Origin of the sequence: Pseudomonas fluorescens, from assembly GCF_001307155.1 — a bacterium.
Taxonomy (GTDB): Bacteria; Pseudomonadota; Gammaproteobacteria; order Pseudomonadales; family Pseudomonadaceae; genus Aquipseudomonas; species Aquipseudomonas helvetica.
Genome location: NZ_CP012830.1, coordinates 3176860 through 3217500, shown reverse-complemented (window position 1 = coordinate 3217500; position 40641 = coordinate 3176860). Strand labels below are relative to the sequence as shown.

Genomic DNA, 40641 nt, shown 5'->3' with positions numbered 1-40641 from the left:
CACGGCTCGGTTTTCAGCGCGCCAGCGTTTTGCGCAGGATCGCCCTTGTCAGTACCGAACTCATAGAAGTTGTTGTAGTGAGTCGCGTCCTTGAACGGCGTGATCGCCTCATCCTTGACGGTAACCGCCTCCCATTTGGTGGCAGGGAGTTTTTCGGAAAACCAGGAAGGCGCCTTGCCCGACTCGACATCCGCGTACCGAGCCGCGTTGTCAGCGCTGGCCCATCGTGGCAGGCCGCTGACCGCCATACCGGCGATCGCCCCACCAAGCACACTGCGACGAGAGAGATAGAGAGACTCAGGCGTGACGTCCGACTCATGAGAGTCGGACGACTTGGGAAACTTGAACAACATGGCAACTCCGCAGAATTGGAGGACAGATGCACCAATAGACTGCGGAGTATGGGGGAAATTACATCACTCGGCGTTTTTGTGCCGACGAAGATGCAACAGGTACTGCACCGGGCCAGAAGCTGCATAGGCGAGAAAAACCAGCAGCAGAATGCGTGGCGGATCGCTGAAGACCACTGCAAACACCAGCACCACCGCCAGGATCGCCACGAAAGGTACGCGACCTTTCAGGTCCAGTTCCTTGAAGCTGTTGTACTTGATGTTGCTCACCATCAACATCCCGGCGGCTGCAACCATCAGCGCAACCAGGAAGGACATCTTGGAGCCCTGAATCCCATAATCGCTGAATGCCCAGACAATACCTGCAACCACACCTGCCGCAGCCGGACTGGCCAGACCGATGAAGTAGCGCTTGTCTGCGGTGCCGACCTGAGTATTGAAACGCGCCAGACGCAATGCCGCGCCCGCAACATAGATGAAGGCAACCATCCAGCCAACCTTGCCCATATCCCCCAACGCCCAACCAAATGCCAGCAATGCCGGCGCAACACCAAAGGCAACCATGTCCGACAGCGAGTCGTACTCGGCACCGAAGGCGCTTTGGGTATTGGTCATGCGCGCTACCCGGCCATCAAGGCCGTCGAGGACCATGGCGACGAAAATCGCAATCGCCGCGAAAGCAAAATACTTGCTCGCGCTTGCAGCATCACCGGCACTCAAGGCGCTCTGGGCACTCATCGAGTTGATGATGGAATAGAACCCTGCGAACAGGTTCGCAGTGGTGAACAGATTCGGCAGAAGATAGATACCACGATGCCGGACTTTACGGCCTTCAGCGTCATGCCCTTCTTCGACATGCTCATCGATGGGTAGCAGGCTTTCGGCGTCAGAGGCCTGGTTTGGCTCTTCGGGACGTTCGCTCATGGACATTACCTTGCAACGGTGTGGAAAGTTTCGACAGGTGTCTGCGACAACGGTTCGGCCGCAAACGATGCAGCTTTATACCAGAACCGACCACTCAAACGAAAAAACGCGGCCTAAGCCGCGTTTTCTGTACAAACTCGTGACTTAGTTTTTGGCTTTGTCGACGATTTTGTTGGCGCCGATCCACGGCATCATCGAGCGCAGTTGCTCGCCGATGATCTCGATGCCGTGTGCAGCGTTGTTACGACGCTTGGCGGTCATCGAAGGATAGCCGGTAGCACCTTCGCTGATGAACATCTTGGCGTATTCGCCGTCCTGAATACGTTTCAGGGCATTACGCATAGCCTGACGGGATTCAGCGTTGATGACTTCAGGGCCGGTAACGTACTCGCCGTACTCGGCGTTGTTGGAGATCGAGTAGTTCATGTTGGCGATACCGCCTTCGTACATGAGGTCAACGATCAGCTTCAGTTCGTGCAGGCATTCGAAGTAGGCCATTTCTGGCGCGTAGCCAGCTTCAACCAGGGTTTCGAAACCGGCTTTGACCAGTTCAACGGTACCGCCGCACAGAACGGCTTGTTCGCCGAACAGGTCGGTTTCGGTCTCGTCCTTGAAGGTAGTTTCGATGATGCCGGTACGACCACCACCAACGCCGGCAGCGTAGGACAGTGCTACGTTTTTGGCGTTGCCGGAAGCGTCCTGATAGATAGCGATCAGGTCAGGGATACCGCCGCCTTTTACGAACTCGGAACGCACGGTGTGGCCCGGAGCCTTCGGCGCGATCATGATCACGTCGAGGTCAGCGCGCGGCACAACCTGGTTGTAGTGGATCGCGAAGCCGTGGGAGAAGGCCAGGGTGGCGCCTTTCTTGATGTTCGGCTCGATTTCGTTTTTGTACAGGGCAGACTGGAACTCGTCCGGGGTCAGGATCATGACCAGGTCGGCAGCGGCAACCGCAGAAGCAACGTCAGTCACTTTCAGGCCGTGGGCTTCGGCTTTGGCAACAGTGGCCGAACCTTTACGCAGACCGACAGTAACGTCAACGCCGGAGTCTTTCAGGTTGCACGCTTGAGCGTGGCCCTGGGAACCGTAACCGATGATGGCAACTTTCTTGCCCTGGATGATCGACAGGTCACAGTCTTTATCGTAGAAAACTTTCATGAATTTCCCCTATATATCCAGGCCGTTCAGGCCATTCGCTAATTTGGTTTAGATGCTGAGTACTTTGTCGCCACGGGCAATCCCGGTGACGCCACTGCGTACGGTTTCCAGAATCGAGGCAGTGCCGATCGACTGAATGAAACTGTCGAGCTTATCGCTGGTACCGGTCAATTGAACGGTATACACGCTGGCACTGACATCGACGATCTGTCCACGATAAATATCGGTAGTGCGTTTGATCTCGGCGCGCTGGGCGCCGGTGGCCTTGACCTTGACCAGCATCAGTTCGCGCTCGATGTGAGCGCTTTCCGACAGGTCGACCAGCTTGACCACTTCGATCAGCTTGTTCAGGTTCTTGGTGATCTGCTCGATGATTTCATCGTGGCCAACAGTGGTCAGCGTCAGACGCGACAGGGTCGGGTCTTCGGTAGGTGCCACGGTCAGGCTCTCGATGTTGTAGTTGCGCTGCGAGAACAGGCCGACTACACGAGACAGAGCGCCCGGTTCGTTTTCCAGAAGCAAGGAAATAATATGCCGCATGATTACGTACGCTCCGTCTTGCTCAGCCACATATCGCGCATGGAGCCGTCTTTGATCTGCATCGGATAGACGTGCTCGCTGGTATCGACCGAAATATCGAGCACCACCAAGCGATCTTTCATGGCGAACGCTTCCTCCATCTTCGACTTCAAATCCTTCGAGTCGGTGATGCGCACGCCGACGTGACCATAGGCCTCTGCCAGCTTGACGAAGTCAGGCAGCGATTCCATGTAGGAGTGCGAGTGACGGCTGCCGTAACTCATGTCCTGCCACTGGCGAACCATACCCAGAACACCGTTGTTCAGGATGACGATTTTTACCGGCAAACCGTATTGCAGGCAGGTGGACAGCTCCTGAATGTTCATCTGGATACTACCCTCGCCCGTCACGCAGGCGACGTCGGCATCCGGGAAGCTCAACTTGATGCCCATCGCCGCCGGGAAACCGAAGCCCATGGTGCCCAGGCCACCGGAGTTGATCCAGCGGTTCGGCTTATTGAACGTGTAGTACTGCGCCGCGAACATTTGGTGCTGGCCCACGTCGGAGGTCACAAAGGCATCGCCCTTGGTCACTTCGCAGAGGGTTTCGATCACGGTTTGCGGCTTGATAACGCTACCGTCGCCCTTTTCATACGGGAACAGGCCACGATCACCACGCCACTCGTCAACTTGCTTCCACCAGCTGGCAACAGACTCCTTGTTCGGGGTCTCGCCGATTTCCTTGAGGATCGCGACCATTTCGGTCAGGACGCTCTCAACCGGGCCAACGATAGGCACGTCTGCCTTGATGGTCTTGGAAATCGAAGCCGGATCGATGTCGATGTGAATGATCTTGGCGTTCGGACAGAACTTGGCCGGGCCGTTGATCACGCGGTCATCGAAACGCGCGCCGACAGCGAGAATCACGTCAGCATGGTGCATGGCCAGGTTGGCGGTGTAGCTACCGTGCATGCCGAGCATGCCGATGAACTGACGGTCGGTGCCAGGGTAGCCACCCAGGCCCATCAGGGTGTTGGTCACTGGCAAGTTGAGCATTTGCGCCAGTTCGGTCAGCGGCGCGGAGCCACCGCCAAGGATCACGCCGCCGCCCGAGTACAGCACGGGACGCTTGGCCGCCAGAAGCATTTCTGCTGCCTTGCGGATTTGCCCGGAGTGACCACGAACCGCCGGGCTGTAGGAACGCAGCTTGGCTTTTTTCGGGAAGACGTATTCGAATTTTTCGGCCGGGTTGGTCATGTCTTTCGGGATATCGACAACGACAGGACCGGGACGACCGGATTGCGCCAGGTAGAACGCTTTCTTCATGACTTCCGGGATTTCCGACGCGTGCTTGATCATGAAGCTATGTTTCACGATCGGCCGGGAGATACCGATCATGTCGGTTTCCTGGAACGCATCGGTGCCTACCATGGTGCTAGGCACCTGGCCGGAAATGATCACCATCGGGATGGAGTCCATGTAGGCCGTGGCAATACCGGTGATGGCGTTGGTTGCGCCCGGCCCGGAGGTCACCAGTACTACGCCGGCTTTACCGGTAGCACGGGCATAGCCGTCAGCCATATGGGTCGCAGCCTGTTCGTGACGAACCAGGATGTGGGTCACTTCCGGTTCTTTGAACAGGGCATCGTATACATGAAGGAGAGCACCACCCGGGTACCCGTAGATATATTTGACGCCTTCGTCGCGCAAAAAGCGGACGAGCATCTCACCGCCAGATAAAAGCTCCACGTTGTTCACCTCTAAAACGCCAGAATACCGCCCACATCAAGGGGACGGGTCTTAATAGGTTTACTTCTCGGCAGAGCATGAGCGACGGTGGTCGCCGACTACGTCAGCACTGACTGAGCAAGTATTGGGATCGTCCCAAGTGTTGCGGGGCTTTCCCACCCAGCGCGAGGTAACGCGTTGCGGGTGTAACAGGTCGGCGCGGATGTGCGCCTCATGATCTGCCGAGCGGGCCTGCTTCTGGCAGTCCCTCTACAGCGGACTTTGGATTCTTCTGTTTCGCCCTCTGCAAGTCAAGCCGTCAATGTGCTTTATTCGAACTAAGCGCATGAGAACGCAAGAAAAAACCTATAAACCGCAGGTGTGTTAGCTTCAATTGCGCAACCCACGACAAGGAAACGGCATGCGAACGTTGATCTTCACGGCCAGTCTGCTGATTGGCCTGAGCCCTTTGTGCATGGCCAGTTCGATCTACACATGGATTGATGGCCAGGGCGTTACCCATTTCGATGCACAGCCGCCTCAAGGGCAGGAAGCCACCACCGTAGTGAAACCCGCCCTGCCCGCTGGCAAACCGACCACCCCACCGCGCAACAGCGCGACAGGCGATCAACAGGCCATCGATAGCACAGTGAAAAAACAAGTCGCAGAGCAGCAAGCCCAGCTCAAGACGTTCTGCGAACAGGCACGAACGAACCTGGCTCAACTGCAGAACAATCCGAGGTTACGTGAGGAAGTCGACGGTGAGATGCGTCGCCTGACAGATCAACAGCGTCAGGAACGCATCACCGAAACACAAAAACAGATCAAGGATAACTGCCAGTAGTTAGGCACTGGCAGTTTCCGGCTTAGCGGGAGGCCGTGATGAGCTGATCGAACTCTTTGAGCAAGGCTTGCAACCGCTGATCCTTGCCCTGGACATTACGCGAAGCAAAGACCATCTCGGCCATTTCCTGAATGCCCGAGGCGTTCGGCAGCGGCAGGTTGTTCTCAAGGATGATCTTCATGCGCGGCAGGAAGATCCATTGCAGCCACTGCTCGAAATCCAGCGTATCGACGGAAAATGGCTCGACGCTGGCCAGCGCTTCAGCGCTTGGCGGAACCTCGTCCCACCAGCCCTGAAGACGCAACTCACGCTCGATCAGCAGCAGCTGTTCGGCGATCTTCGGAAAACGGACATCCATCAGAGCGAAACCTTGGCCTTTTGACGAGCCTGCGCCGCACCTGCGGAGTCGCCCTGTTTCTCACGCGCCTGGGCGATCAGTTCCCACAGGCTTGCCTGCAGATCCGGACGCCCATTGGCAAACGTCAAACCGCGGCGAGCGAACTGCTCGGCTTGCGCTGCATCACCTTGGGCCAAGCGCACCTGCGCCAGACGATAAAGCACTTGCGGCTCACGCGGAGCAACCCGCTGGGCACGCTCGAGGCTGGAAGACGCACCATTGAGATCGCCGCTCGCCTGTTGCTGCTGCGCGGTGGTCAGCAAGGCCAGTACCGGACCGTCAAGCTGCTCGTCGGCAGACAAACCGCCGCCGCTGCTCGCAGGAGGAATCCCGCTCGGCGTCGATGGCATGCTGTAGTTACCCTGATTGATTGGTGCCGACTGCATCGGTCCGCTGTCATACGTCCCCGGAGTAATCGGACCGGAACTGGTCGGGCCAGGACTGATCGGCTGCGTGCTGATTGGCGTCGACGTCGTCGCGCCACCGCCCGGGATCATTACCACCACGCCAGTGTCACCCTGCGGGATCGCCTGAGTCTGGGCTTGTGCCGGCCGTTTCACGGTGCTTTTACGGAAACCGCCATTGGCAGAAATCCGCTCACTGTTGGACACGGCCGTACCGGAGTCGACCACTGGAATCGAGCCGTGCTGCACATTGGAGCAACCGCTGAGCAAAGCCAGGGCTGTCACCGTAACCGCTGGAATAAACCACTTGTTCACTTGAATCCCTCTTTGCTTAATTCATCCAGCCCTTGACCCAATCCATCACCGATTCGCCTGACGCGGGGCCTGAACCACCGCACGCAGCGCCAGGAGGCGGTTCGCTGCCGCGAATATACGGCATCTGCACTGCGCCTGGGCAGCTGGCTTCAGAACCCTGCCCGGTGCGCGAATCGACCCAGGCTTGAACGATATTATCCGGCTGCGGCATATCCAGCGGCAACGGGTCGGCCTTGCGCATGAAACTGGTCCAGACTTGCAGCGCGCCCGTGGCACCGGTGAACGGCGTCTTGCCGTTGTCATCGCGCCCCAGCCAGACCACTGCCAGCAGATCCTGGCTGAAACCGGCGAACCAGCTGTCTCGCGAGTCGTTACTGGTACCGGTTTTACCCGCCAGCGTCAGCGTCTTGGGCAGCACGTTGTAAACCGAGCTACCGGTACCTTCACGCATCACGCGCTGCATGGCGCTTTGGATCAGGTAGATGGACGCCGGATCGAAACGCTGCTGAATCTGGAACGGATAACGCTTGAGCGGCTGACCTTCGGCGGTCAGTACGCTGCGAATCCCGCGCATCGGCGTGTTGAAACCACCGTTGGCCAGCGTCTGGTACATGGTTGCCACTTCAATCGGCGTCATGCCACCCGCTCCCAGCAACATCGACGGGAAGGCCGGAAACTCGCGAGTGATGCCCAGACGCCCAAGGGTTTTCAGGACGTTCGGCACACCGACTTCCAAGCCCAGACGCGCAGTCGACAGGTTGTAGGAGTGTGCCAGCCCCTGGTACAGGAAAACCGTACCGTGGGAGCGACGATCATAGTTCTGCGGTTTCCAGACCTGACCATCTGCGCCTTTGACCGAGAAGGACTCATCGGACAGCCAACTGGTCAAGGTGTACTGGCTCGGCTTTTCAAGCGCGGTCAGGTATACCGCCGGCTTGATCAGGGAACCGATTGGCCGCACGGCATCCAGCGCCCGGTTGAAGCCGGCGAAGCTGGCCTGGCGACTACCGATCATCGCCTGGACTTCACCGGTTTCAGGATTGGTCACGACCATCGCCGCTTCAACGTCATCCGAACCTTTGCGGCCGGCAAGGCGCTTGAAGGTATCGTTGACCGAGGCTTCGGCCTTCATCTGCAGGATCGGGTCGAAACTGGTGAAGATCCGCAGACCTTCTTCGGTCAAGTCTTCGTCGCGGTAGTCTTCGCGCAGCTGACGCTTGACCAGATCGAGGAAGCCCGGGAACGAACTGTCGGCCAGACTGCCGCGCTTGGTCACACCCAGCGGCATTTTCTTCGCCGCAGCGACTTGCTCGGCAGTAGCGACACCTTGCTGTTCCAGCAGATCGAGTACCAGATTGCGTCGCTCAAGTGCGCGCTCCGGGTAGCGACGCGGGTTGTAATAGGACGGCCCTTTGACCATACCTACCAGCAACGCGACTTGATGCAACTTGAGTTCGGACAGCGGCTGGCTGAAGAAGAACTGACTGGCCAGACCAAAACCGTGCACGGCGCGCTGACCGTCCTGACCGATGAACACTTCATTGAGGTAAGCCTCAAGAATGTCCGGCTTTTTGTAGTGCAACTCAAGCAGCATCGCCATCATCGCTTCGGTCAGCTTACGGCTCAGGCTGCGCTCGTTGGTCAGGTAGAAGTTCTTGACCAGTTGCTGCGTCAACGTACTACCGCCCTGACGCATTTGCCCGGCCGATGTGTTGACCCAAACGGCCCGCATGATCGATTTTGGCGACACACCGAAGTGGTGATAGAAGTCGCGGTCTTCCACCGCCACCAGCGTATCGAGCAAATACGGTGGCACTTGATCGATCTTGATCAGGATGCGGTCTTCGAGGTTTTTCGGGTAAAGGCCACCGATCAACAGCGGCTCGAGGCGCACCACCGACAGTTTTGAACCGTTGGTCGACGACAGCTCGGCGACGTAATCGCCCGAGAAGCGCACACGTACCGGTTGAGCCTGCTCCAGGCCCTCATAGAACTGGAACCCACGGGTGTTCAAATCGACGGTATTGCCGTTGACCGATGCCGCGCCAGGTCCATTGGCCACACTTTCGCGGCGATAACCCAAGGCATCGAGCTCGGTGAGAAAGTCATCCTTGCTCAGTTTCTGTCCGACGAACAGTTCGAGCGGGCGCGCATAAACCTTGGCCGGAATGGTCCAGCGCTTGCCGGAGAACTTCTCCTGGACCACGGCATCAAGGTAAACCGCGAAGCCTGCCAGCACTACGAGGCCGACCAGACTGAGCTTGAGCGCCCAGCCTAACCAGGGGCGCAGGCCTCTAGAAGGAGGTTTTTTAGGGGTACGAGGGGATCGGGTACGAGTCATGGCGGCGGATTATACGCACTTTATTCCCGATCAACATGAGCCCAGCGAGGTTTGCGTTAACCCGGCTAGCCGCCATAATGTTGCCCTTGAATTTTTCCAGACTCTGAAGGATCACCTGTGAGCCAGTCCTTGATCGCTGCCCTGCAAAACCCGGCCCTCTACCCGCATCCTGTAGAGGGATTCCAGGTCATCGAGACGCACATCTCATGGGTGCTGCTCACTGGCCCCTATGCTTATAAAGTGAAGAAGCCGGTCAATTTCGGCTTCCTCGATTTCACCAGTCTCGAGTCACGCGAACATTTCTGCAGCGAAGAACTGCGCCTTAACCAGCGTCTGACCAACGATTTGTACCTTGAAGTGCTGCCGATCACCGGCAGCATTGAAGCGCCGCAATTGGGCGGCACCGGTCCAGTGCTCGATTACGCGCTGAAAATGCGCCAGTTCCCGCAAAGCCAGTTGCTCAGTAACCTGCAGGCCAATGGCGAACTGACGACTGCGCACATCGACGAGATGGCCACGCAGATCGCCCGGTTCCACCTGAGCACCCCGAAGGTTCCGGCAGCTCATGAAGCCGGTACGCCTGAGAGTGTCATGGCACCGGTGCGGCAGAACTTCGAACAAATCCGCCCGTTCCTCAGCGAAAAAGCCGACCTGCTGCAACTCGACGCCCTGCAAGCCTGGGCCGAAAGCAGTTTCGAACGCCTGAAACCACTGCTGGTACAACGTAAGGCCGAAGGTTTCATCCGCGAATGCCACGGTGATATCCATTTGGGCAACGTCACCGTGATCGACGGCAACGTGGTAATTTTCGACTGCATCGAATTCAACGAGCCGTTCCGCTTCACCGACGTCTATGCCGACACTGGCTTCCTGGCGATGGACCTTGAAGACCGTGGCCTGAAAAGCCTGGCTCGGCGCTTCATGAGCCAATACCTGGAGCTGACCGGCGACTATCAGGGCCTTGAACTGCTGAACTTCTATAAAGCCTACCGCGCACTGGTTCGCGCCAAGGTCGCCCTGTTCAGCATGCCCGCCGAGGCCGATCCGGTGCAGCGCGCCACCACCCTGCGCCAGTACCGCAACTACGCCAACCTGGCGGAAAGTTACAGCACCATTCCATCGCGCTTCATGGCGATCACCCACGGTGTTTCTGCCGTAGGTAAAAGCCACGTAGCCATGCGCCTGGTAGAAGCACTGGGCGCGATTCGCCTGCGCTCCGACGTCGAGCGCAAGCGCCTGTTCGGCGAACAGCACGTACCGAACGACCTGCAAGCCGGTATCTACAGCGCCGACGCCAGTGCCAGCACCTATTCCCGCCTGCATGAAATCGCTGGCGTGATTCTGCGCGCCGGTTTCCCGGTAGTCATTGACGCGACTTACCTCAAGCGTGAACAACGCGATAACGCGGCAAAAATCGCCGAAGCGACCGGCGCGCCATTCCTGATCCTCGATTGCAACGCACCACAAGCCGTGATCGAGAGCTGGCTCGCACAGCGTCAAGCAGACAAAAACGATCCATCTGACGCCAATCTGGCTGTTATCGCAGCTCAACAAGCCAGCCGCGAGCAGCTGACTCCGGCAGAGATTCTCTGCAGCAAACGCGTTCAGACCAATGAAAGCGGGACCCTCGACACCGTGGTCGCGCAAATTCGTCAGCGTCTGCCGGGGCTGTAAGAAACTAAATTCAGGCGCGAAGCCCTAACCGGCTTCACGCCTGCAAAATAGTGGCACTATACTGGCGTCATAAAACCAACAGGTGACACCATGAGCCAGCCGAAACTTCTCGACACCCCGCTATATGCCCTGCTGCACAAAGACGACATCGAAGGCTTCAATCGCGAAAGGCCCAAGTCCGGGCCTATCGATATGGTGGGCGGCGACTTTCGTGGCCTCGACCTGCGCGAGCTGAACGCCGAAGGTATTGATTTCAGCGATGCCTATTTCCGCTCTGCCGACCTGCGCGGCATTGATTTTCGTGATGCCTCCCTCGAAGGCGCGAGCCTGGCCCACGCACAAATCTCCGGCGCTTACTTTCCCTCCGAGCTGAGCGCTGACGAAATTCTCATGTCGATGAATTTCGGCACTCGCCTGCGCTACCGCACCCGCTAACACCTGCCGTCACCTGAAGTCCGGTGCCCCTGCTGCGCGCCGGACTGCATGCCTGATCTCCCAAGTCCTTTCCTGCCGCCGCTACCGCCCTTTCCAGAACTATCTGGTAGAACGCCTTAGAAGCTTTTGCGTTCAAACTGACCAAACAACCACGCTTTTCCTACTGACCGCTACACTCCTGTGAGGCTTGCCCACGCACTCTTCGGCTGTCGCAAGGAGGCTTGATGAATGATGAACTGCAACACCTGAAAAACCTTGGCAAGACATCGGCGCAATGGCTGCATGCCGTGGGCATCCACAGCGCCTCGGACTTGCGCCGCCTGGGCGCGGTAGATGCTTATCGTGCGGTACGCACTCGCGGGTTTCGCGCCTCGAAGGTGTTGTTGTATGCGATTGAGGGGGCGCTGATGGATGTGCACTGGAACGATATCCCCGCTGATCGCAAGGAAGCACTCAATAAACAGCTTGAAGCCATTTCGTCACGTCACAAGGTCTAAAGCCCAGCATTTACAGGCGATCCAAACAAGTGTTTAGCAAAAGAGCATAGAACTCGGAAAACAGCGATTGACTTAGAAATGAGAATCGTTATGATTATCACAACTGATCGCGAGATCAGCTGATCTTCTGAAAGACCATTGGTTCGGACTCTCAGATTATCTCCTCATCAGGCTAATCACGGTTATTTGACCCGGCTCTTGCCGGGTCTTTTTTTGCCTGTCGAAAAGTGCTTCGCGAGATATGCCGACTGCTTGTTACTGACGCATTTGCGCGCAATAGTCCTGCACGGGGCGGGCGGCCGTGTACCAGACGTAATCCGCCGATGCCGACGAGACCACAGCTCCCTTCTCCGCCAGCATCACCACCACGGGCGCCGAATGCTCACCAAGATCCTGCACATGCAGCGGTACGCCAATGTCCAGCCGTGCGTGATAAGCGCCGGCAAACAACAATGCCGGCGCGGGCGCTGCCAGCAGTTGTTCGGCCATTTGCCGATCACGTTGTTGCTGAACCGCCAGCATGGCCGGCATCCGGCTTTCGGGTAACAACCCGCAATGAGACTCACGGATTTGCGCCAGCAGCTCATTCCTGACCGCTGGTGCATTCGACCGGGTTCCGCTTACGGCCGGCGCTTGCTTGTACATACGCCGAACGTCAGTCGAGTCCAGATTCGCCGCCAATAACGGATAGGGCTGAGCCAGGGCAAAGCGCACAATCGGCCCATACAGATTCCAGTCCCAACCCGATTGCCAGGCCAACGCCGCCGGCAAATCGGCGGGCCAGCGAGCGGTGTCCAACGCATGGATTTCATCGACACGTGCCTGCTGGTCCGGCGTCAGCATTTCCAGCAGCACGCTGCCCTGAGTCCGGCGCTGGGACAGTGCCTGCAATAACCACAGCTGTGCGTGATGATGATCAGGATTGTCATGCAGCTCGCCAACGATCAGCCGTGGCGCCCCGGCCAACCGCTCGACCAGCGCTTGCGCGCTCAGACGCTGACCGCTATGCAGATCGCGAATCACCCCAGCCGGTTGATCCACGGCACTGGGTGCCATGTTTTGGCATGACACCAGTAACAACAGCGCCAGAATCAATATCCCACGCATGAGCTCACCTCAACGGGCGATGATCAGTGGATGCCCGCGCTCCGGGTGCGGCTGCACCAACACATCCAGCCCGAACACGGCTTTGAGCGGCTCCGGCCGCAGCACCTGCTGCGGTGTGTCCAATGCATGCGGACGGCCACTTTCGAGCAACAGAATGCGATCACAGTAACGCGCCGCCAGATTCAGGTCATGCAGAATCACCAGCACCGCCGCTCCGCGATCAGCAAATTCACGAATCGCCTGCAAGGTGGTGTGCTGATGCAGCGGATCGAGCATCGACGTCGGCTCGTCGAGCAGCAAGGTTTGCCCGGCCTCCCCCGGCCAAAGCTGCGCCAGCACCCGCGCCAGATGCACACGCTGGCGTTCGCCGCCGGACAGGGCGAGGTAGCTGCGGCCACTCAAATGCCCGACATCGGCGGCCTGCAAGGCAGCGGCGACAATCTCGTCATCGCGCACCCGGCCTGTTTGATGCGGCAAACGGCCCATGCCGACCACTTCCTCGACCCGGAACGCAAAATCCAGGGTCGAGGTCTGAGGCAATACCGCCAGGCGTTGCGCCCGTTGTGCACCATCCCATTGGCTTAGCTCGCGCTGATCGAGCCAGACACGACCATGATCAGGACGTAACTCGCCGCATAACGCGCCGAGCAAGGTACTTTTGCCCGCGCCGTTGGGGCCCAGCACTCCGAGAACTTCGCCCGGCTTGAGCTCAAGATCGATATCGGCCAGGACGATTTTCTTGCCGCGGCAGATCTGCAGGTTTTCCACTCGCAGCATCAGGCGCGACCTCGTAGCAGCAAATATAGAAAGAACGGTGCGCCGATAAACGCCGTAACGATGCCAATCGGCAATTCAGCCGGGGCCAGCGCCAAGCGCGCCACCAGATCGGCAAACAGCAACAGGCTGGCGCCCGCCAGGACTGAAGCCGGTAACAGCACGCGATGATCGGGTCCCGCCAACAGTCGCACCAGATGCGGCACCACCAGCCCGACAAAACCGATCATCCCTGCCGCCGCAACAGCGGCACCGACGCCCAGCGCGGTGCAGAACACCAGCTCGCGCTTGAGCCCTTCGACGTTGATCCCCAAATGACTGGCCTCGGACTCACCGAGCAACAACGCATTCAACGCCTTGGCCCGGCGCGGCAACCACAGCGCTACCGCGGCGCTCACCAACAACAATGGCCAGAGTCGCGCATAGCTGGCGCCATTCAGGCTGCCCAGGTTCCAGAAGGTCAGCGTACGCAAGGTCGCGTCGTCCGCCAGATAGGTGAACAAACCCACCGCCGAACTGGCCAGCGCCGTCAGAGCGATGCCTGCCAGCAACATGGTTGCCACGTTGGTCTGGCCGTTACGCCGACCAAGACGGTAAACCAGCGCCGTCACCCCGAGCCCACCCAGAAACGCACACAGCGATAACAGGTAAGGACCGATCGCCTCAGGCAAGCCGCCAAACAGCGAGCCGCCAACAATCGCAATCGCCGCGCCCAAGGCTGCACCACTGGAAACGCCGACCAACCCCGGATCGGCCAGCGGATTGCGGAACAACCCCTGCATCGCCACGCCAGACAACGCCAGCACCCCGCCCACCGCCAGACCGAGCAAAGTACGCGGCAAGCGAATCTGCCCGAGGATCAGTTCAGCCTGCTCCAATCCCTCGGCAGGAACCGGCAGACCGATCATCCGCATTGCGGCGCGCAACGTATCGAGCAGCGGCAAGCTGACCGGGCCCAGGGCCAATGACAACCAGATCGCCAACAAACACAGCAAGCTCAGCCCGATGAACAACGAACGAGGTTTGACCAGAGTACTCATGGGGCGATGGTTGCCTTGGCCGATTCAGCGGGATAGAACCCGGCGGACAGCTTTACCAGGCTTTCCGGCAAGCGCGGCCCCAAGCCGCCAACCAACAGCGTAGGGTCCAGCTCGAACACCCGTCCGGCCTTGGCCGCCGGCGTCGACGCAAGAATCGGGTTTTCCTTGAACAACGCGGCACGCGCGGCGTTACCGGTCAGCGCCCGGTCGGCAAACACCAGCACGTCTGGCGTCAGGCCTGCGAGGGACTCAACGGAAAAAGGCTTGTAACCGGTATGGGTCGCCAGGTTATGCCCACCCGCCTGCTGCAACAGCCAATCGGCTGCGGTGTCTTTGCCGGCGATCAGCGGCTTGCCGCCAGCATGCCCCAGCAACAACAACACGCCCGGCGCCTTTTGTTTGGCCTGAACCTGGCTGACCCAGGCTTTCTGCTGTTCAAGTTGCTGTTGATAACTGTCGAACAGGGCGGTGGCCTGCGACTCGCTACCGAGCAATTTACCCAGGTGCTGCAAGTTGCCTTGCAGAGTTGGCAAGTCAGGTTGTGCAGAGAACAACTCAACCTGCACCCCGGCACCGCGAATCTGCGACAACACTGGCGGCGGGCCCATTTCTTCGGTGCCAATGAGAAGTTGCGGCCGCAAACTCAGAATGCCCTCTGCCGACAATTGCCGCTGATAACCGATACTCGGCAAGGCCTTGAGCGATTCAGGATGTTGGCTGGTGCTGTCGACGCCGACCAGTTTCGACTCGCCGCCCAACGCACTCACCCACTCGGACAAAGCCCCGCCGGCACTGACCCAGCGTTGCGGCAATTCGGTCGCTTGAGCCCCATGGCTGAGCAAAAGTCCGACACAGAGCGCAATAGCGCTGGTACTCAGGCGCATAACAGGGTTTCCTTTGTGGAGTTTTCCCGCAGGATCAAGGCGTCGTCAGCTACGCAGCCGCCACGGGCGAAACACCCATTTGATAATTGTTTGCATTTGCACGTCAAGCGCAGACACATTTGCTAACCAGTGAGCGCGCACGCATCACCGCCAGAGGCCAGAGCCTTTGGCACTTGAGGATAGTCATGAAGTTTCTTTGCTCCAGCGCCGAGCTGGTCGATGCCAGCAGCCGTGGTTTCGAGATCGATGGCCAGAAGTTGTTTGCCGTACGCCGTGAAGGCCGGGTCTACGTGTACGAAAATCGCTGCCCGCATCGCGGTGTCGGCCTGGAATGGCAGCCGGACCAGTTTCTCGACCCCAGCGCCAGCCTGATCCAGTGCGCCACTCACGGTGCATTGTTTCTGATCGAAAGCGGTGAATGCGTGGCCGGGCCCTGTGCCGGGCAGTCCCTCAGTGCCCTGGCATGCCGCGAAGACAGCATGGGAATCTGGGTTCAACTTTAGGAACGACTATCTTCAAGAGCTCAGCAACACCTCCAGTCGACGGTCAACACGTACCTCGTGCGAGGTCAGGCTCACACCGTACGCCAACACTTCAACCCCGGCCGCTTTCGCCTCACGCAAAGCGGCCGCGTAACCCGGATCGATCTCCTCGGCCGGGCGCACCGAGTCAATGCCGGTCAGATTGACGCAATACAACTGCACCGCACGAATACCGTCCCGCGCCAGGCACGCCAGCTCGCGCAAGTGCTTGGCACCGCGCTGAGTCACTGCGTCCGGAAACGCCGCAACCGCTGAGCCATCGAAGCCCAGCGTGACGCTTTTGACTTCGACGAAGGCCGGGCCGCTCGGGTAATCGAGGCGGAAATCGATGCGGCTGTTTTCCTGACCATACGGCACTTCACGCTTGAGCCCGGTAAAGCCATTGAGCTCGCTGATCAAACCGCCACGTAGCGCTTCTTCAATCAAGGTATTGGCCCGCGCGGTGTTCACGCAGGCCAGCCGCCCTTGCGGGGTTTCACTGATTTCCCAGGTGCCGGGCAACTTGCGTTTCGGATCGCTGGAGCGGCTGAACCAGACCTGCCCGCCTTCGACCATGCAGTTGAACATCGACCCGGTGTTTGGGCAGTGAATAGTCAGCAACTCGCCGCTAACGGTTTCGATATCGGCGAGAAAACGCTTGTAGCGACGAATCAGCCGACCTTCTTCCAGAGGAGGATTGAAATGCATCAGCCTTGCCAGCTCCGCAGGCCACGGGCAATCCGCTGAACCGCTTCCTGCAAGCGTGGCAGGCTCTGGGTGTAGGCGAACCGCACGTGATGACCGGCCTGATACCGACCAAAATCCAGGCCCGGGGTGAAGGCAACATGTTCGGTTTCCAGAAAGTGCCGGCAGAAGGCAAACGCATCACCGCCAAAGGCACTGATGTCGGCATACAGATAGAAGGCGCCTTCCGGCTCCACGGCGATCCCGAAACCCAACTCGCGCAAGGCTGGCAGCAGGAAGTCACGTCGGCGCCCGAACTCGGCCCGGCGCTCTTCGAGAATGCTGATGGTGTCCGGCTCGAAGCAGGCCAGTGCTGCGTGCTGGGCCATGCTCGGCGCGCTGATGTAAAGGTTCTGCGCGAGTTTTTCCAACTCGCCGACCGCAGCCTCCGGGGCGACCAGCCAACCAAGGCGCCAGCCAGTCATGCCGAAATACTTGGAGAAACTGTTCAGCACAAAAGCGCTGTCATCGACTTCCAGCACACTGGCAGCGTCGGTGCCGTAGGTCAGGCCGTGATAGATCTCGTCCACCACCAAATGGCCGTGGCGCTCTTTGATTGCCGCAGACAGCCCGGCCAGCTCATCGCGGGTCAGGATGGTTCCGGTCGGGTTGGCCGGTGAAGCGACCAGTGCGCCAACGCTGTCGTGGTCCCAGTAACGCTCGACCAGACCTGGCGTCAGCTGATAGCGCACGTCCGGGCCGACCGGCACCAGTTGCGCCGCACCTTCCACCAGCCGCAGGAAATGCCGGTTGCACGGGTAACCCGGGTCGGCCAGCAGCCAGTGTTTACCGGGATCGACCAGCAAGGCGCTGGCCAGCAGTAACGCGCCAGAACCACCCGGCGTGATCAGGATGCGCTGCGGGTCGATGTTCAAGCCGTAACGTTGTTCATAAAAGCCCGAAATGGCTTCACGCAGCTCTGGAATGCCACGAGCCGCGGTGTAACGGGTTTTCCCCGCCGTCAGCGCCGCCTGGCCGGCCTTGATGATCGGCTCGGCGGTGGTGAAATCCGGTTCGCCGATTTCCAGGTGAATCACGTCGTGCCCGGCCGCTTGCAATTCATTGGCGCGCGCCAGCAATGCCATGACATGGAAAGGTTCGATAGCGCGGCTGCGCGCACTGTAGGGCTGAGCCATTAGCCTTCCTTCAACGGGGGAAAAGAATTGATTCTACCCAAGCCCGGGAACGAGCGAGAACCTAAAGCGGTCACAACCGGAAGTTCACCCGTAAAAGAGCTGATACATAAGCCTCAGGATTGACTAAAATCAATATCTGATCAGGCCTCCAGACCCGCCAGACAAGGCTTTGCAAACATTTGCAAGCCTTACGGACCGCAGCCTCGACATCCGGGAGTAGCGCGCTCCGATTTGATCTGGTAAGTTCGCCCGCTTGCAGCCGCAGGGCCGGCAGGTGTCGGTGATGGAGCAATCCTGCGCAATGGATTACAAGAGTAGAGGCGGTCCATTTCATGCCCACCCAAGCAAAGCAGCAAAGCACTGAGCCAAAGATCAGCGGCTTCGAACCCTATATTGAAAGCAAGGGCGAGGAGTACATGGGCGAGCCCATGCGCAAACACTTCACCAAGATCCTGCAGAAGTGGAAACAGGACTTGATGCAGGAAGTCGACCGCACTGTTGATCACATGAAGGACGAAGCGGCGAACTTCCCCGACCCGGCCGACCGTGCCAGTCAGGAAGAAGAATTCAGCCTCGAACTGCGTGCCCGCGACCGCGAGCGCAAGCTGATCAAGAAAATCGACAAGACCCTGCAACTGATCGAAGACGAAGAATACGGCTGGTGCGAGTCTTGCGGCGTCGAGATTGGCGTCAAACGCCTGGAAGCACGCCCTACCGCTGACATGTGCGTCGACTGCAAGACCCTTGCAGAGATCAAGGAAAAGCAAGTCGGCAAGTAAGTGGCCGCTTGAACGAAGAACGGAGCGTGCGAACGCTCCGTTTTTGTTTCTGACTGTTTTGTTCTTTCAATTAACATCGCGCCCATGACTGCCATCAAATCCCCCGCCTACATCGGGCGCTTCGCTCCCACCCCCAGCGGGCACCTGCACTTCGGCTCGCTGGTCGCGGCATTGGCCTCGTACCTTGACGCCCGCTCGGTTGGCGGCCGCTGGCTGTTGCGCATGGAAGACCTCGACCCGCCTCGGGAGGAACCCGGCGCCCAAGCGGCGATCCTCAAGGCACTGGAAAGCTACGGTTTCGAATGGGACGGCGAAATGGTTCGCCAGAGCGACCGTCACGACGCCTACGCGCAGGTGTTGAATCAACTGTTCAACCATGGCCTGGCCTACGCCTGCACCTGCTCGCGGAAAAAACTGGCGCCTTATCACGGGATTTATCCAGGTCTGTGCCGCAACGCCGGTCATGCCAGCGAAGACGCCGCAATCCGCTTGCGCGTCCCGGAACTGGAATATCACTTCACCGACCGCGTGCAAGGCGAATACCGCCAGCACCTGGGCCGTGAGGTCGGCGACTTCGTCGTCCGTCGACGCGACGGGCTCTACGCTTATCAACTGGCAGTAGTGCTCGACGACGCCTGGCAAGGCATCACCGATATTGTCCGCGGTGCCGACTTGCTCGATTCCACCCCGCGCCAGCTGTACCTGCAAGAACTGCTCGGCCTGCCCCAACCGCGCTATCTGCACCTGCCGCTGATTACCCAGCCGGACGGCAACAAGCTCGGCAAGTCCTACCGCTCGCCGCCATTGACCGAAGATCAGGCGACCCCCCTGTTGCTGCGCGCCCTGCGCGCACTGGGACAAAAACCCGGCCACGAACTCGATAACGCCAGCCCCAGGGAAGTATTGAACTGGGGCATCAGGCACTGGGATGCGGCGTTAATCCCGCGCACACTGACACTACCCGAAGCGCAATTACGCTGACTAAGCTTGCAGGTTGGCGCCCATCCGTTACCATCGCCGCACGTTTTCGGGCACGCGCACAATAAAGAGAGGCCGGGATGTACATCTATCGCTTGGTCCTGCTCCTGGTAGTGGGGATCTATCTGTTCTCCCCAGCCATCATGGACTGGTGGATCGACGCCACTGGCGCCTGGTATCGCCCGTATCTGCTGTGGCTGATTCTGATCGTCGTGACCTTCATCCTGCAGAGCCAAAAAGATGCCGATGAGCTTTAGCCTGACCCAGATGATCCTGATCAGTGCCGCCTACCTGGCAGTGCTGTTTGGTGTTGCCTGGATCAGTGAACGCGGAATGATCCCGCGAGCGATCATTCGCCACCCGCTGACCTACACCTTGTCATTGGGTGTCTACGCCAGCGCCTGGGCGTTTTATGGCACGGTTGGTTTGGCATATCAGTACGGCTACGGCTTTCTGTCCAGCTATCTAGGTGTCTCCGGAGCGTTTCTGCTGGCGCCGGTGTTGCTCTACCCGATTCTGAAGATCACCCGCACCTATCAGCTGTCGTCTCTGGCCGACCTGTTTGCGTTTCGTTTCCGCAGCACCTGGGCCGGCGCGCTGACCACCATCTTCATGCTGATCGGCGTGCTGCCGTTGCTTGCGTTGCAGATTCAGGCGGTCGCCGATTCGATTGGCATCCTCACCCGTGAGCCGGTGCAGCATCGGGTCGCCCTGAGTTTTTGTGCGCTGATCACCCTGTTCACGATCTTCTTCGGCTCGCGGCATATAGCGACCCGAGAGAAACACGAAGGCCTGGTGTTCGCGATTGCCTTTGAATCGGTGATCAAGCTGATCGCCATTGGCGGCGTTGGCCTCTACGCCTTGTACGGCGTGTTCGACGGTCCGCAACAGCTGGAAGTCTGGTTGCTGCAAAACCAGACCGCCCTCGCCGCCCTGCACACGCCGCTGCAAGAAGGCCCATGGCGCACGCTGCTGCTGGTGTTCTTCGCCTCGGCGATCGTGATGCCGCACATGTACCACATGACCTTCACCGAAAACCTCAACCCGCGCTCGCTGGTCAGTGCGAGTTGGGGCTTGCCGCTGTTTCTCCTGCTGATGAGCCTGGCCGTACCGCTGATTCTCTGGGCTGGCCTCAAACTTGGCGCCACCACCAACCCGGAATACTTCACCCTCGGCGTTGGCATCGCCGCCAACAGCAAGGCCCTGGCACTGCTGGCCTACGTCGGTGGTTTGTCAGCTGCCAGCGGCCTGATCATCGTCACCACCCTGGCGCTGTCCGGGATGGCCCTGAACCACCTGGTGCTGCCGCTGTATCAGCCGCCTGCCGAAGGCAACATCTACCGCTGGCTGAAATGGACCCGCCGCGCCTTGATCGTCGCGATCATCATGGCCGGTTATGGTTTCTATCTGCTGCTGGGCGCCGAGCAGGACCTGGCCAACCTGGGCATCGTCGCATTCGTTGCCACCCTGCAGTTTTTGCCCGGCGTACTGTCCGTCCTGTATTGGCCGACCGCCAACCGTCGCGGCTTCATCGCCGGGTTGCTGGCGGGGATTCTGGTCTGGCTGGTGACCATGCTGTTGCCGCTGGTCGGCAACCTGCAGGGCTTCTATATCCCATTGCTGAACATGATCTACGTGCTCGACGACACCAGTTGGCACATGGCGGCGATCGCGTCGCTGGCGGCCAACGTGCTGATGTTCACGCTGATCTCGCTGTTCACCAACGCCAGTACCGAAGAAGCCAGCGCCGCCGAAGCCTGCGCCGTGGACAACGTTCGCCGCCCGCAACGCCGCGAACTGCACGCCGCCTCACCCCAGGAGTTCGCCACCCAACTGGCCAAACCGTTGGGAGCCAAAGCCGCGCAGAAAGAAGTCGAACAGGCCCTGCGCGACCTTTATCTGCCGTTCGACGAGCGTCGCCCATATGCCTTGCGCCGCCTGCGTGACAGAATCGAAGCCAACCTCTCCGGCCTGATGGGCCCGAGCGTTGCGCAAGACATGGTCGAAACCTTCCTGCCGTACAAGGCTGGCGGCGAAAACTACGTCACCGAAGACATTCACTTCATCGAAAGCCGCCTCGAGGACTATCACTCGCGCCTCACCGGCCTTGCCGCCGAACTCGATGCCCTGCGCCGCTATCACCGCCAGACCTTGCAAGAGTTGCCGATGGGTGTTTGCTCGCTGGCCAAGGATCAGGAAATCCTCATGTGGAACAAGGCCATGGAGGAGTTGACCGGGATCGCCGCGCAACGCGTGGTCGGTTCACGCCTGGGCACCCTCGGCGAGCCGTGGAAAGAACTGTTGCAAGGCTTCATCAATCTTCCCGACGAGCATTTGCACAAACAGCACCTGGCTCTGGACGGTCAGACGCGCTGGCTGAACCTGCACAAAGCGGCGATCGACGAACCGCTCGCGCCCGGTAACAGCGGTCTGGTATTGCTGGTCGAAGACCTGACTGAAACCCAGATGCTCGAAGACAAACTGGTGCACTCCGAACGTTTGGCGAGTATCGGGCGACTGGCGGCCGGCGTAGCCCATGAAATTGGCAACCCGATCACCGGCATCGCGTGTCTGGCGCAGAACCTGCGCGAAGAGCGTGAAGAAGACAGCGAACTGAAGGAAATCAGCGGGCAAATCCTCGAACAGACCAAACGCGTGTCACGCATCGTTCAGTCGCTGATGAGCTTCGCCCACGCCGGCAGCCATCAGCACAATGACGAACCGGTCTGTCTGGCCGAGGTGGCCCAGGATGCCATTGGTCTGCTGGCGCTGAACCGCCGCAACTTCGAAGTGCAGTTCTTCAACCTGTGCGATCCCGAGCATTGGGTCGATGGCGATCCGCAGCGGCTCGCCCAGGTATTGATCAACCTGCTGTCCAACGCCCGCGACGCATCGCCGGCCGGCAGTGCGGTTCGAGTAAAAAGTGAAGCCAACGAACACACGATCGACCTGATCGTGGAAGACGAAGGCAGTGGTATCCCGTCGAGCATCATGGACCGATTGTTCGAACCCTTCTTCACCACCAAGGATCCTGGCGAAGGCACCGGTCTGGGCCTTGCACTGGTCTATTCCATCGTTGAAGAGCATTATGGACAAATCACCATCGACAGCCCGGCTGACACACAAAGCCAACGCGGCACCCGTATCCGGGTGACCTTACCGCGTCATGTCGAAGCGACGTCCGCTGTGAACTGAGACCGTCGAGAGAATCGAATCAATGCCGCACATTTTGATCGTCGAAGACGAAACAATTATCCGCTCCGCCTTGCGCCGCCTGCTGGAACGTAACCAGTACCAGGTCAGCGAAGCCGGTTCAGTGCAGGAAGCACAAGAACGCTTCAGCATTCCCACGTTCGACCTGATTGTCAGTGACCTGCGCCTGCCTGGCGCACCGGGCACCGAGCTGATCAAACTGGGCCAGGGCAAGCCGGTGCTGATCATGACGAGCTACGCCAGCCTGCGCTCGGCAGTCGACTCAATGAAGATGGGCGCGGTGGACTACATCGCCAAGCCTTTCGACCATGACGAGATGCTCCAGGCCGTCGCACGCATCCTGCGTGACCGGCAATCGGCGCAAAGCTCCGTGGGCGAACCTGCGGTCGGCAAAGCCAGCGGCTCGGCGAAGTCCGCTGTCGATAACAGCAATGGCGAAATCGGCATCATCGGCTCGTGCCCACCGATGCAGGATCTGTACGGCAAAATCCGTAAAGTGGCTCCCACCGATTCCAATGTATTGATTCAGGGCGAATCAGGCACCGGTAAAGAGCTGGTCGCCCGCGCCCTGCACAACCTGTCCAAACGCGCCAAGGCGCCGATGATTTCGGTGAACTGCGCAGCCATCCCGGAAAGCCTGATCGAGTCCGAGCTGTTCGGCCACGAGAAAGGCGCGTTTACCGGCGCCAGCGCCGGGCGCGCGGGCCTGGTTGAAGCAGCCGACGGCGGCACCTTGTTCCTTGATGAAATCGGCGAACTGCCACTTGAAGCCCAGGCGCGCCTGCTGCGCGTGCTCCAGGAAGGTGAAATCCGCCGCGTGGGCTCGGTGCAATCGCAGAAGGTCGACGTACGCCTGATCGCTGCGACTCACCGTGACCTGAAGAGCCTGGCCAAGATCGGCCAGTTCCGTGAAGACCTGTATTACCGTCTCCACGTTATCGCCCTGAAACTGCCGGCCCTGCGTGAGCGTGGCGCGGACGTCAACGAAATCGCCAATGCTTTCCTCGCCCGCCAGAGCGCGCGCGTGAATCGCACCGACCTGAAATTCGCTCCGGACGCCGAACAGGCAATTCGTCATTACTCCTGGCCGGGCAACGTGCGTGAACTGGAAAACGCTGTCGAGCGTGCCGTCATCCTGTGTGAGAGCCCGGAGATTTCTGCCGAGTTGCTGGGCATCGATATCGAGCTCAGCGATCTTGAAGATGACGAGTTCATCGGCCTGGCACCGCAACAGGGCAGCACCGGCAACACCAGCCACGAGCCCACCGAAGACCTGTCACTGGAAGACTACTTCCAGCACTTCGTCCTCGAACACCAGGATCACATGACCGAAACCGAATTGGCTCGCAAACTCGGCGTCAGCCGCAAATGCCTGTGGGAGCGTCGTCAGCGCCTGGGTATCCCACGACGCAAGACCGGCGCGACCAGCGAAAGCTGAACGTCACCTGTCGAGTGTGCGAGTAACACATGACCGTGTGAAAAAACTGTTACCGCAGCTTTTTCTCGTAACAGAAGCCGGGGCTTACGGTAACGAAGCCCCGGTTTTTTTTGGCCCTGAAAAAGGCGACACAGGCACCTAACCCCTTGTTTTACTGGGGCTCGCAAAAGTTGGCACGCCACCTGCTATATGTTTGGTACAAGAACAATAACAAGCAATGCACAAGACAATAAAAATAAGACGAATCGACTCACGCACAACAAAAACAAGACGGCGAGAGGCGTAGCTAACTGATTCTTTTGGAGAGGCGTTGTATTTGGGGCTTGCCCCGCAACCAGGCCGAGAACAACAAAAACTGCCCTAAGGCAGAGCCTGAACTGGTTGGATCGCACAGATCATTGCAGCACAGCGACCAAAGCAATCCGTTTGCTCTTGGCTCCCGATTGGGAGGGTCATGAAGGAAACCTTCATGACAAGGGCGCGACACAAAAACAAGAAGCCCGAAACCAAAAATAAAAATAGAGCATGCAACTACTTCTTGGGGAGCTTCGGCTCCCCTTGTAGTTTCTGGCGTTTGGCCTCACAGGCTCGACAGCTGCTACAGAGACCTTGCGCAGCTTCCTACACCATCCCCCGACTAAATGCTAGAATCCCGGCCCATCATGCGGTCATTCTTCGTTTTGGCCGAACATTCCTTCAAACAGTGCATCCCATGCTGAAGAAGCTGTTCCAGTCATTCCGTTCTCCCTTGCGTCGTACGCAACACATTCGCAGCACGCCTGAAGTGCTCAACAGCAGCCAACACTCGCTGCAACGGGCTCAGTTCAGCCGTTATGCGGTGAACATCGTCGAACGCCTGCAGAGCGCCGGCTACCAGGCTTACCTGGTCGGTGGCTGTGTGCGCGACATGTTGCTCAACATCACACCCAAGGATTTCGACGTCGCCACCAGCGCCACACCGGAACAGGTTCGCGCCGAGTTTCGTAATGCGCGGATCATCGGGCGCCGATTCAAACTGGTGCACATCCATTTTGGTCGCGAAATCATTGAAGTCGCGACCTTCCGCGCCAATCACCCGCAAAACGACGAGGAAGAAGACAGCAACCAGTCCTCGCGCAACGAAAGCGGGCGCATTCTGCGCGACAACGTTTACGGCACGCTGGAGGAAGACGCACAACGCCGCGACTTCACCATCAACGCCCTGTATTACGATCCGGTCAGCGAGCGCATTCTCGACTACGCCAACGGCGTACACGACATCCGCAATCACCTGATCCGCCTGATCGGCGACCCGACCCAGCGTTACCAGGAAGACCCGGTGCGAATGCTCCGTGCGGTGCGTTTCGCCGCCAAGCTGGACTTCGGCATCGAGAAGCACAGTGCCACGCCAATCCGTAACCTGGCACCGATGCTGCGCGAGATCCCGTCGGCGCGCTTGTTCGAAGAAGTGTTGAAGCTGTTCCTTTCGGGTCATGCCGCGGACACCTTCGAGATGCTGGTCGATCTGCAATTGTTCGACCCACTGTTCCCGGCCAGCGCCGAAGCCCTGGAACACAACCCGACCTACACTCACACCCTGATCAGCGAAGCGCTGATCAACACCGACCTGCGGATCAAGCAGAACAAGCCGGTGACGCCAGCGTTCCTGTTCGCCGCCCTGCTCTGGCCAGCCTTGCCGGCCCGCGTACTGCGCTTGCAGGATCGTGGCATGCCGCCGATTCCGGCCATGCAGGAAGCGGCTCACGAACTGATCAGCGAGCAATGCCAGCGGATCGCGATTCCAAAGCGCTTCACCATGCCAATCCGCGAGATCTGGGACATGCAGGAGCGCCTGCCACGCCGCAGCGGCAAACGTGCCGACCTGTTGCTGGACAACCCGCGATTCCGTGCCGGTTACGACTTCCTGCTACTGCGTGAAAGCGCTGGCGAACAGACCAATGGCCTGGGCGAATGGTGGACGGACTATCAGGACGCCAACGAAAGCGAACGCCGCGACATGATCCGCGACCTCAGCGGCAAGGACGACGGTGCCAGCGGTGCGCCGCGTAAACGTCGCCGCAGCGGTGGCGCCAAGCGCAAACGTGCCGCTGGCGTACCGAGTGCGTCGGGCGAGTAAATCGATGGAACGCATTTACATTGGCATGGGCAGCAACCTCGCCGCCCCCGCGGAACAATTGCGCAGCGCCGTCGAAGCGCTCGCGCAGTTACCCCAGACAGCGCTGGTGGGAGTTTCGTCCTTCTATCAAAGTGACTCCCTGTTGCCGGGCCAGCCGCGTTATACCAACGCGGTGGCCGCGCTCGACAGCACGCTGGCGCCGCTCGAGCTGCTCGATGCGCTGCAAGCCATCGAAATCGACCAGGGTCGCGAGCGTCATGAACGCTGGGGCCCGCGCACGCTGGATCTGGATATCCTGCTGTTCGGCGATCGACTGATCGACGAGCCCCGCCTCAAAGTCCCCCATTACCACATGCAGGCCCGAGCCTTTGTGCTGTACCCGCTGGCCGAGCTGGCGCCAGCTGACCTGCAACTGGCCGACGGTCGTCACCTGCGCGACCTGCTCGCTGCATGCCCGTTCGTCGGGCTGGAACGCCTGACCCCGTAGGAGCAAGGCTTGCCGCGATGGCAACACTGCGGTTTCCAGACAGACCGCGTAATCGTTCATCGCGAGCAAGCTCAGCTCCTACAGATCTATGCTGAATCGCATCAGTAACGCCGGTAACACCAACGGCGTAACATTGCGGTAACACATCCAATTGACTTCCCGAGTTCTCCTCACGACTATAGGCGTCCCGCTGCCGGCAACCCGGCACTACAGGGCGCAATCCAGGCTTTTAAAGCACGACACAAGACCGTGCGCCTGAGTAAATGAAGAATCACGCGCGTTACCCGCAGTAGTTTTCCAAGCGCCTGAATGAGGATTTCTTACATGCCAGCTATCACCTTGACCACATTGCAGAGCCTCAAGCAAAAGGGTGAAAAAATCACCATGCTGACCTGCTACGACGCTACCTTCGCCCACGCTTGCAATGAGGCGGGTGTTGAAGTGTTGCTGGTGGGCGACTCCCTTGGCATGGTGTTGCAAGGACACGACAGCACCCTGCCGGTGACCAACGCCGAAATGGCTTACCACGTCGCCGCGGTCAAGCGTGGCAACACCGATGCCTTGATCCTCGCGGACCTGCCGTTCATGGCCTACGCCACCATCGAACAAACGATGACCAACAGTGCCCAGTTGATGCAGGCCGGTGCACACATGGTCAAGGTCGAAGGCGCGCTGTGGCTGGCCGAGTCGATTCGTCTGCTGGCCGAACGCGGTATTCCGGTGTGCGCACACATGGGTCTGACGCCACAGTCGGTGAACATTCTCGGCGGCTATAAAGTTCAGGGCCGCAATGAAAACCAGGCCCGGCAGATGCGTGCCGACGCGATTGCCCTGGAACAGGCCGGCGCGGCGATGCTGTTGCTCGAATGTGTACCGAGCGAGCTGGCCCACGAAATCACTCAAGCGGTGAAGATTCCGGTGATCGGCATCGGCGCCGGCAATGCCACCGACGGTCAGGTGCTGGTACTGCACGACATGCTCGGCCTGTCCCTCAGCGGCCGCGCGCCGAAGTTCGTGAAGAACTTCATGGCCGGCCAAGACAGCATTCACGCTGCCCTGAGCGCCTACGTCGCTGAAGTCAAAGCCGCAACCTTCCCTGGCGCCGAACACGGATTCTCTGCATGAACACTGTCAAAACCGTACGCGAACTGCGTGCCGCCGTCGCCCGCGCTCGCGGCGAAGGCAAACGTATCGGCTTCGTACCGACCATGGGCAACCTGCACAGTGGTCACGTCGCACTGGTCACCAAAGCCGCCCAACGAGCGGACTTCGTGGTCGCGAGCATTTTCGTCAACCCGCTGCAATTCGGTGCCGGCGAAGACCTCGACAAGTATCCGCGGACCTTGGCCGCCGACCAGGAGAAACTGCTGCAAGCCGGCTGTCACCTGCTGTTCGCCCCAACCGTCGAGGAAATGTACCCGGACGGCATGGCCGGCCAGACCCGCGTCAGCGTTCCACTGCTGTCTGAAGGCCTGTGTGGCGCCAGCCGCCCCGGGCATTTCGAAGGCGTGGCGACGGTGGTCAGCAAGTTGTTCAACATGGTTCAGCCCGACCTCGCGGTCTTCGGTCAGAAAGACTTCCAGCAACTGGCGGTGATTCGTGCGCTGGTGCATGACCTGAACATGCCGATCCAGATCATTGGCGAACCCACCGTAAGAGCCGCCGACGGTTTGGCGCTGTCCTCGCGCAATGGTTTCCTCAGCGAAGAACAGCGGGCCGTCGCGCCAATTGTGTATCGCACGCTGAGCGACATCGCCGAAGCCATCAAACAGGGCGAACGCGATTATCCGGCGCTCCTGGCCCGGAAGATCGAGCAGCTCCAGGCCGCAGGGTTGCGTCCTGATTACCTGGAAATCCGCCACGCACTGACCCTGCGCCCAGCGACCGTGGATGACCGTGACCTGGTGATCCTGGTGGCCGCTTTCCTGGGCACGACCCGGTTGATCGACAACCTGCACCTGAACCTCGACGCTCCGGTTTAAAGGGCAAGATCAAAAGATCGCAGCCGGCGGCAGCAACTACAGAATTATACGATTCCGTGTAGGAGCTGCCGCAGGCTGCGATCTTTTGCGGTGTATTGCCGGCCTCAAAAGCTTCGGGCAAACTGCCCGCCGTTCGGATCTGACCAAGGGAAACACTCATGCACGCCATCATGCTCAAAGCCAAGCTGCATCGCGCCGAAGTTACCCACGCAGTGCTCGACTACGAAGGCTCTTGCGCCATCGACGGCGAATGGCTGGACCTGTCCGGGATCCGTGAGTACGAACAGATCCAGATCTACAACGTCGACAACGGCGAACGCTTCACCACTTACGCCATCCGTGGCGAAGAAGGCTCGCGCATGATCTCGGTCAACGGTGCCGCCGCACACAAGGCCAAGGTCGGTGATCGGGTGATCATCTGCGCTTACGCTCATTACAGCGAAGCCGAACTGCTCAATTTCAAACCGCGCATGCTCTACATGGCTCCAGGCAACGAGTTGAGCCATACCAGCAATGCCATCCCGGTTCAGGTCGCCTGAACCCTCCCCCGTACTCCGAACACTGAAAACCCGCCTGCCTGGCTACCTGATGTGCCGGTACAAAAAAGTACCGGCCACAGGTCAGACAAAGCCAAGACAGATCACACCGCGAGGTTTACTGTTATCGCCCTGCGCTATTTAATCGTTTATTCGCAGTTCAACCGGAGGGTGCCTGTCATCAAACAGGACATTCCGGTTTTTTCAGTGTCCTAAAGGCAGCCCAAGTAAAAAGGAAACCCGCAGCGATGGCGTACTACCGCACTCCTCATGACGTTACCGCTCTGCCAGCCTGGCAGGCGCTGAATGATCACCGCCAAGCCATGCAGGATTTCAGCATGCGCGAAGCGTTCAATGCCGACCCGCAGCGTTTTACCCAGTTCACACTGAGCAGCTGTGGACTATTTCTTGATTACTCGAAAAACCTGATCAATACCGAAACCCGCAATCTGCTGGTGGGCCTGGCGAACGAAGTCGGCTTGCAAGACGCGATCAAGGCGTTGTTCAACGGCGAAATCGTCAATGCCTCCGAAGGCCGTCCGGCGCTGCATACGGCCCTGCGCCGCCCGGTGGGCGACAAGCTGTCGGTCAATGGCGTCAACGTCATGCCTGACGTGCACAAAGTGCTGAACCAGATCACCGAGCTGGTCGGGCGCATTCACGACGGCCTGTGGCGTGGTTACACCGAGAAGCCGATCACTGACGTGGTGAACATCGGCATCGGTGGTTCGTTCCTCGGCCCTGAGCTGGTGTCCGAAGCGCTGTTGTCCTACGCCCAGAAAGGCGTGCGCTGCCATTACCTGGCGAACATCGACGGCAGCGAATTCCATGAGTTGTCGGCAAAGATTCGTGCCGAAACCACGCTGTTCATCGTTTCCTCGAAATCCTTCAACACCCTCGAAACCCTGAAAAACGCCCAGGCCGCTCGCGCCTGGTACCTGGCTCAGGGCGGCTCCGAAGCCGAGCTGTATCGCCACTTCATCGCCGTTTCGAGCAACAACGCTGCGGCCGTGGCCTTCGGTATTCGCGAAGAAAACATCTTCCCGATGTGGGACTGGGTTGGTGGGCGTTACTCGCTGTGGTCGGCCATCGGTTTGCCGATTGCCCTGGCCATCGGCATGTCGAACTTCAAGGAACTGCTGTCCGGCGCCTACACCATGGACCAGCACTTCCAGAGCGCACCGTTCGAACAGAACATGCCGGTGCTGCTGGCATTACTGGGTGTCTGGTATGGCAACTTCTGGGGCGCGCAAAGCCACGCGATCCTGCCGTATGACCACTACCTGCGCAACATCACCAAGCACTTGCAGCAACTGGACATGGAGTCCAACGGCAAGAGCGTACGTCAGGACGGCACACCGGTTTCCACCGATACCGGTCCGGTCATCTGGGGCGGCGTCGGTTGCAACGGTCAACACGCCTATCACCAGTTGCTGCACCAAGGCACCCAGCTGATTCCAGCCGACTTCATCGTGCCGATCGTTAGCTTCAACCCGGTTGCCGACCACCATCAGTGGCTGTACGCCAACTGCCTGTCGCAAAGCCAGGCGCTGATGCTCGGCAAGACCCGCGCCGAGGCGGAAGCCGAGCTGCGTGAAAAAGGCGTGGCCGAAGACCAGGTGCAAAAACTCGCGTCGCACAAGGTGATCCCGGGCAACCGCCCGAGCAACACCCTGGTGGTCGAGCGCATCAGCCCGCGTCGTCTTGGCGCGCTGGTGGCGATGTACGAGCACAAGGTGTTCGTGCAGAGCGTGATCTGGGGCATCAACGCCTTCGACCAATGGGGCGTGGAGTTGGGCAAGGAGCTGGGCAAAGGCGTCTACAGCCGCCTGGTCGGCAGCGAAGAAACCCCGGCCGAAGACGCTTCGACCCAGGGCCTGATCAACTACTTCCGCGGTCGTCACCGCGGGTGATTTGACCCTCAAAGCTTGCTCGCGATGCAAACACTGCGGTGTATCCGATACACCGCATCATCGTTCATCGCGAGCAAGCTCTGCTCCTACGAGGGTCGCGTAGCTCCCCTCTTGAACCCGATAGTCACTCGGCGCATCTTTATCACTTGTGCAATACAAGCATAAGGAACCGCCATGTTCGATATCAGCACGTTCCCCAAAGCCGATGCCGTCCGCCAGGCTGCGCAACTGAGTCAGGACGACTACCAGCGCCTGTACCGCCAATCCATCGAGCAACCCGACGTTTTCTGGGCCGAACAGGCCAAGCGTTTTCTTGACTGGTCGACCCCCTGGCAAAGCGTTCAACACACGAATATCAAAACCGGCGCGGCACAATGGTTTGCCGGTGCTCAGCTCAACGTCAGCTATAACTGCATCGATCGCCACCTCGCCCAACGCGGCGAACAGACCGCGATCATCTGGGAAGGCGACGACCCGGCTGAATCGCTGCACATCACCTACCAAAAACTTCATCACTGCGTTTGCCGCCTGGCCAACGTGCTGAAAAGCCGTGGCGTAAAAAAAGGCGACCGGGTGTGCATCTACATGCCAATGATCCCTGAAGCCGCCTACGCAATGCTCGCCTGTGCACGCATTGGCGCCGTGCACTCGGTGGTCTTTGGCGGGTTTTCCCCCGACTCCCTGCGTGACCGGATCCTCGACGCGGACTGCCGCACCGTGATTACCGCCGATGAAGGGGTACGTGGCGGTAAATACGTACCGCTCAAACAGAACGTCGACAAAGCCCTGCTCAGTTGCCCGGCCGTCAGTACTGTCGTAGTGGTCGAACACACTCAGATCGAGGTCAATTGGGTCGAGGGCCGCGACCTCTGGTATCACCAGGCCCTACGCGACGTCAGCGACGACTGCCCGCCAGAACCCATGGACGCCGAAGACCCGTTGTTCATCCTTTACACTTCCGGCAGCACCGGTAAACCCAAAGGCGTGCTTCACACCACTGGCGGCTATCTGCTGCAAGCGGCGATGACCTTCAAGTACGTGTTCGACTACCGCGACGGCGAAGTTTTCTGGTGCACCGCCGACGTCGGCTGGGTCACCGGCCACAGCTACATCGTCTACGGGCCACTGGCCAATGGCGCGACCACACTGATCTTCGAAGGCGTGCCAAGCTACCCGAACAGCTCGCGGTTCTGGCAGGTCATCGACAAGCATCAGGTGAACATCTTCTACACCGCACCCACCGCCTTGCGAGCCCTGATGCGCGAAGGCCTGGAGCCGTTGAAAGACAGCTCACGCGCCAGTTTGCGGCTGCTGGGCAGCGTTGGCGAGCCGATCAACCCGGAAGCCTGGGACTGGTATTTCAACGCAGTCGGCGAGCAGCGCTGCCCGATCGTCGACACATGGTGGCAGACCGAAACCGGCGGCATCATGCTCAGCCCGCTGGTCAGTGCACAACGGATCAAACCCGGTTGCGCAACCCGGCCGATGTTCGGCGTGCAACCAGTATTGCTCGATGAACACGGCAAGGAAATCAGCGGCGCCGGCAGCGGCGTGCTCGCCATAAAATCAAGCTGGCCAGGGCAAATCCGCAGTGTCTATGGCGACCCGCAACGCATGATCGATACCTATTTCAAACCCTATCCCGGCTACTACTTCACCGGCGACGGCGCACGGCGCGATGAAGACGGCGACTACTGGATCACCGGACGCATCGATGATGTGATCAACGTCTCCGGGCACCGCATCGGCACCGCCGAAGTCGAAAGCGCACTGGTGCTGCATGACAGCATCGCCGAGGCTGCGGTGGTCGGTTACCCCCACGACCTCAAGGGCCAGGGCATCTACGCCTTTGTCACGCCGATGAACGGCATCGAACCCAGCGACGCATTGAAGAAAGAACTGCTGGCCCACGTCAGCCAGGAAATCGGCAGTTTCGCCAAACCCGATCTGATCCAATGGGCACCGGCCTTGCCGAAAACCCGTTCGGGCAAGATCATGCGGCGCATCCTGCGCAAGATTGCCTGCAATGAGCTCGACAGCCTCGGTGACACCTCGACCCTGGCCGACCCCAGCGTGGTCGCCGGGCTGATCGACAAGCGTCTGAACCAATGATCTGTTCACCCAAGCGCGGCCGTTGGCCGCGCACTTTTTAAATGCCATAGCCACCGAGTCGTCATGGAATTCATCCGTAGCCGTATCGAAACCCAGATCATGAGCCTGTCCGGCCTTTCGCTGGGCAAGCTCGACCTGGAAAACCCCAAGGGCGATCCCGGGCTCTTCGGCCCCGACTCGGTGAGCTGGCAAGTGCATGGCGACTTCAGCAGCATGCTCATCGGCGGCATCAGCGCCTTGATGCTGCAAGCCTTGCACCCGCTGGCACTGGCCGGGGTCTGGGACCACTCGAATTTCCGTGAGGACATGCTCGGTCGACTGCGCCGCACCGGGCAGTTCATCTCCGGTACCACCTTCGGTTCGCGTCAGGACGCCGAGTGGCTGATCGAGAAAGTGCGCACCATTCACCTGCAAGTGGTCGGCACCGCGCCCGATGGGCGCCCTTATGCCGCCAGCGATCCGGACCTGCTGACCTGGGTCCATGTGGCCGAGGTCAGCAATTTTCTCGCTGCGCATTTGCGCTACCGCAATCCGAATCTTTCGCCCACCGATCAGGACCGTTACTACAGCGAGATCGCCTTGGTCGCCGAGCGTCTGGGCGCCCGCGATGTTCCGCGCTCACGGCGGGAAATCAGCGAATACCTTGAGCGAATTCGCCCACAACTACTGTGCGATGAACGCAGCCGCGAAGTGCTGCGGTTGCTCCTCGCTGCACCGTCACCCAGCCGCCTGGCCAGGCCCTTCGGTGGGCTGATGATGCAAGCGGGCATCGACCTGCTGCCCGACTGGGCCAGTGACATGCTTGGTGTCCGCCAGAATCCGCTGCAACGCAAACTGATTCGCGCCAGCGTCAATCGCAGTGCCCCGATGCTGCGCTGGGCGGTGCGCAATGGTTCGGTGCAGCGGGCCAAACGGCGGATGGGAATCCCCAGCTGAATGCGTACTGCTGCCGATCGAACACCAAGTCCTCGCCAAACAATTACCCTGTGGCGAGGGAGCTTGCTCCCGTTGGAGCGCGAAGCGCTCCCAAATCCTTCAGCCGAGTTCTTTCAGACAGAGCACGGTCGAATGTTTTACGGGTGCTGCGCACCCGAGCGGGAGCAAGCTCCCTCGCCACAGGGGATCCATCGATCACAATCCTGTTAAACTCTCGCGCCAAATTCCCCAGCAAGGCGCGTCCATGTCTTCCTTGAATCAGGCGCTGCGCGCCGCCCTCGATCATCGCCAAGACTTGCTCGCCGAGCTCCACTCGCAAGGCACCGACTGCTATCGACTGTTTCATGGCAGCCAGGAAGGTGCTGGCGGCCTGACCGTCGACCGTTACGGCCCGCAACTGCTGGTCCAGAGCTTTCACCAGTCGCTGGAACGCGATGACTTGCTCGCGCTGCACGCGACCATCAATCAGCATCTGGGCCTGGACACCCTGCTGGTCTATAACGACCGCTCGCGGGGTAACTCGCGCATTGATCGCGAAGACACGGTCTACCGCGCCGAAGAGGCAGCTCTTGTCGACATGGTCGGCCACGAATGGGGCCTGAACTACCGGGTCCGCGGTCGCCACGCCGGACAGGATCCGCTGCTGTTTCTCGACCTGCGCAACGCCCGCGGCTGGGTCAAGGACCACAGCGCCGGCAAAAGCGTGCTGAACCTGTTCGCCTACACCTGCGGCGTCGGCCTTGCCGCGGCGGCTGGCGGTGCACGCGAGGTGTGCAATCTGGATTTCGCCGAGGGTAACCTGGCAGTCGGCCGTGAGAACGGCCTGCTCAACCCGCAATTGCCGACCATGCAGTTCGTACAGTCCGATTACTTCCCGGCCATCCGCCAACTCGCCGGCCTGCCGATCAGCCAGCGCCGTGGACAGAAACTGCCCAGTTATCCGCGCCTGGAACAGCGTCAGTACGACCTGGTCCTGCTCGATCCACCCGCCTGGGCCAAAAGTGCATTCGGCACCGTTGACCTGCTGCGCGACTACCAGAGTTTGCTCAAACCGGCGCTACTGGCCACCGCCGACGATGGCGTGCTGATCTGCTGCAACAACCTGGCAAAAGTCAGCATGGACGACTGGCGTGAGCAGGTGCTGCGCTGCGCAGAAAAGGCCGGACGCCCGGTGCGCGACTGGAAAGTGCTGACACCTGGCAGCGACTTTCCGTCGATGGATCAGCAGCCGCCGCTGAAAACCCTGATCCTGCAACTCTGAGCTCTTTCGAAAAAACCTGACATTTGCTGTTCAAGGTGATTGCTTTGGAACCAGAATCGCATGCCATACTCCAAGCCACTCCCGATTCCGATAGTTGAAGCCGAACATGCCCAAAGGATTGATTCGCGCCATCGGCGCCTTGTTGATTGCCGTCGCCCTTTATAGCTTGTTGGGGTTTCTGATTTTACCGGGCATCGCCTTGCGAATCGCCAATCAACAATTGGCCAACTACGCGGCGGTGCCTGCGCACATTCAACGGATCGAACTCAATCCTTTCAGTCTCGAACTGACCGTTTGGGGCCTGAACATCGGCGAGCCGGGCAAGGAACAGCTCGCCTTCGAGCGCCTGTACGCCAACCTGCAAATCGATAGCCTCTGGACTCGTGCACTGCACTTGATCAATGTGCAGCTGGACAAGCCGAAAACCGAGATTCTGTTCAACAAGGACGGCAGCCTGAACCTCACGCAACTGTTCAAGTTGCCAGCCAGTGAGCCGACGCCTGCGGACCCGAACGCCAAACCCTTCCCGCTGCGCATCGACCACATCAATCTGGCCAGTGGTTATGTGCACTTCCAGGACCTGCGCCCGAGCGAGCCGATCGAATTCCTGTACGACACGCTCAATCTGGAGTTGAACAACCTCAGTACCCTGCCCGACGACAACGCCGCCATGACCCTCGTCGCAGCTGGCCCGGCGGGTGGTCGGATCGACTGGACCGGCCACATCAGCCTGGTGCCCATCAGCTCCGAAGGCACACTGAAAGTCACCGACGGCAAAATGAAATCCTGGTGGCCTTACGTGCGTGACGCATTGCCGCTGGTGCTCGAAGACGGAACGCTGAACCTGAGCACCGATTACAAGTTCAACCTGACGCAGGGAACCGAACTGCTGCTGAGCAACGCCTCGGTCAGCGTTGCTCCGTTCGCCATCAAGGCCCCGGATGGCCGGCCGCTGGTGCGCCTCGAACGTCTGGACGTCAGCGAGACCACGGTCGATCTGGTCAAGCAACAAGTGATCGTCGGCAAGATCCGCAGCCAGAAGCTCGAAACCTGGGCCGCCCGCGAAGCCGATGGCCTGCTCGACTGGCAGAAACTCTTCGCCAGCCAACCGACCAAACCGGCCACAAAACCCGAGTCAACCAAGGCTCCGGCGGCGGCAGACTCGCCGCAACCAAAACCCGATCCGGCGGTGCCGAGCAAGCCCTGGCAAGTGCTGCTCAAGGATGTCGAGCTGCGCAACTATCAAGTGCACTTGGCCGACCGTCAGGCCCAGCCGGCGGTGGCACTGGAGCTTGGCCCGCTGAACGTCGACGTGAAGAATTTCGATAGCCTCAATGGTTCGCCGTTCTCCCTCAAGGTCGATACCGGCCTGGGCAAGCAGGGCAAGATTCTCGCGAATGGCGAGGTCAACCTCGCGCCGATCAGCGCCAAACTCAAGGTCCAGACCAAAGACATCGACTTGCGCGTCGCCCAGTCCTATATCAACCCGTTCATTCGTCTGGAGCTGCGTTCCGGGATGCTCGGCAGCGACCTGGCGGTTGACCTGAAAAGCACCGAGCCACTGGCGTTCAGCGTTACCGGCCGCGCTCAGGTCGACCAATTGCACACCCTGGACACTCTGAAAACCCGCGACTTCCTCAAGTGGCAGCAAGTGGTGGTCGAAGGCCTGAACTACCAACATGGCGATAGCCTGTCGATCGACAAGATCAACCTGCAACAGCCCTATGTGCGCTTCATGATCAACGATGATCGCACCACCAACATCAACGACCTGCTGATCCCGCAATCGCCCGACAACGGCAGTAAAACCGCCGCCGCGAAACCTGCTGCAAGCAAGGACAAGCCACTGGGTATCCACATCGGCGCGATTGCGATCAACGACGGTTCGGCGAACTTCGCCGACTTCAGCCTGACACCGAACTTTGCCACCGCCATTCAACAGCTCAACGGCCAGATCGGCACCATCGACAGCCGCCAGGTCAAACCTGCCGCCGTCGACATCAAGGGCAAAGTCGACCGCTACGCCCCGGTGACCATCAAGGGCAGCGTCACCCCGTTCGACCCGATGACCGCGCTGGATATCGCCACCAGTTTCAAACGCGTCGAACTGACCACCCTGACCCCCTACTCCGGCAAATTTGCCGGTTACCGGATCCGCAAGGGCCGGCTCAATCTCGACCTGCACTACCAGATCGTCAAAGGCCAGTTGAAAGCCGAAAACAAAGTGGTGGTGGAGCAACTGCAACTGGGCGAAAAAGTCGACAGCCCGGACGCCGTGAGCTTGCCGCTGAAACTGGCCATCGCCTTGCTCAAGGACAGCGATGGCAAAATTTCCATTGATCTGCCGATAACAGGCGATCTGAACAACCCGCAATTCAGCATCATGCCGATCATCTGGCAAACCCTGCGCAACCTGATCGTGCGCGCGGCCGAGGCACCCTTCAAGCTCATTGGCGGGCTGGTCAACGGCAGTGGGGCCGAGGACCTGGGCAGCGTGTCGTTCGCACCCGGTTCAAGTGAGCTGAGCAAGAACGCCGAGTCGGCGCTCGATACCCTGGCCAAAGCGCTCAAGGAACGTCCGGCCCTGCGCCTGGAAATCGAAGGTACCGCCGCCGAGAAGAGCGATGGCCCCTTGATTGCCGAACAGCGACTGGAACGTGAATACCAGTACAACTACTACAAAATGCTCCAGCGTCGCGGCGACAAAGTCCCTGCGCAAGCTTCGTTGCTGGCAGTCCCGGACAGCGAAAAAGGCCCGCTGCTCGAAGCCATTTACCGCACACGCCTGAAAACCCAGCCACCGGCCGAATGGACGCAACTGGGCAAAGCAGAGCGCACCGCCAAACTGCGTGAAGGCGTGATCAAGTTCTGGTCTTCAGACACCGCGCTGCTGCGCCAACTGGGTCAGGATCGCGCCAGCACCATCAAGGACTACCTGGTCGACAAAGCCCAGCTCGCCGATGACCGGGTGTATTTCGTTGACGCTAACCTGGGCGAAGCCGAAAGCGATGGCCGAGTCGTCACGCCCATGCACCTGGATGCGGAGTAAGCATGAATAGCCGATTGCTGATCAGCCTGGCACTGGCGTTCTTCGCCAGCCAGGTGCAAGCCCAGACCGATACCTTGCGCTGCGGCAGTCAGTTGATCAGCGTCGGCGATCGCACCAGTGAAGTGCTGCACAAATGTGGCGAGCCGGTTGCACGTGATGCGTTGGGCTACAAACGCAGCGCCAATCGCCGGGAAGAAGTCCCGGTTGAGGAATGGACCTACGGTCCGAACAGCGGCATGTACCAATACCTGCGCTTTGAAGGCAACCGCCTGGTACGGATCACCAGCAAACGCGGAAACTGATTGGAAAAGATCGCAGCCTGCGGCAGCTCCTACGCCAAAATCATGGTCTGTAGGAGCTGCCGCAGACTGCGATCTTTTGCTTCTCCCCGCTCCGGCGGGAAACCTTCAGTCTTACTGGGCCAACAGGCCATCAGCCGATACAGCTTTGACACCTTTGATTTTCTTGGTGATAGCGACGGCCATATCTTTCTGAGACTGGGTAATGGCTACTTTCGACGATAGAGAAACGACGCCTTTGTTGGTTTCGACTTTGATGTCGGTGCCAGGAATCCCCTTCTCGGTGACCAGATCGCTTTTCACTTTAGTGGTGATCCAGGTATCGGAAGTTGCTTCCTCGGCCTTGGTCATTTCACCGGCAGCCACCACCATCGGCGACGGTGTGGCTTGAGTGGTCTGCGCAAATGCAGCGTTGGCCATGGTCAGGGTCAGAGCGGTTGCAGCGGCGGCAGCGATAGCGAACGTCTTCATACGAGTCACTCCTGTTCTTCCAGAAAGTCTGCTGCATGCCTTCTCAGCAGGGTTAACAGAGACAGTGCGAAGGCCGTGCCAACTTGAGACAGCTAAATAAACCGATAAAAATCAATGCGTTATAAAAAAACCAAATAACTGGAGTCATGCAAAATGCATGACCCGGGCGTTGTTGACATGCAAGTTGCGGGTTTTATCGAATTACCGCGATGCCATCGAACGGTCGAGAAAATGCCTCGCGTCCGTAGAGGCGAGGCATTGAGGCTTCGATACAGGATCAGACGCCAGTGCAACCCTTGGGCGCGTAGTCCTGCAGCGCGGTGGTCGCGCAGGTCCAGCCACCGGCCAGTGTCCGCGTCAGCGTGATGGTTTTGCTGAGCACCGGACCTGGTGCATTGACAATCGTGCAAACAATAGTACCTGCACCGCTGGAAGCAGTACCCGATGCCGTGATTGTGCAGTTACCGGTAGTTGCCGTACCACCGATCAGCGCCAGTGTCGGGTCGGTCCCCTGATTGATAATGTCTTCAAAAGGCACCTTCAGTGCTGAAATTTCCGCCAGCCCCGCGGTGACCTTCGCCCGCGCCTGATACTTGGAATACAGCGGCAACGCGAACGTCGCCAGAATGCCGATGATCGCCACCACGATCAGCAGCTCGATGAGGGTAAAACCTTTTTGATTATTCATAGAACAGGCTCCATGCATGAGGCGAAATCTCATGTCCTGAACCAGTCAAAGCACAGCACATGCCAACCCCTGCGCCCCCGGCTTACAGGGTGTCAGATCGGCAAAAGCCCGGCACATACCCCGAGGAACCGCACTATCTGACACTTTTTGTCACCTCAAGAGCGCTGGTGAGGTTCCATCCGTTGACTAGGCTATAAGTCTTGAACGGTCTGTGCCTGGTAATCGAATGAATGACATCGCCCTCAGCGGTCTGGCCAAGCAATTGGTGCTGGCCGAACTGCTCACTGACAAAAGCGCGCAACAGGCGTATCAGCAAGCTCAGCGCAATCGCGTTTCCCTGGTCAGCTATCTGGTACAGAACAAAATGGTGAGCAGTCGCCAGGTTGCGGAAATTGCCTCAGAGCATTTCGGCGTCGCCTTCCTCGACCTCAACTGTCTCGACAAAGACTCCCAGCCCAAAGACCTGGTCAGTGAAAAGCTGATTCGTCAGCACCACGCCCTGCCACTCTGGCGGCGCGGCAACAAACTGTTCGTGGGCATTTCCGACCCGAGCAATCAGCAGGCGATCAACGATATCCAGTTCAGCACC

The 40641-nt window shown here is 59.3% G+C and carries 38 protein-coding genes (2 of these 38 cut by a window edge); 22 read left to right on the top strand and 16 right to left on the bottom strand.

Annotated features, from left to right (window positions below):
* The 5 genes from msrP to AO353_RS14495 form a co-directional block, all read right to left on the bottom strand.
* On the bottom strand, nt 1-353 hold the 5' end (the start) of the coding sequence (msrP, locus tag AO353_RS14515; RefSeq protein WP_054595578.1) for a protein-methionine-sulfoxide reductase catalytic subunit MsrP. 661 nt of this gene lie to the left of the window's left edge; 353 of the gene's 1014 nt are visible here — the first part of the coding sequence; the start codon lies at nt 351-353; its stop codon lies beyond the left edge, outside the window.
* A gap of 63 nt (nt 354-416) precedes the next feature.
* Nucleotides 417-1274, bottom strand: coding sequence for a CDP-diacylglycerol--serine O-phosphatidyltransferase (pssA, locus tag AO353_RS14510; protein WP_054595577.1), 858 nt, complete (start codon nt 1272-1274; stop codon nt 417-419).
* Between the two features lie 144 nt (nt 1275-1418).
* Nucleotides 1419-2435: a ketol-acid reductoisomerase gene (gene ilvC / locus AO353_RS14505; protein ID WP_003185459.1), complete on the bottom strand. Its 1017-nt coding sequence runs from the start codon at nt 2433-2435 to the stop codon at nt 1419-1421.
* A gap of 48 nt (nt 2436-2483) precedes the next feature.
* The gene (ilvN, locus tag AO353_RS14500; protein ID WP_003205610.1) at nt 2484-2975 is read right to left on the bottom strand and encodes an acetolactate synthase small subunit; all 492 of its coding nucleotides are present in this window, start codon (nt 2973-2975) and stop codon (nt 2484-2486) included.
* A gap of 2 nt (nt 2976-2977) precedes the next feature.
* The gene (locus AO353_RS14495; protein WP_054598234.1) at nt 2978-4702 is read right to left on the bottom strand and encodes an acetolactate synthase 3 large subunit; all 1725 of its coding nucleotides are present in this window, start codon (nt 4700-4702) and stop codon (nt 2978-2980) included.
* A gap of 400 nt (nt 4703-5102) precedes the next feature.
* Here AO353_RS14495 and AO353_RS14490 point away from each other — a divergent pair, with 400 nt between their 5' ends.
* Nucleotides 5103-5525 carry a DUF4124 domain-containing protein gene (locus AO353_RS14490; protein ID WP_054595576.1) on the top strand — a complete coding sequence of 141 codons (423 nt, stop codon included), beginning with the start codon at nt 5103-5105 and terminating at the stop codon, nt 5523-5525.
* A 22-nt stretch (nt 5526-5547) separates the two neighbouring features.
* Here AO353_RS14490 and AO353_RS14485 read toward each other — a convergent pair whose 3' ends face one another.
* Genes AO353_RS14485 through mrcB form a run of 3 tightly spaced genes read right to left on the bottom strand, consistent with a single transcriptional unit; the run spans nt 5548 to nt 8982 of the window.
* Nucleotides 5548-5883 (bottom strand): YqcC family protein, encoded by a 336-nt coding sequence (locus AO353_RS14485; protein ID WP_054595575.1) that lies wholly within the window; start codon nt 5881-5883, stop codon nt 5548-5550.
* Nucleotides 5883-6641, bottom strand: a complete 759-nt coding sequence (locus tag AO353_RS14480) for a tetratricopeptide repeat protein (RefSeq protein ID WP_054595574.1) — start codon at nt 6639-6641, stop codon at nt 5883-5885. Before AO353_RS14480 ends, AO353_RS14485 begins: the two co-directional genes overlap by 1 nt.
* A 16-nt stretch (nt 6642-6657) precedes the next feature.
* Nucleotides 6658-8982: a penicillin-binding protein 1B gene (mrcB, locus tag AO353_RS14475; RefSeq protein ID WP_054595573.1), complete on the bottom strand. Its 2325-nt coding sequence runs from the start codon at nt 8980-8982 to the stop codon at nt 6658-6660.
* Between the two features lie 117 nt (nt 8983-9099).
* Here mrcB and AO353_RS14470 point away from each other — a divergent pair, with 117 nt between their 5' ends.
* From AO353_RS14470 to AO353_RS14460, 3 genes are all read left to right on the top strand, one after another.
* On the top strand, nt 9100-10656 hold the full coding sequence (locus AO353_RS14470; RefSeq protein WP_054595572.1) for an AAA family ATPase: 1557 nt from the start codon (nt 9100-9102) through the stop codon (nt 10654-10656).
* Between the two features lie 90 nt (nt 10657-10746).
* Nucleotides 10747-11091 (top strand): pentapeptide repeat-containing protein, encoded by a 345-nt coding sequence (locus AO353_RS14465; RefSeq protein WP_054595571.1) that lies wholly within the window; start codon nt 10747-10749, stop codon nt 11089-11091.
* 224 nt (nt 11092-11315) lie between these two features.
* Nucleotides 11316-11588, top strand: a complete 273-nt coding sequence (locus AO353_RS14460; protein WP_019691679.1) for a TfoX/Sxy family protein — start codon at nt 11316-11318, stop codon at nt 11586-11588.
* Between the two features lie 255 nt (nt 11589-11843).
* Here AO353_RS14460 and AO353_RS14455 read toward each other — a convergent pair whose 3' ends face one another.
* The 4 genes from AO353_RS14455 to AO353_RS14440 are packed head-to-tail and all read right to left on the bottom strand — an operon-like array spanning nt 11844 to nt 15393.
* Nucleotides 11844-12695: a ChaN family lipoprotein gene (locus AO353_RS14455; protein WP_054595570.1), complete on the bottom strand. Its 852-nt coding sequence runs from the start codon at nt 12693-12695 to the stop codon at nt 11844-11846.
* A 9-nt stretch (nt 12696-12704) separates the two neighbouring features.
* Nucleotides 12705-13472 carry a heme ABC transporter ATP-binding protein gene (locus AO353_RS14450; protein ID WP_054595569.1) on the bottom strand — a complete coding sequence of 256 codons (768 nt, stop codon included), beginning with the start codon at nt 13470-13472 and terminating at the stop codon, nt 12705-12707.
* Nucleotides 13472-14455: a FecCD family ABC transporter permease gene (locus tag AO353_RS14445; RefSeq protein WP_173860012.1), complete on the bottom strand. Its 984-nt coding sequence runs from the start codon at nt 14453-14455 to the stop codon at nt 13472-13474. The genes AO353_RS14450 and AO353_RS14445 overlap by 1 nt, the downstream gene beginning before the upstream one ends.
* Nucleotides 14456-14505: 50 nt before the next feature.
* On the bottom strand, nt 14506-15393 hold the full coding sequence (locus tag AO353_RS14440; protein ID WP_054595567.1) for a heme/hemin ABC transporter substrate-binding protein: 888 nt from the start codon (nt 15391-15393) through the stop codon (nt 14506-14508).
* Between the two features lie 185 nt (nt 15394-15578).
* On the opposite strand from AO353_RS14440, the gene AO353_RS14435 reads away from it, so the two are divergent.
* Nucleotides 15579-15896: a Rieske (2Fe-2S) protein gene (locus tag AO353_RS14435; protein WP_054595566.1), complete on the top strand. Its 318-nt coding sequence runs from the start codon at nt 15579-15581 to the stop codon at nt 15894-15896.
* 12 nt (nt 15897-15908) lie between these two features.
* Here AO353_RS14435 and sfsA read toward each other — a convergent pair whose 3' ends face one another.
* The gene (gene sfsA / locus AO353_RS14430) at nt 15909-16622 is read right to left on the bottom strand and encodes a DNA/RNA nuclease SfsA (protein WP_054595565.1); all 714 of its coding nucleotides are present in this window, start codon (nt 16620-16622) and stop codon (nt 15909-15911) included.
* On the bottom strand, nt 16622-17794 hold the full coding sequence (locus tag AO353_RS14425) for a pyridoxal phosphate-dependent aminotransferase (protein ID WP_054595564.1): 1173 nt from the start codon (nt 17792-17794) through the stop codon (nt 16622-16624). Before AO353_RS14425 ends, sfsA begins: the two co-directional genes overlap by 1 nt.
* A 332-nt stretch (nt 17795-18126) precedes the next feature.
* Here AO353_RS14425 and dksA point away from each other — a divergent pair, with 332 nt between their 5' ends.
* The 16 genes from dksA (at nt 18127) to AO353_RS14345 (ending at nt 38896) form a co-directional block, all read left to right on the top strand.
* On the top strand, nt 18127-18573 hold the full coding sequence (gene dksA / locus AO353_RS14420; protein ID WP_054595563.1) for an RNA polymerase-binding protein DksA: 447 nt from the start codon (nt 18127-18129) through the stop codon (nt 18571-18573).
* 84 nt (nt 18574-18657) lie between these two features.
* Nucleotides 18658-19554: a tRNA glutamyl-Q(34) synthetase GluQRS gene (gluQRS, locus tag AO353_RS14415; RefSeq protein WP_054595562.1), complete on the top strand. Its 897-nt coding sequence runs from the start codon at nt 18658-18660 to the stop codon at nt 19552-19554.
* A 77-nt stretch (nt 19555-19631) separates the two neighbouring features.
* A complete protein-coding gene (locus AO353_RS30675) occupies nt 19632-19808 on the top strand; it encodes a hypothetical protein (RefSeq protein ID WP_003176118.1) in 177 nt (58 codons plus the stop codon).
* On the top strand, nt 19792-22746 hold the full coding sequence (locus AO353_RS14405; RefSeq protein ID WP_162491270.1) for a sensor histidine kinase: 2955 nt from the start codon (nt 19792-19794) through the stop codon (nt 22744-22746). The genes AO353_RS30675 and AO353_RS14405 overlap by 17 nt, the downstream gene beginning before the upstream one ends.
* A 22-nt stretch (nt 22747-22768) precedes the next feature.
* Nucleotides 22769-24202, top strand: coding sequence for a sigma-54-dependent transcriptional regulator (locus AO353_RS14400; protein WP_054595560.1), 1434 nt, complete (start codon nt 22769-22771; stop codon nt 24200-24202).
* A 712-nt stretch (nt 24203-24914) separates the two neighbouring features.
* Nucleotides 24915-26318, top strand: coding sequence for a polynucleotide adenylyltransferase PcnB (locus AO353_RS14395; protein WP_054595559.1), 1404 nt, complete (start codon nt 24915-24917; stop codon nt 26316-26318).
* Between the two features lie 4 nt (nt 26319-26322).
* Nucleotides 26323-26805, top strand: a complete 483-nt coding sequence (gene folK, locus AO353_RS14390; RefSeq protein ID WP_054595558.1) for a 2-amino-4-hydroxy-6-hydroxymethyldihydropteridine diphosphokinase — start codon at nt 26323-26325, stop codon at nt 26803-26805.
* A 324-nt stretch (nt 26806-27129) separates the two neighbouring features.
* A complete protein-coding gene (panB, locus tag AO353_RS14385) occupies nt 27130-27930 on the top strand; it encodes a 3-methyl-2-oxobutanoate hydroxymethyltransferase (protein WP_054595557.1) in 801 nt (266 codons plus the stop codon).
* Complete coding sequence (gene panC, locus AO353_RS14380) at nt 27927-28787, top strand: pantoate--beta-alanine ligase (protein ID WP_054595556.1); 861 nt, start codon at nt 27927-27929, stop codon at nt 28785-28787. Before panB ends, panC begins: the two co-directional genes overlap by 4 nt.
* Before the next feature lie 158 nt (nt 28788-28945).
* The gene (panD, locus tag AO353_RS14375) at nt 28946-29326 is read left to right on the top strand and encodes an aspartate 1-decarboxylase (RefSeq protein WP_003228271.1); all 381 of its coding nucleotides are present in this window, start codon (nt 28946-28948) and stop codon (nt 29324-29326) included.
* 245 nt (nt 29327-29571) lie between these two features.
* A complete protein-coding gene (gene pgi / locus AO353_RS14370; RefSeq protein ID WP_054595555.1) occupies nt 29572-31236 on the top strand; it encodes a glucose-6-phosphate isomerase in 1665 nt (554 codons plus the stop codon).
* A gap of 174 nt (nt 31237-31410) precedes the next feature.
* Nucleotides 31411-33348, top strand: coding sequence for an acetate--CoA ligase (gene acs / locus AO353_RS14365; protein ID WP_054595554.1), 1938 nt, complete (start codon nt 31411-31413; stop codon nt 33346-33348).
* A 63-nt stretch (nt 33349-33411) separates the two neighbouring features.
* The gene (locus AO353_RS14360; RefSeq protein ID WP_054595553.1) at nt 33412-34284 is read left to right on the top strand and encodes an oxygenase MpaB family protein; all 873 of its coding nucleotides are present in this window, start codon (nt 33412-33414) and stop codon (nt 34282-34284) included.
* A gap of 244 nt (nt 34285-34528) precedes the next feature.
* Complete coding sequence (locus AO353_RS14355) at nt 34529-35545, top strand: class I SAM-dependent rRNA methyltransferase (protein ID WP_054595552.1); 1017 nt, start codon at nt 34529-34531, stop codon at nt 35543-35545.
* Between the two features lie 106 nt (nt 35546-35651).
* The gene (locus AO353_RS14350) at nt 35652-38594 is read left to right on the top strand and encodes a DUF748 domain-containing protein (protein ID WP_054595551.1); all 2943 of its coding nucleotides are present in this window, start codon (nt 35652-35654) and stop codon (nt 38592-38594) included.
* Nucleotides 38595-38596: 2 nt separating this feature from the next.
* Nucleotides 38597-38896, top strand: a complete 300-nt coding sequence (locus AO353_RS14345; RefSeq protein ID WP_054595550.1) for a DUF2845 domain-containing protein — start codon at nt 38597-38599, stop codon at nt 38894-38896.
* Nucleotides 38897-39007: 111 nt separating this feature from the next.
* On the opposite strand, the gene AO353_RS14340 is transcribed toward AO353_RS14345, so the two are convergent.
* Nucleotides 39008-39364: a BON domain-containing protein gene (locus AO353_RS14340; protein ID WP_054595549.1), complete on the bottom strand. Its 357-nt coding sequence runs from the start codon at nt 39362-39364 to the stop codon at nt 39008-39010.
* Between the two features lie 277 nt (nt 39365-39641).
* The gene (locus tag AO353_RS14335) at nt 39642-40052 is read right to left on the bottom strand and encodes a pilin (RefSeq protein WP_054595548.1); all 411 of its coding nucleotides are present in this window, start codon (nt 40050-40052) and stop codon (nt 39642-39644) included.
* A 226-nt stretch (nt 40053-40278) separates the two neighbouring features.
* Here AO353_RS14335 and pilB point away from each other — a divergent pair, with 226 nt between their 5' ends.
* Nucleotides 40279-40641: the start of a type IV-A pilus assembly ATPase PilB gene (gene pilB / locus AO353_RS14330; protein WP_054595547.1), read on the top strand. It continues 1338 nt past the right edge of the window; the window shows 363 of its 1701 coding nt (coding positions 1-363); it begins with the start codon at nt 40279-40281; its stop codon lies off the right edge, out of view.

Excerpts from the sequence above, each read along its gene's own strand:
- dksA (WP_054595563.1), top strand. The coding sequence starts at position 18,127 with ATGCCCACCCAAGCAAAGCAGCAAAGCACTGAGCCAAAGATCAGCGGC.
- AO353_RS14450 (WP_054595569.1), bottom strand. The coding sequence starts at position 13,472 with ATGCTGCGAGTGGAAAACCTGCAGATCTGCCGCGGCAAGAAAATCGTC.
- AO353_RS14435 (WP_054595566.1), top strand. The coding sequence starts at position 15,579 with ATGAAGTTTCTTTGCTCCAGCGCCGAGCTGGTCGATGCCAGCAGCCGT.
- AO353_RS14490 (WP_054595576.1), top strand. The coding sequence starts at position 5,103 with ATGCGAACGTTGATCTTCACGGCCAGTCTGCTGATTGGCCTGAGCCCT.
- sfsA (WP_054595565.1), bottom strand. The coding sequence starts at position 16,622 with ATGCATTTCAATCCTCCTCTGGAAGAAGGTCGGCTGATTCGTCGCTAC.
- pgi (WP_054595555.1), top strand. The coding sequence starts at position 29,572 with ATGGCGTACTACCGCACTCCTCATGACGTTACCGCTCTGCCAGCCTGG.
- AO353_RS14395 (WP_054595559.1), top strand. The coding sequence starts at position 24,915 with ATGCTGAAGAAGCTGTTCCAGTCATTCCGTTCTCCCTTGCGTCGTACG.
- gluQRS (WP_054595562.1), top strand. The coding sequence starts at position 18,658 with ATGACTGCCATCAAATCCCCCGCCTACATCGGGCGCTTCGCTCCCACC.
- AO353_RS14400 (WP_054595560.1), top strand. The coding sequence starts at position 22,769 with ATGCCGCACATTTTGATCGTCGAAGACGAAACAATTATCCGCTCCGCC.
- panD (WP_003228271.1), top strand. The coding sequence starts at position 28,946 with ATGCACGCCATCATGCTCAAAGCCAAGCTGCATCGCGCCGAAGTTACC.
- ilvN (WP_003205610.1), bottom strand. The coding sequence starts at position 2,975 with ATGCGGCATATTATTTCCTTGCTTCTGGAAAACGAACCGGGCGCTCTG.
- AO353_RS14340 (WP_054595549.1), bottom strand. The coding sequence starts at position 39,364 with ATGAAGACGTTCGCTATCGCTGCCGCCGCTGCAACCGCTCTGACCCTG.
- panC (WP_054595556.1), top strand. The coding sequence starts at position 27,927 with ATGAACACTGTCAAAACCGTACGCGAACTGCGTGCCGCCGTCGCCCGC.
- AO353_RS14465 (WP_054595571.1), top strand. The coding sequence starts at position 10,747 with ATGAGCCAGCCGAAACTTCTCGACACCCCGCTATATGCCCTGCTGCAC.
- AO353_RS14360 (WP_054595553.1), top strand. The coding sequence starts at position 33,412 with ATGGAATTCATCCGTAGCCGTATCGAAACCCAGATCATGAGCCTGTCC.
- AO353_RS14460 (WP_019691679.1), top strand. The coding sequence starts at position 11,316 with ATGAATGATGAACTGCAACACCTGAAAAACCTTGGCAAGACATCGGCG.
- AO353_RS14350 (WP_054595551.1), top strand. The coding sequence starts at position 35,652 with ATGCCCAAAGGATTGATTCGCGCCATCGGCGCCTTGTTGATTGCCGTC.
- AO353_RS14335 (WP_054595548.1), bottom strand. The coding sequence starts at position 40,052 with ATGAATAATCAAAAAGGTTTTACCCTCATCGAGCTGCTGATCGTGGTG.
- mrcB (WP_054595573.1), bottom strand. The coding sequence starts at position 8,982 with ATGACTCGTACCCGATCCCCTCGTACCCCTAAAAAACCTCCTTCTAGA.
- AO353_RS14345 (WP_054595550.1), top strand. The coding sequence starts at position 38,597 with ATGAATAGCCGATTGCTGATCAGCCTGGCACTGGCGTTCTTCGCCAGC.
- pssA (WP_054595577.1), bottom strand. The coding sequence starts at position 1,274 with ATGAGCGAACGTCCCGAAGAGCCAAACCAGGCCTCTGACGCCGAAAGC.
- AO353_RS14405 (WP_162491270.1), top strand. The coding sequence starts at position 19,792 with ATGCCGATGAGCTTTAGCCTGACCCAGATGATCCTGATCAGTGCCGCC.
- AO353_RS14485 (WP_054595575.1), bottom strand. The coding sequence starts at position 5,883 with ATGGATGTCCGTTTTCCGAAGATCGCCGAACAGCTGCTGCTGATCGAG.
- AO353_RS14440 (WP_054595567.1), bottom strand. The coding sequence starts at position 15,393 with ATGCGCCTGAGTACCAGCGCTATTGCGCTCTGTGTCGGACTTTTGCTC.
- ilvC (WP_003185459.1), bottom strand. The coding sequence starts at position 2,435 with ATGAAAGTTTTCTACGATAAAGACTGTGACCTGTCGATCATCCAGGGC.
- AO353_RS14455 (WP_054595570.1), bottom strand. The coding sequence starts at position 12,695 with ATGCGTGGGATATTGATTCTGGCGCTGTTGTTACTGGTGTCATGCCAA.
- AO353_RS14425 (WP_054595564.1), bottom strand. The coding sequence starts at position 17,794 with ATGGCTCAGCCCTACAGTGCGCGCAGCCGCGCTATCGAACCTTTCCAT.
- panB (WP_054595557.1), top strand. The coding sequence starts at position 27,130 with ATGCCAGCTATCACCTTGACCACATTGCAGAGCCTCAAGCAAAAGGGT.
- acs (WP_054595554.1), top strand. The coding sequence starts at position 31,411 with ATGTTCGATATCAGCACGTTCCCCAAAGCCGATGCCGTCCGCCAGGCT.
- folK (WP_054595558.1), top strand. The coding sequence starts at position 26,323 with ATGGAACGCATTTACATTGGCATGGGCAGCAACCTCGCCGCCCCCGCG.
- AO353_RS30675 (WP_003176118.1), top strand. The coding sequence starts at position 19,632 with ATGTACATCTATCGCTTGGTCCTGCTCCTGGTAGTGGGGATCTATCTG.
- AO353_RS14355 (WP_054595552.1), top strand. The coding sequence starts at position 34,529 with ATGTCTTCCTTGAATCAGGCGCTGCGCGCCGCCCTCGATCATCGCCAA.